The sequence below is a fragment of the Ancylobacter sp. G4_0304 genome, assembly GCF_047501495.1.
Taxonomy (GTDB): domain Bacteria; phylum Pseudomonadota; class Alphaproteobacteria; order Rhizobiales; family Xanthobacteraceae; genus Ancylobacter.
The window spans coordinates 1-41,511 of the sequence record NZ_JAZDRM010000037.1; the positions used below are offsets into that span (position 1 = coordinate 1).

Consider the following 41,511-nt stretch of genomic DNA (forward strand, 5'->3'; position numbering starts at 1 on the left):
GCTCAATAACTCCATGTAGATCACTCCGCTGTCCCCCGCGATGCCGCGTGAGACGTGGTGAAAACATGGGTCAGTTCTCGATGGAAAAATCCGCTCCTGCCGGGTCAGATCTCAGTGGAAATCAACAGGCGTTCGTCAATCTACCACTCGAGAGCCTCGATCTTGGCAGCCTCAAGTCGCGCCTCAGCGATATCTCGATAATGGAGGGCGCCACAGAGATGACGCTTGCCTCTCGCGCGGCGTAACCCAATGAGTTGTGATCCTTTTTGTGGTCAAACTGTCATAATAGGCAATTAATGACGTGATCAGCGAATGTTGCTCGGGAGAGATACATGTCACTGATCCAACGTCTACTCAAAGTATCGAGCCTTTCCGTTACGTTGGTTATGGCGGGTGTCGGTCTTTCACAGGCCGATTTCAAGCTTGATCCGCGCTTTACCGATGCAAACGGCGACATGGTCGCCGATGCGCCGACGGATGCTTCCAAGCAGATCGACCCCGACACGCTGATTTTCGCCTATACGCCGGTAGAAGACCCTGCAGTCTACGCCAAGGTGTGGCAGGAGTTCCTCGACCATCTCGCCAAGACCACGGGCAAGAAGGTGCAGTTCTTCCCTGTGCAGTCCAACGCCGCCCAGCTTGAAGCCATGCGCGCCGGCCGCCTTCACGTCGCCGGCTTCAATACCGGCTCGAACCCGATCGCGGTCGCCTGTGCCGGCTTCGTGCCCTTCACCATGATGGCCTCGAAGACCGGCGCCTTCGGTTATGAGATGGAAATCATCACCTATCCGGGCTCGGGCGTGACCAAGGTTGAGGACATCAAGGGCAAGAAGATGGCCTTTACCTCCGAGACCTCGAACTCAGGCTACAAGGCGCCGTCGGCTCTGCTGCGCACCGAGTTCCAGTTGGAGGCCGGCAAGGATTATGAGCCGGTGTTCTCCGGCAAGCACGACAACTCGATCCTCGGCGTCGCCAACAAGGACTACCCCGCGGCGGCGATCGCCAACTCCGTCATGAAGCGCATGGTCGCCCGCGGCGTCGTCAAGCCGGAGCAGATCGTCACCATCTACAAGTCGCAGACCTTCCCGACCACCGGCTACGGCTATGTCTACAATCTCAAGCCGGAACTGGCGGCGAAGGTGAAGGAGGCGTTCAGCACCTTCAACTGGGAGGGAACGGCCCTGCTGAAGGAATTCCAGACCTCCGAACCGCCGCAGGAAGCCTTCATCCCGATCACCTTCAAGGATAATTGGGCTGTGATCCGGCAGATCGATAGCGCCATGGGCGTCAGCTACGAGTGCAAGTGATCGGCATCAAGTGACGGCACAAATGAGGTTTGCGAGCATGCTGCGACTTGAGGGCCTTTCCAAGCGCTATGCCAAGGGCGACAAGGCTCTCGATCACATCGATTTGCATGTTCCCGCCGGTCAGGTCGTCGGCCTGATCGGCCCCTCGGGTGCCGGCAAGTCGACCCTCATCCGATGCGTTAACCGGCTCGTTGAGCCGAGCGAGGGCAAGATTTTCCTCGGCGACGTCGAACTCACCTCCCTGGGCCAGGCCGGCTTGCGTCGGGCCCGGCGCCGCATGGGGATGATTTTCCAGGAATACGCGCTGGTCGAGCGTCTATCGGTTATGGAGAACGTGCTGTCCGGCCGCCTCGGCTATGTCGGCTTCTGGCGTGCCTGGTTCCGGCGCTTCCCGCAGGCGGACATCGACCGGGCCTTTACGGTGCTTGACCGCGTGGGCCTGATGGACCATGTCGACAAGCGCGCCGACGAGCTTTCCGGCGGCCAGAGGCAACGTGTCGGCATTGCCCGCGCGCTGGTGCAGGAGCCCGATATTCTATTGGTGGACGAGCCCACCGCCAGCCTCGACCCCAAGACCTCGCGCCAGATCATGCGGCTCATCATCGAGATCTGCGCCGAGCGTAATCTGGCCGCCATCGTCAACATCCATGATGTCGCCCTGGCGCAGATGTTCGTCCAGCGCATTGTCGGCCTGCGCGCCGGTCGCGTGGTGTTTGACGGCCCGCCCGAAAGCCTCGACCCCGCCGCGCTGACGGCGATCTATGGCGAGGAAGACTGGTCCAAGACAATGACGCGGGAGGAAGAGGCCGAGGATCGCGCCCATGAAGCCGCCTCAGCGCATTTGCGCGGCGCGCGCGCACCGCTGATCGCGGAAGCGCTCTGATGGCCGACGCCGTTCGCCCGCGCCGCTGGCGCCCTGCGCCGCTGATCGCCAATCCCTGGCTGCGCCACGGCCTGACACTGGGCGCGGCGATCTATCTCGCGCTCGCCCTGGGCACCATCGATGTCAACTGGGCGCGCGTCGTCGACGGCCTGGATCGGGGCGCGCGCTTCGTCGGTGGCTTCCTGCAGCCGAACTTCTCCTCACGCTGGGACGACATCGTCCAGGGCATGATCGAGAGCCTGACCATGACGGTGACATCCACCGTCGTCGGCATCGCCATTTCCATTCCGATCGGCATCGGCGCCGCCCACAATATCGTGCCGCGGCCGGTCTATTATGTGTGCCGGTCGATCATTGCGGTGTCACGATCGCTGCAGGAAATTATCGTCGCGATCTTCCTCGTGGCCATGGTCGGCTTTGGCCCGTTCGCCGGCTTTCTCACTTTGTCCTTCGCCACCATCGGCTTCCTGTCGAAGCTGCTGGCCGAGGACATCGAGGATACCGACCCGGCCTCGGTGGAGGCCGTTCGCGCCACCGGCTCGGGCTGGTTCTCCATGCTGTCCTATGGCGTGCTGCCGCAGGTCATGCCGCGGCTTATCGGCCTGTCGCTGTACCGTCTCGACATCAATTTCCGCGAGTCGGCGGTGGTTGGCATTGTCGGCGCGGGCGGCATCGGCGCGACGCTGAATACTGCGATCGATCGCTACGAGTTCGACAGTGCGGCGGCGATCCTGCTGCTCATCATCGGCATCGTGATGGTCAGCGAGTATACGTCGAGCCTCATTCGCAAAAGGGTGCAGTGATGGCCGTCCAACAACTCGCCAATGGGCGCTTCGCCTGGCAGCGGCGGACGGCCAGGGCCGAATGGCTGAACTGGCTGGCTTGGCTGGCCGGTGTCGCACTCACCGTCTTCTGCTGGCGGGTGATGACGGAAAGCACGATCTGGGACTATGTCTGGGACGCGCCGACGCAGGCCGCCGACATTGGCGGCCGCATGCTGCCGCCGCGCTGGAGCTACTTCCCAACCATCCTCAAGCCGCTCTGGGATACGCTGAACATCGCCACGCTCGGTACCTTGCTTGCCGTGTTCATCTCCGTGCCGATTGCGTTTCTGGCGGCACGCAACACCACCCCGAGCGTCGCGTTCGTGCGGCCGGTGGCGATCCTGGTGATCGTCTCGTCGCGCTCGATCAACGCGATCATCTGGGCCCTGCTGCTGGTCGCTATTCTTGGTCCCGGCATTCTCGCCGGCATCATCGCCATCGCGCTGCGCTCCATCGGCTTCATCGGCAAGCTGCTCTACGAGGCGATCGAGGAAATCGACGCCAAGCAGGTAGAGGCCATCAGCGCGACCGGCGCCTCCGGCCCGCAAACGCTGGCCTACGCCATCGTCCCGCAGATCATGCCCGCTTTCGCCGGCATCACCGTTTTCCGCTGGGACATCAACATCCGCGAATCCACCGTGCTCGGGTTGGTGGGGGCCGGCGGCATCGGGCTCAATCTGGAGAGTTCGCTCAACACGCTGGCATGGCCCCAGGTGACGCTGATCCTCCTCGTCATCCTCGGAACGGTCGTCGTCAGCGAGTGGATTTCCGCACGGGTCCGCCACGCCATCATCTAAAGCCGACAGATCACCAACAGCCTCTTGCCATGTGTCCATCTGTCGGTTATCGTCGACATATGGACACTGATAACGCCCTTGCCGCCTTCGCCGCGCTCGCCCAGCCCACCCGGCTGGACGTGTTCCGCCTGCTTGTTGCCCATGAGCCGGACGGCATGCCGGCGGGCGAGGTGGCGCGCCGGCTCGACGTGCCCCACAACACGCTCTCCACCCATCTCGGCATTCTCGCCCGGGCGGGGTTGATCGAAGCCGAGCGCCAGAGCCGGCTCATCCTCTACCGCGCCCGGCTTGAGGCGGTGCGCGAGCTCGCTTCCTTCATTCTCAAGGATTGCTGCGGCGGCAAGCCCGATATCTGCGCCCCGCTGATCGCCGATCTCCAGCCCTGCTGTCCCGCTGCGGGACAGAGCACAGACACACCTGCCGCCAAGGAGGCGCGCCATGTCTGAAACCACGCCGTCTGACCAAAAGCCGTCTGACCAGAACGCTGGCCACATCTACAACGTGCTGTTTCTCTGCACCGGCAATTCCGCCCGCTCCATCCTGGCGGAATCGATCCTCACCAAGGATGGTCACGGCCGCTTCCGCGCCTTCTCCGCCGGCAGCCAGCCCAAGGGCGCGGTCAATCCGCTGGCGCTGGCGACGCTGCGCAGCCTCGACTATCCCACGGACGGCCTGCACTCCAAGAACTGGGGCGAATTTGCCGCGCCCGACGCGCCGGTCATGGATTTCGTCTTCACCGTCTGCGACGGGGCGGCGGGCGAGACCTGCCCGGTCTGGCCGGGCCAGCCGATGACCGCCCATTGGGGCATCGAGGACCCCGCTGCCGTCGCGGGCACCGAGATCGAGAAGGAAGCCGCCTTCGCCCGCACCTTCCGCTATCTCAAGAACCGCATCGCCGCTTTCGCCGCCCTGCCGATCCGCAGCCTCGACACCATGACGCTGGGCGCCAAGCTCCACGAGATCGGCCGTAGCGAGGGGGCCACCCAGCCCCGGCGCGATGTGGCGTGAGGAGAAGGCCATGAGCGCCGTCACCATCTACCACAACCCCGCCTGCGGCACCTCGCGCAACGTGCTGGGCCTGATCCGCAATACCGGCCTTGAGCCTGTCGTGATCGAATATCTCAAGACCCCGCCGAGCCGCGAGGAACTCGTCTCGCTCATCGCCCGCATGGGCATCACCGTGCGTGATCTGCTGCGCGAGAAGGGCACGCCCTATGCCGAACTCGGGCTCGGCGATCCCGCGCTCAGCGACGACGCGCTGCTCGACGCGATGATGGCGCACCCGATCCTCATCAACCGCCCCATCGTCGTCACCCCGCGCCGCGTCAAGCTGTGCCGGCCCTCCGAGGTGGTGCTCGATCTGCTCGACGCTCCCCAGCGCGGCGAATTCCGCAAGGAAGACGGGGAACTCGTCATCGACATCAACGGCCACCGCGCCGCCTGAACGAGAGCCACACTCTATGTCCCAGACCCTGGCGCTGACCTCCCGGCCGGCCGCGCGGCTGTCCTTTCTCGACCGCTACCTCACCGTGTGGATCTTCGCGGCGATGGCGCTGGGCGTCGTGCTCGGCACGGTGTTCACCGGCCTGCCGGAGGCGCTGAACGCGCTTTCGGTCGGTTCCACCAACATCCCGATCGCCATCGGGCTGATCCTGATGATGTACCCGCCGCTCGCCAAGGTGCGCTATGAGGAACTGCACCTTGTGTTTGCCGACAAGCGCGTGCTGCTGCTGTCGCTGGTGCAGAACTGGCTGATCGGCCCGGTGCTGATGTTCGCGCTGGCGGTGCTCTTCCTGCGCGATTACCCGGAATACATGACCGGGCTGATCCTCATCGGCCTCGCCCGCTGCATCGCCATGGTGCTGGTGTGGAACCAGCTCGCCTGCGGCGACAACCAGTATGTCGCCGGGCTGGTGGCGTTCAATTCGATCTTCCAGATCCTGTTCTTCTCCACTTATGCCTGGCTGTTCCTCGCCGTGCTGCCGCCTTTGTTCGGGCTGGAGGGCAGCGTGGTCGATGTCAGCTTCTGGACCATCACCGAGGCGGTGCTGATCTATCTCGGCATCCCCTTCCTCGCCGGCTTCCTCACCCGCCGGCTGCTCATCAGGCGCAAGGGCCCGGACTGGTACGCCAATGTGTTTCTGCCGAAGATCAGCCCGATCACGCTGGGTGCGCTTTTGTTCACCATCGTCGCCATGTTCAGCCTGAAGGGCGGCGATCTCGTGCGCCTGCCGATGGATGCCGTGATCATCGCCATTCCGCTGACGATCTATTTCGTCGTCCAGTTCCTCATCAGCTTCGCCATGGGCCGGCTGATCGAGGCGGATTATCCCCGCACCACGGCGATTGCCTTCACCGCCGCCGGCAACAATTTCGAACTGGCCATCGCGGTCGCCATCGCCGCCTTCGGCCTCGCCTCGCCCGTCGCCTTTGCCGCCGTCATCGGCCCGCTGGTCGAGGTGCCGGTGCTGATCCTCTTGGTGCATGTCGCGCTGCGGCTCGGGCGGTCATGGTTTCCGAAGACGGCACCTTCCAGTGGGGGAGCATGAGCAGCACCCATCATGATGTCATCGTCATTGGGGGCGGGCAGGCCGGCCTCGCCATAGCCTATTATCTGCGTCGGGCAGGGTTGAGCTTCGTCATTCTCGATGCCGGCGAGGGACCCGGTGGCGCCTGGGTCCACACTTGGTCCTCGCTGCACCTGTTTTCGCCGGCGGCGTTCAGCTCGCTGCCAGGTTGGCCGATGCCAGTGGGTGACACGGGGGCTTTCCCCACCCGGGACGAGGTGATTGCTTATCTCACCCGCTATGAGCAACGCTATGGTTTCGCGATTGAACGCCCCTGTATTGTGGAGGCAGTCGAGCCTGCCCCGGCCGGGCTGCAGGTGCGGCTGACTTCGGGGCGCCGTGTGACAGGGCGGACCGTGGTGAGTGCAACCGGGACATGGTCGGCGCCTTTAATTCCGGCCTATCCCGAACAGGGTTTGTTCCGAGGCACGCAGCTTCACTCGGCCTTCTACCGGAACTCCGAGCCGTTCCGCGGCCAGCGCGTGTTGGTCATTGGCGGCGGCAATTCGGGTGCACAGATTTTTGCCGAACTGTCGCTCGTGGCAATTGCGACATGGGTGACAATTCAGGATCCGACCTTCCTTCCGGATGATGTCGATGGACGGGTGCTGTTCGAGCGTGCCAGCGCCCGCGTTCGCGGCGAGATCGGTGCGGCCGGGTTCGGCGACATTGTCATGGTACCACCGGTCAAAGAGGCGCGTGATCGAGGCATCCTTCAGACCGTCCGTCCATTCGAGCGCTTTACCCCGGACGGCGTGATATGGCCCGATGGGGCGACGGCGCCGGTGGACGCAGTGATCTGGTGCACTGGCTTCAGGCCCGCCACGGCTCACCTCCAGCCCCTCGGCTGTGTGGGGCCGGAGGGCCGGGTGGATGTGGTGGATCAGCGCGCGGTAACCCAGCCGCGCCTATGGCTTGCCGGTTATGGCGACTGGACCGGCGCTGCTTCCGCAACGCTGATCGGCGCTGGACGAACGGCGCGCGAACTTGTTCCCCGTATCATCGATGCGCTGGCAGCAGAGGACCGCGCTGGAACCGTCTGAAGGACAATGCAACGGCCGAATTTCGATTCTTGTCGAAATATCATTGACTGGCGATCAGGGCTGGATCTATCCTATTTCAATGAATCTCGAACAAGCCTCCCACCAGCTTGAAGCGCTTGGCAATCCAACCCGACTGCAGATCTATCGGACTCTGGTCCGCGCAGGTCCTGCGGGTCTGGCGGTCGGCGGCTTGCAGGAGCGGATCGGTATCGCTGCCTCAACGCTCTCGCATCATCTCAAGCGCCTCGTTGATACTGGCCTCGTGACGCAGGAGCGTCATGCCACGACCCTGATCTGCCGCGCGCATTATCCAGCGATGAATGCGCTGATCGGCTATCTCTCGGACGAATGCTGCGCCGACGTCGGATGCGTCGAGCCAGAGGTCGTGGCCAGTTGAGCTTTTGCCTTCTATTTCGAAACTACCGGAAGGACAGAATATGAATTTCTCATCGAAGCCTGACCTTCCGATCGCCATAATCGGTGCCGGGCCTGTAGGGCTGGCAGCTGCCGCCCACGCAGTACGGCGCGGGATCACGCCGCTGATCTTTGAGCGCGGCCCGACCATCGCGACCGCGCTGCGCAGCTGGGCACATGTGCGGGTCTTTACGCCGTGGAAATACAATGTGGACGCGGCCGCACGCGGCTTGCTGCTGGAGCAGGGCTGGCGGGAGCCGGATCCCGACGCCTTGCCCACCGGTGCCGAGATCGTTCGCGACTATCTGGAGCCGCTGGCGCGCCATCCCGCCCTTGCCCCGCATCTGCGCTGCACTGCCGAGGTGCGCACCATTGCCCGCACTGGCCTCGACAAGCTTACCACCGCCGGCCGGGAGAATGCCCCGTTCCAGATCATCTGGCGCGGGTCGGATGGTGCCGAGCAGCGCACCGAGGTCCGTGCGGTGCTGGACGCCTCCGGGACCTGGACCCAGCCGAACCCTCTCGGCGTCGACGGCCTCATGGTGCCCGGTGAACGCGAGGTGCAGGATCGCATCGCCTATGGCATTCCCGACATTCGGGGGTCTGCCCGTACGGACTATGCCGGCCGGCGCGTGCTGGTTGCCGGTAGCGGCCACTCGGCCATCAATGCCGTACTCGACCTGCTCCGTCTGCAGGAAGAGGCGACGGAGACGCGGATCGTCTGGGCGTTGCGCCGCAACGGATTGGACAAGCTCCTCGGCGGCGGTCTCGAGGATAAGCTGGCGGAGCGCGGGGCGCTTGGGCTCGCCGCGCGGCGCGCGATCGAGACCGGCCGATTCGATATGCTCTCGCCCTTCGCCACGGAGCGGTTGGAGCGGACAGGCGAGACCCTCTCTCTCACGGCACAGGTGGGCGGCCGTACGCAGAGCCTCGATGTCGACCGGATCATTGTCGCAACGGGCTCCCGGCCCGATCTGACGCTGTTCCGCGAATTGCGGGCTGCACTCGATCCGGTCGTCGAGGCACCGTTGGCGCTCGCGCCGCTGATCGACCCCAATCTGCACTCCTGCGGGACCGTGCCTCCGCATGGCGCGATGGAGCTCACGCATCCGGAATCCGGCTTTTACATCGTCGGCTCGAAAGCCTATGGACGGGCACCGACCTTCCTGATGATGACCGGCTATGAGCAGGTCCGTTCGGTCATCGCCGAGATCGCCGGCGACCATGCGGCCGCGCGCGACGTGCAGTTGGTGCTGCCGGAAACCGGTGTGTGCAGCACCGCACCGCGTGAAACCGAGGCTGCGTGTTGCGGGCCCGCACCCGCTGCCGCGCCTGCCGCCTGCTGTGGAGCGCGTGCGTGAGCGACAATGTTCTTGTCTCTGGTGCCGGGGAGCATCGTCCGCCCGGCGCGCGCAGCCTGTTCGTCACCGGGCTGGGCATAGGCCAGGTCTGTTCCTGGGGCTCGCTCTATTACAGCTTCCCGCTGATCGCCGAGGCGATGGGCCATGAGCTCGGCTGGTCGAAAAGCGCGCTCTATGGCGCGGCGACGCTGGGGCTCGCCTTCGCGGGGCTGGCCGCCTACCCCGTCGGCGCCGCCATCGACCGCGGGCATGGCCGCGCGATCATGACCATCGGCTCGGTGCTGGCCGGGCTGCTGCTGGTGCTGTGGTCGCAGGTCGAGAGCCTCGCTCTGTTCTATGTCGCGGTGGCCGGCATCGGCGCGCTGCAGGCGGCGACGCTGTACGATCCCGCCTTCGCCGTCATCGCCCGCCGCTCCGGCCCCTCGCATGCAAGGGCGGGGATCACGGCGCTCACCCTGTGGGGCGGCTTCGCCTCCACCGTGTTCATTCCGCTGGTGCAACTGCTGCTCGACACGGTCGGCTGGCGCGACGCGCTGCTGGTGCTGGCGGCGATCAACATACTCATCTGCGCCGGCTGCTACTGGTCGGTGATCGACCCGGATGCCGATGCGCCGGAGCGTCCCGCCGCCGGCGGCCGGCCGGCGCTGAGCGGACGGGCGGCGGTGGCCTGGGCGGCGCGCCAGCCGGTGTTCTGGGCGCTGGCGGTGGCTTTCACCGCCTATTCCGCCGCCTTCTCGGCCTTCACCTTCCATCTCTACCCGCTGCTGGTGGAGAAGGGGTTCGAGATCTCCGCCGTGGTCGCGGCCATGACGCTGATCGGTCCGGCGCAGGTGGCGGGGCGCATCGCCATCTGGGTGTTCGCGCCGCGCGCGCCGGTGCGGGTGATCGGCTCACTCACCGTGGCAGTGTTCCCGCTGGCGCTGGTGGCGCTCGACGTGCTGCCGCCGAGTTTCCTGCTGATCGCCCTTGTCGCCCTGTTCTATGGCGGCGCCAACGGCATCACCACGATCGTGCGCGGGCTCTCCGTGCCGGAAATGCTGACGCGGGAGGCCTATGGCGCGGTGAACGGGGCGATGTCCGCTCCGAGCACTGTCTCGCGCGCGCTGGCCCCGCTTGCCGGCGCCATGCTCTGGTCGGCCTCCGGCTCCTATGATGCGGTCCTGCTGGGCATCATCCTCATGACGGTCATCGTGGCCGTCGGCTTCTGGCTCGCCGCCTTCCTGTCGCGCCGCGCACGGTTCGAGGTTTCCTGATGACAAGTGACGACTTCACCGAGGCGCTGGATCTCGCCCATTTTGACCGGCCGGACGTGGACAAGCTGGCCCCGGCGGCGGCGATGACACACCCCCCGCGCATCCTGCTGCTCTATGGTTCGCTGCGCGCGCGTTCCTATAGCCGGCTGCTGGTCGAAGAGGCGGCGCGTCTGCTCACCGCCATGGGAGCCGAGACGCGCATCTTCGATCCCCACGGCCTGCCGCTGCCCGATTCCGTGCCGGCGGACCATCCCAAGGTGCAGGAACTGCGGGCGCTGTCGGAATGGTCGGAAGGGCAGGTCTGGTGCAGCCCGGAGCGGCACGGCACCATATCAGGCGTGTTCAAATGCCAGATAGACTGGCTGCCGCTGGAATATCGCGGCATTCGCCCGACGCAGGGGCGCACGCTGGCGGTGATGCAGGTTTCGGGCGGCTCGCAATCCTTCAATGCGGTGAACACGCTGCGCGTGCTCGGCCGCTGGATGCGGATGGTCACCATCCCCAACCAGTCCTCGGTCGCCAAGGCGTTTGAGGAATTCGACGAGGCCGGGCGGATGAAGCCGTCTTCCTATTACGATCGCGTCGTCGACGTGATGGAAGAGCTGATGAAGTTCACTTTGCTCACCCGCGAGCGCCGGGACTATTTCACCAGCCGCTACAGCGAGCGGCGCGAGGCAGCGGTAAAGGCGGCGGTCGCCGAGGCCGCGGATCTCTCGGCAATCGCAATGGCGGGAGCCGCCACACCGCAGTGACGCGGCACCCGGCGGCTTTCCACTTCAGCCGCCGGTAAGGCTCATATGCCGGCGCACCGCCGGGGCCTGGCCGGGGCGGTCGATCACGAAATCATGGCCCTTGGGCTTGCGGACGATGGCGGCGTCGAGCGCGGCATAGAGCGTCTCGTCGCTCTCTGAGGCGCGCAGCGGTGCGCGCAGATTCGCCGCGTCGTCCTGGCCGAGGCACATATAGAGCGTGCCGGTGCAGGTGACGCGGACACGGTTGCAGCCCTCGCAGAAATTATGCGTCAGCGGGGTGATGAAGCCGAGCCGCCCGCCGGTCTCGCGGATGCTGACATAGCGTGCCGGGCCGCCGGTGCGGAACGGAATGTCCTCCAGCGTCCAGCGCTCGGCGAGGCGCGCGCGCACGGTGGAGAGGGGCAGATACTGGTCGATCCGCTCGGCGCCGGTTTCGCCCAGCGGCATCACCTCGATGAGCGAGATGTCCATGCCCCGCCCATGCGCCCATTCGATGAGGTCGGGGATCTCGTGCTCATTCTCGCCGGCCAGCGCCACGGCGTTCAGCTTCACATGCAGCCCGGCCTGCTGCGCCGCATCGATGCCGGCGAGCACCTTGGAAAGGTCACCCCAGCGGGTCAGCGCGCGGAAACGGTCGGGGTCGAGCGTATCGAGCGAGACATTGATCCGCTTCACCCCGCAATCGGCGAGTTCGCGGGCGAAGCGGGCGAGCTGCGAGCCATTGGTGGTCAGCGTCAGTTCTTCCAGCGCGCCGGAATCGAGATGGCGGCCGAGCGAGCGGAACAGGGTCATCACGTCGCGGCGCACCAGCGGCTCGCCGCCGGTGAGGCGCAGCTTCTTCACGCCGCGCGCCACGAAGGCGGAGCACAGGCGGTCCAGCTCCTCCAGCGTCAGCAATTCCGGCTTGGGCAGGAAGGTCATGTGCTCGGCCATGCAGTAAACGCAGCGGAAATCGCAGCGGTCGGTGACCGAGACGCGCAGATAGGTGACGGCGCGGCCGAACGTGTCGATGAGCGGCATGCGCGTAACGAGGCGCTCCGCGCTGGTGGCGGAGGAAACTCGGACATTCATCAGCGGACTCCAGTAAGGCGCTGCAGCCTTAGGCAGGAAGACGGGCCGCCGCCTGGGGGCGGCGGCCCATTGCCGTCAGGAGATGTATTCCTTCGACTTGAAGGTGAGGTGCTGGACCGACTTCGGCGCGTCGGCGATCTTACGGATGCTACCCCAAGTCTGTTTGTAGTTGGGAATGACGAATTCGTTCACGCCCGCCGACACGACATTACCCTGCACGCCGGTGGGATAGCCGAACAGCATGAAGGCCTGCTTCGGTTTAGCCGTCGGAGTCGGATAGGCCATGGCCTGTGTCGAACCGTTGTCATTGTAGACTTCGACGAGATCACCGTTTTTCAAGCCGAGGTCGGCCATGTCCTTTGGGTTCATTTCGATGAACGGGTAGGGCCAGCGGTCCATGACGAACTCGTTCTCGATGTCGAGATAGGCGCTCTGCCACACCAGATTGGCGCGTCCATTGTTGATCAGGAACGGGAATTTGTCTTTCTCGGCCTGTTTGCCGGGCGCTTCCAGACCTCGCCATTGCGTGGTGGCGAACACCGCCTTGCCGTCCGGTTTATTGAACTTACCATCCGCGAACAGCCGCTTGGTTCCGACGATCTTGCCATCCTGAACCCCTGTTGCCGGCTCCTGGAAACCGTTGGTTCCCATAGCCCGCAGCAGGTCGTAGGTGACAAACTCGCCGCCTTTCTCATGCCCGTGATAGCCGTCCATGAAGGCATCCTCCTCGGTCTTCCAGTCGAAACCGGAGAACTTCGCCGCCATCTCGGCCTTGCCCATCTCACCGAGCACGCGCTGCATGTGGTTGGCAATCCGTGCCGCGATCAGGCAGTCGGGCATGGCGGTCCCGGGCGGGTCCATGTAGCGCTCGGTCAGACGCATCCGCCGCTCGCCATTCATCGAGGTGAGATTCATCTCGCCCGAGGTCGCCGCGGGCAGCATGACGTGCGCGGCCTCGCCAACCTTGGTCGGGACGATGTCGACGTCGACCGAGAACAGCCCCCCCTTGCGGATGGCGTCCATGATCGCCGCGACCATGGCGGTGCGATCACCATAGGGCACCGCGTTCATGGCGTCCTTCACCATGTCAGTGCGCTTTTTATAGATCCGCTTGAACTCGAGCGCGTTCAGCGTGGTCTTGTAGTGGTCGCACCCCCAGATGTGGTGGATACCCCCCTTACCCTCGATGAGCAGCTTGTCGACATAGGCGGCAGGGCGTCCGACATGGGCATCCGAGGGACGTGAATAGCCCTCCTGATGACCGCCCATGCGCACGCAGCCACCGCCGGGCCGGCCGATATTGCCGGTCGCCAGAGCGAGATTCACTAGCGACTGGTTGGTGCGGTAATTGTCGTTGCCCCAGATAAGGCCCTTCTCATAGGCGAACATGGCGCGGCGGCGGGCACCACCGGCCTTGGGCTCGGCGATCCAGGTGATCGCTTTGACGATGTCGGCCTCGGACAGGCCGGTAATCTTCGCCGCCTCGGCGATGGACGTCTTGTTTTCGGCGACTGCCTTGTCGAAATCCTTCGTGGAGGCGTCGATGAAGGCCTTGTCGATCCAGCCCTTGTCGACCGCGTAGGTGAACCAGGCGTTGAACAGTGCGAGATCGGTGCCGGAATTGAGCGCGAGATGCAGCACATTGTCCTTGCCCGCCTCGATTTCGCAGGCATTGACCGTCACCGTGCGGCGCGGATCGACGATGACGACGCGTCCCTGAGCCACTGGCTCGCTGCCGAACTCGGCCTTTTTCTTGTCGAGCGAGGTGCCGCGCAGGTTCGGCACCCAGTGGTTCAGAAAATAATTGGTCTGGGTTTCCAGCGCGTTTGTGCCAACTGCCACGATCGTGTCGGCGAGCTGGGCGTCCTCGTAGCAATTATTCAACTCGCCCACGCCCATGTCGCGCGAGCCGTGCACTTCGGAATTGTAGGCCGGGCGGTTGTGGATGCGGATGTTCCTGACCTTCATGGCGCCAAAATAAAGCTTGCCGGTGCCCCAGGTGTTTTCGTAGCCGCCGCCGGCGCCGCCATGGTCGAAGGCGGAGACGAACAATCCGTCCTCGCCCTGCTCGGCGATCACGGCGGCTGTCACGCGAGCGACGAGGTCGAGCGCGTCGTCCCAGCTGGTCGGCTGCAACTGGCCGTAGCGCCAGACCAGCGGGTCGGTGAGGCGCTGAAGCTGCGTGTTGTTCTGGCGTGAATAGCTCATCTCCGCGATGCGGGCGCCGCGAACCGAGCCCAGCCCGGAATTCACGCTGCATTCCTGATCCGGCTTGATGACGATATGCACGTCGCGGCCGTCCTGGCGGACGATGTTGTACATGGACGGAGCGTACCAGGCGGACGAATCTGCGCCCTGCTGCTCGGTGAGATCGACACCGAACGCGTTCTCCGTCGGGGCGGTGCCGCCCTCATAGCGAGCGTCCCAGCTATAGGCCTTGTAGCCGCAACCGACGATGCAATAGTGGCAGACGACGTTCTGCACCTTGGCGTTGGCCGGTACGATGGGCAGCCGGCCGATCTGGCGTTTGTAAGCCATTGTTTCCTCCCTCAGAGCACGTTCGACAGGCGGCCGTACAGAAGCTCGTCGACGCCTTCGGCGTAGATGTCGCCCTTGGCGTCGATCCGCAGCGCATATTGGGGAAGGTTCTGCGTCGCCTGCCCCCAGACCTGTTGTCCCCCCTTCTCGCAGTCGAAACGCGAGTAATGGCCGGGGCAGTTGAGTGTCTTGTCGCCGGCGGCATAGGACAGCGGAAAGCCCTTGTGCGGGCACAGGGTCGAAAACCCGACAATATCTCCGTCAGGCCCGGCGCCGCCCGGCACGGCCGTGCCCAGCTTCAGCAGAACGCCGGGTGCATCCTCGTCGGGATAGGCGACGTCGAACGGCTCGTTGGCTTTGAGATCCTTGACGTTGGCGAGCCGGTTCGCGGGATATTTGACCAGAGCGGCTCCCGCTTCGACGGTTTTGGCCTGCGCCGGCAGCACGGTTGCCGCCGCCGCTCCGGCGGTCATTACGCCGGCACCCGTCAGAAACTGGCGGCGGCCGGCATCGACGAGGCTTTGGCACCTCTTCATTGTAGCTCCCTCCCATTCGGCAGTGTCCGCTTCAGGACGCGACGAGCCTTTGCAGGAGGTGGGCCACATTAGAATAACATTAAAAATCAGGAAGTTACGCTATAAGCGCGGGTCCGTTCACGCCTTGGCGTTCGACAATCCGAACATGGTGCAGCGCCGTCGGTTCGGACAATCGAACAGAAGCCCCGCGCCCTACGGCTCAGCACCAAGACCGAGGCGGCGCATCTTTTCCCATAGTGTGGTGCGCCCGATGCCAAGCAGCCGCGCCGCCGCGCTTATCTCGCCCTGCGTACTGGCGAGTGCGCGCTGGATGTGCCTCTTCTCCGCATCCAGGCGCGCCTCCTCCAGCGAGCCGAGTTGTTGGGCGCCTTCGTGGCGCCCCGGCATTTGTTCGGGAAACAAGTCCCCTGGCATGATCCAAGGGCCCATGCCGAGGGCAATGGCGCGTTCCATGCGGTTGCGCAGCTCTCGGATATTGCCTGGCCAGGAATGGGCAAGCGCGGCCTCCTCCGCAAAGGCGCTGATGCCGTTGGTTTGGGTCGTTAATCGGCGGGAGAGTTCGGCAAAGACACGTTCCATCAGCCAGGGAATATCCTCGCGCCGCTCCCGCAGCGGCGGCATGCGTACCGTGACGACGTTGATCCGGTAGTACAGATCCTCGCGGAAGCTGCCCGCCGCGACGCGGCGCGGGAGGTCGGCATTGGTGGCGGTAACGAGCCGGCCGTTGAAACGCAGCTGCCGCTCGCCACCGACGCGGGTGAAGCTCCTGTCTTCAATGAGGCGCAGGAGCTTGGCCTGCAGTTCGGGACGCAGTTCGCCGATCTCATCGAGGAACAGAACGCCGGCCCCGGCCCGCTCGGCATAGCCCAAGTGGCGCTGTGCGGCGCCGGTGAAGGCGCCCTTCTCATGGCCGAAGAGCTCGCTCTCCAGAAGATCGGCAGGGATGGCGGCACAATTGACGGCCATGAAGGGCTCTGGGGCCGCCTCGGACATGGCATGGAGGAAATGCGCCGCGACCTCTTTGCCGGTCCCTGTCTCACCCGTGATCAGGACGGTCGAATTGATCCGGGCAACACGCCGCAGCAGCCGTTCGGTTTCCCGAATGGCCGGCGAAACGCCAAGGGCGGTTTCTTCGCCAGCTTTAGGTGGGCGCATCAGATCACCGAGGCGCGCGAGAAAGTCGTTCATCTCGAACGGCTTGGTGACATAGTCGGCGGCGCCGGCACGCATAAGCCGGACGGCCTGATCAATGTCGCCGTGAGCTGTGATGAAAAGGAATGGAGGTGCTTTGACACCGCACGCGGCGGCCCGGAATATGGCCTCCCCCGACACATCGGGAAGCCGTATGTCGCAGATGATGGCCTCGAATCGGCGCGCGGCGATCTCGCCCAGCGCGTCCTGGCCAGCTTGCCACCATTTGACCGCCATACCCTCGAGCGTGAGCCGCTGGACAAGGCTTTCCCCCATGATCGGATCGTCCTCGACCAAGCCGATCAGAACCGGATCAGGCGACATTGGCTAGCTCCTCGTCGCACGTGAAGGGGACCGACACGCGCACGCAGGTGCCGGTATCCTCTGGGTAATCGACACAGATGGTGGCACCGAGATCGCCGAGCAGCCGGTGTGTCATCCACAGACCGAGGCCGGCCCCTGCGCTCAGGGGGCGAGCATGAGCGGCGCCGGTCAGCAGTGCGGCGGCTTCGTGTGGTAATCCTCGACCGCGGTCCCGCACTTCCACCAGTAGCCGCCGGTCTGTCACCGCCGCCGAGAGGGCGACGGTCGAGCCTTCGGGTGCTGCCGCGACGGCGTTAAGCAACAGATTCAGCACGGCCTGCCGGATCGGCGTACTGGGGAGCGGGATGCTGTTGTCCAGCGTGTTGACGATGGTGACACTGATCCCGCGTCGCCGGGCTTCGGGCGCGACGAGAAGGCCGAGATCGTCGATGTCCGCAGCCATCAGATGGCGTCGGGTGTCATCGGTCCGGTACAGCGCGAGTGTCGTGCGCACCACGTCGCGTATGCCAACCAAGCCGCGTTCGAGCAGGCCCACCGATCCGACGCGGACGCTTTCGATCTGGCCATGGCTCTTGACGGTCGCGAGCGCATTGAAGAGGCCTCCAAGCGGATTGTTGATCTCGTGGGCCAGCGCCGACGCCAGCCGCCCGAGGCTGCCGAGGCGCTCTTCCTCGGCGAGGCGCTTTGACAGTTCCTGCCGCTCGGCCGTCGAATGCACCAGTTCGTTGTATGCCTGAAAGAGACGGCCAAACTCGCCATGGCTGGCGGCAACGATGTCCGGCGCGATCGCCGCCACATGATTCTCGCGCGCATTGCCCAAATGGTCGGACAGGATACGGATCGGCCGCATCATCCGCGCAACCAGCAGCCAGCCCGCCGCCGCCAGGAGAAAGGTCAGAACCCCGTTGGTCAGTATGAGCGCCGTCAGCACATCCCGTCGCTCGATCGCCAGATGGCGGGTGTCGAAGCTCGCATAGATCGTCCCTACTTTTCGCCCGGGGTAGGAGAGTTCGCGCTGGGCATGGGCCCGATCCGCACCGGAATCGAAGCGGAAGGTCTCCCGGCCGGTGGCGGCGATGATTGATGACGACACCATTGCGCCAACGGGATGGGCGCGCGGATCGGAAGCGGCAATCACACGATTGTCGGCATTGGCGACAATTGCCTCGACCGGCCGCAGGCTCTTGTTGAGCTGCTGCGCCCGCTCGATTGCGTCGAAAACTTCCCAGACATCGTCGCGTAGGATCGAGGGCGCGGCCGCAGAAGACAGCCCGTCGAGATAGCTCTGGGTCAGCTCACGAAGATGGCGCTCCTGAGTGTCGTCGAGGCGCGACAGCACACGTTCGGAAAGAACGACGCCGACGAGCACCATGAGCGCGGCCACGGCCAGAGGCACCTTCAGTGTCACGGGCCAATTGCGAGGATTGACCGACGCCCGCATCGACTAGCCCTCAAGCGCTACGAGGGCCGCCTTCGTAGCGATCGTGTCGAAGAGGTCGGCGTCCTCACGCGCAAAACTGTCGAGGCGCAACATGGCGAGGATCGCGCGTCCTTCCATGTCTTCGGACATATTCAGCAGGGCAGCGGACAGTCGCGCGAGGTGCTCCTTGTCCACGGCGACTCGCGGCGCGGCGATTGGCGGGAAGCCGAGCCATTCGGAACGCCGGATGATGCGGGTGCGGGCCGTGAGTTCCGGCTCCAGTTCGGCGACGACCTCATAGACATAGCCGTCCACCGATCCTGACATGGCGAGCCCGGATGCGACAGCGCGAATGACGTTCCTATGGCCATAGGTGAAGAATGTCCGCTCGAAGAACGTCTCCGGTCGGGCATGAGCCTCGGCCAGAGCCGCGCGCGTGACAAGGAAACCGGAATTGGAATCGGGGTCCGAGAAAGCGTGCACATCGCCCTTGAGGTCGGAAAGACCTTCGGCGCGACGATCGGCATCGACGATCAGATAGGACTGATACAGCAGCCTGCCACGCCATCGCGGTACGGCGACCAACTGAAGCTCGGTCTCGTGCATGACATAGGGGTAGCCGCAGATCCAGGCCGCGTCGATCTGTCTCGAAATAAGGAGGGCGACAATTTCCTGATAGGTGCGGCGGGTAACCAGATTGACCGGAAAATCTGTCGTTCGTTCAAGGTATGTTTGGAGACGCCCAAGCAATTCTAGATCGGACGTAAGAAAAACGGGCGTTAACCCGAAGCGTATTTCTGATGCTTTGGCATGCGATAGACGAGAAAATAACGCAAGGGAGGCGATGAAAGACGCCGGCCCCGTCAAAAAAACGCGCCGATCCAACCCGAAGACGGATTTCCGAGACATGGCGTTTCCTGTTTGGAGTTCTTCTTTTTCCAGTCAGGTTACCTTGTTTGGGGGGCAACGGAAATAGAACGAGCCATCACAAAACTCTCGGATTGACCGCCACGCCTCCATCAGCCCCCTTTGGTGTCACCGGACTGTCATCCTGGACTGCTACGGCGCCAAGGAAATCGCGCAATGATGGCTGGTCGCCCCGAGTGACTACCGGCTGCGTTACCAATCCAAGAGGATTCCGGGCATGAAAGTCGGCATTAACGGCATGGGACGGATCGGGCGGCTGGCGCTCAGGGCAGCGGCGGGGGCTGCCGAGCGCCAGGGGGACGATCCGCGTGCCGGCAACCGGCTGGATGTGGTCCACTTCAACGAGATCAAGGGCGGCGCGGCGGCCACCGCGCATCTCCTCGAATTCGACAGCGTGCAGGGTCGCTGGCGCGCGCCGATCGAGGTTGCCAGCGAAGACGCCATCATGATCGATGGCACGCGGATTTCCTTCTCCGCCCATGCCGCGCCGGGCGATATCCCGTGGGGCGACCTCGGCGTCGATGTCGTGCTGGAATGCACCGGCAAGTTCCTGACCCCAGCCGTCCTCCAAGGGCATCTGGATCGCGGCGCCAAGCGCGTCATTGTCGCCGCGCCGGTCAAGGACCCCTCGGTGCTCAACGTCGTGGTCGGCGTCAACGAGCATCTCTATGAACCGTCGGTGCATCCCATCGTCACGGCGGCGTCCTGCACCACCAATTGCCTCGCGCCTGTGGTGAAGGTCGTCCATGAGGCGATCGGCATCCGCCACGGCCAGATCACCACCATCCACAACCCGACCAACACCAATGTGGTGGTCGACGCCCCCCATAAGGATCTGCGGCGCGCCCGTTCCGCCATGCTGTCGCTGCAGCCGACCACCACGGGGAGCGCTACCGCCATCGCGCTGATCTATCCCGAGCTGAAGGGCAAACTGAACGGTCACGCGGTGCGCGCGCCGGTGCTGAACGCCTCGCTCACCGACGCGGTGTTCGAAATGAAGCGCCCGACCAGTGTGGAAGAGGTGAACGAGCTATTTCGCGCTGCTGCGCAGGGGCCGCTCAAGGGCATTCTCGGCTATGAGCCGCGCGCTCTTGTGTCTGCCGACTATGCCCGCGATACCCGCTCCTCCATCGTTGATGGCCTCTCGACCATGGTCACCGACGAGACGCTGCTCAAGGTCTACGCCTGGTACGACAATGAGATGGGCTATGCCTGCCGCATGGTCGATCTCGCCTGCCACATGCAGAAAGTCGGAATCTGACCATGTTGGCTTCCTCAGGCAGCGGGCTGCGCAACTACGCCATCGTGACGGCGGCCTATTGGGGCTTCACCCTCACCGATGGCGCCTTGCGCATGCTGGTGCTGTTCACCTTCTTCCAGCTCGGCTATTCGCCCTTCACGCTGGCCTTCCTGTTCCTGCTCTATGAGGCGGCCGGCATCGGCGCCAATTTCATCGGCGGCTGGCTGGCGGCGCGCTACGGCATCACCCGCATGCTCACAGTCGGGCTGGTGACGCAAATTTCCGGCTTCCTGCTGCTCTCCGCCGTTTCGCCGGAATGGGGCAGTGCGTTGCTCGTCACCTGGGTGCTGCTGGCCCAAGGCGTGTGCGGCGTTGCCAAGGACCTCACCAAGACCGCCTCGAAATCGGCGATCAAGATCACCGAAGCGCAGGCGGGCGGTGAGGCCGAGGGCCGGCTTTTCAAATGGGTCGCCTGGTTCACCGGCTCGAAAAACGCGATGAAGGGCGTCGGCTTCTTTCTTGGCGGGCTGCTCCTGCAGCTGGTCGGCTTCCGCTACGGGCTGTGGCTGATGGCGGGAGCGCTGTTCCTCGTCATGCTCGGCGTGGTGTTCTCTCTCCCCGCCATGATGGGCAAGGCCAAGGCCAGCGCCAGCGCCCGCGAACTCTTCGCCAAGTCCAAGGGCATCAACCTGTTAGCGGCCGCCCGCGTTGCGCTGTTCGGCGCGCGCGACGTGTGGTTCGTCGTCGGCGTACCGGTGTTCCTCTATGCCAACGGCTGGACCTTCACCATGGTCGGCGCCTTTCTGGCGCTGTGGACCATCGGCTACGGGCTGGTACAGGCGGCGGCGCCCTCGCTGGTCGCCCGCAGCCCCGATGGCCTGTCGCGCGAAGTGCCGGCGGCCCGCTGGTGGTCGCTCGCGCTCGCCGCCGTGCCGGCGCTCATCGCCGTGGCGCTGGCGCTCAATCCGCCCGATCCGACCCTTGCGCTGGTCGTCGGCCTCGCCGTGTTCGGCATCGCCTTCGCGGTGAACTCCTCCGTGCACTCCTATCTCGTTCTCGCCTATGCGGGCTCGGAGAAGGCGGCGGAGGATGTCGGCTTCTACTATGCGGCCAACGCCGCCGGGCGCTTCCTCGGCATTCTCGCCTCCGGCTTCCTCTATCAGTTCGGCGGCATCTATGCCTGCCTCATCGGCTCCGCCGTGATGCTGTTCCTCTGCTGGCTGATCACGCTGGCGCTGCCGACGCAAGCGAATTCACAGAGCCCCACGGTTCGAGCCGCCTGATGATGTCTGCCCCCGGGGGCAGACATCCGCAACGGTCGGGTGAAGGCGGAAAATCGTGTCATGCCGTCCGGCGGTGCGGCGCAACAGTAACAACCTCGCGCCTCGTGAATTCCTCCCTCGCAAGGGAAATGGCGCGGCGAGTGGCGCCGGGACCAAGCCAGGCAGCGACTTTCATTTCCTGGGTGATGGTATCCCCCAGAGTGCCGAAAATTGTGGTGCTGATCGCCTGCTGCTGTCTACGAAGGTGATCCTCAAGCAGCTTGTGGCGAGTGATATATCCGGCGTTAACTCCGGGGATTGAGTGATTCATCAGCATTCGGGCGTCCAATTCCGAGACACCTGCGGGCGTTGCCACGGTGCGGAACGTCTGGCGCAGTTCGTTGCCCCATTTCGATAGCGTCTCACGGTCCTCCTTCTGCTCGACAAGATGTCCGTCTGCGCTGTCCGCAGGGAAAATCCACTTGGTAGCTTGCCGTGGGTGCATCAACTGGCCAAAGCGCAGCGCGCGTATCAAGCAGTTGATCATTTGTCGAGATAACGGAATATCGAAGGCGCGATCAGCGCCTCCCTTGGGCTTTGGCACATGCAGTACGCGCCGACGCCAATCGATGTGGGACGGCTTGGCTTCCTTCAATGCCGCGGGCCGGCACGCGGATAGCAAGGTGAAGAGGTGAAATTCGCGCCGGATCGGATTGTCGATGGCAGCCAGTTCGATGAACCAGGCCTTAAGGTCAGCCAGACCCATCCCCGTGTTGCGGCGCTTTTCGCCATTCCAATCGATGCTGCCGACAGGATTATCGGCAGGAAGCTCCCGGTTGGTCTTGCGTGCGTGATTATAGATCGCGCGCAGCGTCCGCATGCAGCCATTGGCGATGTAGGGGCCATTCGCCGTGGTGACCGCATCGTGCTTTGCAGCCACCTTTGCCGGGTTGGTCCCGAGGTCGATCAGTGGCAAATCGAGCCACTCGGCGAAAACGCGTTCGATATGATCTCGATAGCTTTCGATCGTCCGATCGCTGCGCCCTTTGCGCGTCATCGCTATTTCATAGCGCTCCCAAGCCTGCCGGAGTGTAATGCCGACAGATTTCGAGGCTTCTGATGGGGGAATATGGGCAGCCGACGTCGCTTTCGTCGTCTTCGCCTCGGCTTTGGGATGCTGGCCCCGGCTGATCTGTGCCAGATATTCCTTTGCCACTGATCGCGCGGCCCGTGTCGACATCTCTGACGTATCGCCAATTGCGACGCGGACTGTGGATACCCGTTTGCCCTCCTCTCTAAGGTCTCCCTGAACCGTAAAGGTCTTCTTGCGCGGGCCCACCACAAGAAAGAAGCCCTTCAATTCGGTATCGCGGACGATGTAGCGCCCCCTTTCGGGTGAAAGGAGGCGTTCGATGACCTTGTCGTTCAGCTGGAAACGCATGTCTGCCATAGCGTAGATGCCATCTTCTGAAACGGTTTTTGAAACGGTTTTGGCAAACGGAAGTGTTTAGAGTGCACTTTTCGCCATTGCACGATAGGGTGCGATTAATGTATGATAATCAATATGTTGAAGGCAAATGAAAAAAGTTTGTAGGGCTGCCGGCTACGATAGAAGAGCGCCATTTTAGAACTACGAATCTGGGGGTCAGGAGTTCGAATCTCTTCGGGCGCGCCACTTCCGTACAAAACCGCGAACACCCGGCTGGGTGGCTCGGTCGGCGAGTATGGCTCTCTCCAGCACCGTCCTTGATCCGTGGATGCGCACGACGTGCTGGTCGACTTCGACGGCGTCGATAAGCGACCGCAGATAGGCTTTGCGGAACGGCACCTCGCCCTCGGTGATGTTTGACCGCATGAGCTGCCCGAAGCGGGCAAGCTTGTTCGGATCAAGCCGGCTGGCGGCCGCATCCTGATTCTCGATCCGCTCCAGCGCTGAATGTGCTCGCTCCCGTTCGGCTTTGAGCTTGGCGATTTGCTCCTTGAGCATGTCGTCCGGCTCAGCGATGCCGTCGGCGACAAGCTGGTAGAGCCGCCGCAGCTTGTCTTCCGCCGTCGTTCTTTCGCGCGAGAGTTCATCGATTCGCGCCTGAACCTCGGCATCGGCTTTCACCCGCCGGTCGATGACAGACTGCAGCAGTGCCTCCAACCGCTCGGGCATCAGGACGCGTTCAGCGACATGGCGTGTAACCAGATGGTCGAGCTTCTCCATCGGCACCGTCCGCCCCTTGCAGGCGGACTTCCCGACCCGGCCGGAAGCCGAGCAACTATAGTAACGATAAACCCTGCCGCTCTTCGAGGTTCCGGTGTGCAGCGTCATGGCGCTGCCGCAACAGGCGCAATAGGCAAGCCGGTCAGAAGGATCGGACCTGAGATGACCCGGGGCGGACTGTTGTGCGGGCTCTTCGCCCTGAGCGCCTTCTGCACCTTGTCGAAAGTTCGGCGATCGAGGATGGCCGGCACGGAGATCGGGATTACTTCGTGCTGCGGCTTCACCTGGCCGGTCTTGGAGCTGCGCTTGTTGAAGCTCCATTCGCCGATATAGACCGGGTTGGTCAGGATTCCGTGGATGGTACCGACGCCGTAAAGGGCACCGAGACGGGTGCGGTAGCCCTTGGCATTGAGGTGCTTGGTGATCTCCTTGATGCCCATGGGGCCGGACGTGCCATCTCCCTGCAGGTAGAGATCGAACATCATCCGAACGAGCTCCGCCTCGACGGAATCGACGATGATCCGCTTCTTGGTGCGATGGCCGCGCTTCTCGACCTCTTCGAGGGTGAAGCCGAGCGGGAGACGGGAGCCGTTATAGAAACCCTGCCGGGCGTTCTCTTTCATGGCCCGCAGCACATGCTTGGCGTTCTCGCGGGACTGGTACTCATCGAATAGGGCGATGACCTGCCGCATCATGACCTGAGCCGGATCATCCCCGAGCTCCTGGGTGATGGAGACGAGCCGAACGCCGTGCTTCGCGAGGCGGCGGATGTACATCTCCAGCCCAAAGGCATCGCGGAAGAACCGGCTGAAGCTATGAACGACGATGACATCGAATGGGCGATCGTCATCGGATGCCCGTTCAATCATCCGCTGGAACTCGTGCCTGCTGTCGTCCATCGCCGACGCACCCGGCTCCACATACTCCGCCACAACGGACCAGCCCTGCCGCTCGCAATAGGCCGCGGTCTGGAGGCGCTGGTCTGGGATGGACAGGTCAACGTCGGCCTGCCGTCTGGTCGAAACCCGAAGATAGAGGGCGGCCCGGCTGGTGATTGGCAAGGTGACGTTCATGGTCCAATCGCCTCCCTCAGGTCCCTACGTCAGCACCGTCACCTCAGGAGCGCGTCGATCTCCCGCCTGAAGAAGGCCTCGATCACATCGATTTCTTCAGGCGTGATCGGAACGTTCGACGGCCAGTCGTCGGTGACATGCACGACCTTGGAATCATGCTCGACGGAGTCAGCGGGCGCACGGTTCGCCTGTCGCCTCATCAGAGCTGGCGGCAGCTACCTCCGATTTCATGCAAGCGATGCGTTGTTCAAGCACGTCACGGTCATCTGATAGCAACTTTGAGTCGACGATGGTTTTTCAGCTTTTGCAGGGTCGCTTCCGCAGCAGCCAACGCGCTGCTTTTTCCTGGCTCGCCCAGACCGCCTTGGCGCAAGGCGCTTAATCGTTCTCTCACCGCTGCCGAAGTGGCCTCGAACTCCCGCAGCTTCGAACGACGGGACGAATAGGTTCGGCAGCGGTTGGCAATATCGCGCGCTGTCGGCAGCAGATGGTTGAGCAGATTGGCATAGTGAGCATTCTGCTCGAACTGATCGCGGCGGCCGTTGGGAATCAGACGCGGATCAAGGACGTGAACCTCGCCCACCGACCAGCTGTTGAACCGCGTCTCTGTGAACAAGCTCTCCAAGATAGCGCCGTCGCCAACCTGGAGGTTGCCAGCCCGAAGGCGCAGTCCCTTGATCTGGGTGCCCACCGTCAGGGCCCAGCTCGGATCATGGCTGATTCTGAGATTAGCACGAGTCTGTCCCGGCCATCCCGGAGGGACGTTCTCTCGGCCGCCCTGCTGACGGTCGGCGCCACTTCCTTCAACAGTTCGGCTGCGGCTGAACCGCAGGATCATGGCGCAACGGATGCGGCTGTCCTCGCGTGGAAAACTTGGCGCGCCGCGCATCGGCGCACGCTCGCCCTTTGCCGAAAGCAGCAGCGCCTGGAGTCCGAACTCGCGCGGACGATCGGCTTTCCGCAAGTGGTTCTTGCTGGAGCCGAGCTGCCGTCGCGCGTGCGGATAGGCTCACTGCGGTAGTTCGATGAGCTTGCAGTCGATCTGCCGTCGCTGTGTGTTCGGCGCGACGAAGTCGCAACCGTCCTGCGCACGCATCAACAGCGCTGGGACGACGCGGATCGTGCCATTGGCCACTCCGTCACTCGACAGCAAGAGGAGGCGGCTTCCGACGAAGAAGAGCGCCTGATTCGCGAGGCTCTTTGCAACGGATGTCGCCTCGTTGCGCGGCCTCTCCACGAAGCTCGACGTTCTGATCGCCATCGGCGCTGATGGCGCCGAGGGGCGGGATTTCCCGTGGCCGGAGCTGCGGCACCTCCGCAGGGATGTTGCGCGATTGGTGCAGTTGCAAACGCAAAGGGAAGCCACCGTTACTGCTTAGCAATGCTCAAGATGCCAGCGGCGTAGCGCGGCGGACGCTCGAACGCCCCTTCGGGGCAACGGCGCGCCGACTTTGGTTGACGCGCCTCACCATCATCGATCGCGTGGATCATCCCTTGGGCGGGCGCTCGAGAGCAGTTTCGGTTTAGTCCATCGCGCTCTTCGGCAGCGGGCCGAAAGCCATGGCAGTGCCCTGACGGGGCCTGTCTCCGCTTATTCCCACCTTATCGCGGCTAGATGCGCAGAAGCGTGGCGGCCCTTCAGCTCAGGTGGGCTTCGGTCACGCAGTCATCGTACTGCATCTAGCGTGAGCGAAAATATCACAAACGCACAATTTATTTGCATTGATATGCTTATAATTAAGTCAGCAATTAAATTGACGACGCGGACGTCATCAACAATGATGCGCCATCAGCAGTATTGCTGAGAAAATCCCCCAAAATTGGCCACTCAACGCAGGTGAGAACCTGCGTCTAGGGCTATTCGACCGAGGCGTTGCTTGCGCCGCGATCGCAGAGGTGTGCCTCCATGCCGGTTTCCAGCCTTGTCCGCGTCGCCTGCATCCAGATGGAACCGCGTTTCGGCGACACGGGCGCCAATGTTGCGCATTCGCTCGGCCTCATCGCCCGGGCCGCCGACGGCGGGGCCAAACTGATCGTACTGCCGGAGCTGGCCAATACCGGCTACGTGTTCGAGACCCGCGAGGAAGCGTTCGCGCTGGCCGAGACCATTCCCGAGGGCCCGACCTGCCTTGCCTGGGCGCAGATCGCCGCCGCGCGCGGCCTGCACATCGTCGCCGGCATCACCGAGCGCGAGGGCACGGCCCTCTACAACAGCGCTGTGGTGATCGGCCCCGACGGGCATATCGGCACCTATCGCAAGATGCATCTGTGGGGCAACGAGAACCTGTTCTTCGAGCCCGGCAATAACGGCTTCCCGGTGTTCCAGACCCCGCTGGGGCGGATCGGCGTCGCCATCTGCTACGATGGCTGGTTCCCCGAGACCTACCGGCTGCAGGCACTGCAGGGCGCCGACATCGTCTGCGTGCCCACCAACTGGGTGCCGATCCCCGGCCAGGCGGAGGGGCGCGAGGCGATGGCCAACATCCTCGCCATGGCCGCCGCCCATTCCAACTCGCTCTACATCGCCTGCGCCGACCGCATCGGCACCGAGCGCGGCCAGCCCTTTGAGGGGCAGAGCCTCATCATCAGCTACACCGGCTGGCCCGCCGCCGGCCCGGCCAGCCGCGACGGGGAGGAAATCGTCTCCGCCGAGATCGACCTCGGCGCCGCTCGCCGCGCCCGCAACTGGAACGACTTCAACCAGGTGCTGCGCGACCGCCGCACCGATGTCTATGCCGAGATGCTCGGCTCCGACATTTCCCGGGGCTGGTACTGAGCCCCGCTTGCCCTCCACCACCGAAGAACAACCCATAACCTTCCGGAGAAAGCCTATGTCCCGTATTTCCCTGCTGATGGCCGGCGTGTTTGCCGCCGGCCTGCTCACCGGGCCGGCGCTCGCCGCCGACGACACCATCACCATCGGCATCCCGGTCGGCCTGTCCGGCGCCAATTCGGTGGTCGCGCCCTCCGTCGTACAGGCTTCGGAGTTGGCGGTTGAGGAGATCAACGCCAAGGGTGGCATCCTCGGCAAGAAGGTGGTGCTCGAAGTCGCCGATGACGCCTCCGGTGCGGCCGGCGCGCAGAAGGCTTATGACTCACTGATCTTTCAGAAAAAGGTAGATGCGATCGTTGCAATGGAGACCTCGGCCGCCCGCAATGCCGGCCTGCCAATCGTCAACCGCGGCAAAATCCCCTATATTTACACATCGTTTTACGAAGGGCGCTCCTGCAATCCCTACATGTATATCAATGCGTGGGTGCCTGAGCAGCAGGTTGCCCCGATTGTAGATTTCTTCAACAAGGAAGGTGCCAAGACCTATTTCCTGATCGGCTCGGACTACGCTTTCGGGCGCGGCATGCTGGCCTTCACCAAGGAATATATCGAGAAGACCGGCGGCAAGATCGTCGGCGACGAATACGCCCCGATGGACGCCACCGACTGGACTGCCATCCTCGCCAAGGTGAAGGCCGCCAATCCCGACGCCATCATCACCTCCACCGCCGGCGGCGCGCCGAATGTGACGCTGACCAAGCAGCTGCGCGCGGCGGGCATCAAGTCGCTCTATGGCAACCTCGCCGTGGATGAGGGCACCGCCAAGTCCATGGGCCCGGATGCCGAGGGCATCTACATCGCCGGCTCCTACTTCACCAATATCGACACCCCGGCCAACAAGGCCTTCCTCGCCGCGATGGAGAAGAAGTTCGGCGCGGAGCTGAGGACGCCGAATGAACTCTCGGTGCCGCAGTATGAAGCGGTCTACGCCTACAAGGCGGCGGTAGAAAAGGCCGGCACGACCGAGGCCGCCAAGGTGATCCCGGCGCTGGCCGAGGTCGCGGTGGAAGGCCCGCGCGGCACCATCGTCATGAACAAGCAGCGCCACGCGCCCCTCACCATGTATCTCGGCCAGGTGAAGGGCGACGGCTCGGTCTCGATTATGTCGACCTTCAAGGATGTCGATCCCGGCGACCAGTGCCCGAAGCTGAAGTGAGCGTGCGCCCCTTCGCCTGACGGGTCCCGATGCGACGCGTCACTCCCGCTGTAGGGGCAGAGTGACGCCAAGCGCCCGGTGAGAGGCGGCGGCTTCCGTGCCCGCCCGCCGCCTCTCACGCCCACCGATCTGGGATGCCGGGCTCCGTGCGCACCGTCATCCCGCCGTGCCTCCAACTCCAAGGACCCTCGCATGATCGGCCAGACGCTGGACATCGTGACGACCGCCGCCATCCTCTATGCGGTGGCGACCGGGCTGCTGCTCGTGTTCGGCGTCATGAAGATCATCAATTTCGCCCATGGGGGACTGATGACGCTCGGCGGCTATGCCGCGCTCGTCACCACCCAGGCGGGGCTCAATCCCTGGCTCGCCATCCCCATCGCCGCTCTGTTCGGCGGCGTGGTCGGCATGGCGATCGAGCGCTTCGTCGTGCGCCCGCTCTATAACCGCCCGCTCGACGCCATTCTCGCCACCTGGGGCCTATCGATCATCATCGGGCAGCTCATCACCATCGCCTTCGGCCGCGGCGTGCAGTTCGCGGAATCGCCGCTGAACGGCACGCTCGATCTGTGGGGCGAGAGCTATTCCGCCTACCGTCTCGCGCTCGTCGGCATTGCCGCCGTGCTCGGCATCGGCCTCACCGCGCTGCTCCAGGGCACGCGGCTGGGGCTGGAGACACGCGCGGTCATCATGAACGAGGATCTGGCGCGCGGGCTCGGCATCAATAGCGGGCTGGTGCGCTTCATCACTTTCACCCTCGGCTCGGCGCTGGCCGGTATCGCCGGCGCGCTCATCACGCCGCTGTCGAGCGTCGACCCTTCCATGGGCGTGCCCTGGCTCGTCAACGCCTTCATGCTGGTGCTGGTGTCGGGCGCCTCCCTGGTCAGCCTGCTCTTCGCCTGCCTGGTGCTGGGCGGGGCGCAGGTGCTGGTCGCCACCCATTTCAGCCCGGTTCTCGGAGGCCTGACCATCGCCGTGCTCGCCGCCATCATCCTGCGCATTCGGCCTCAGGGGTTCGCCCGTGACTGAAGCGCGCCGCCTTTCCCTCATCCTCGCCGTTTCCCTGCTCGCGCTGGCGGCGATCTTCGCCGGGCCGTATGTGCTCGACACCTATTCGGTGAACGTGCTCACCCGCTCACTGCTCTATGCCGTGGTGGCGCTGACGGTGGACCTGCTCTGGGGCTTTCTGGGCATCCTCACCTTCGGCCAGTCGGTGTTCTTCGCCTGCGGCGCCTATGCCGCCGGCCTCGTCTTCACCCATATGGATTTCTCCACCTCCAACGCCTTCCTGGCGCTGGGGCTCGGCGTCGGCGGCGCACTGCTGGTTGCCGCCATCGTCGGCTGGCTGGCTTTCTGGCACGGCGCCTCGGCGCTCTACGCCTCCGTCATCACGCTCGTGCTGCCCATCGTGGCGACGCAGTTGCTCTATTCTGGCGGCACCTTCACCGGCTCGTCGAGCGGGCTCTCGGGCTTCATGAGCTTCGACCTGTCGATGGAGGCGTGGTTCTGGCTGGCGGGCAGCTTCCTCGTCGGGGTGACGACGCTGGCCTATATCTTCGTGAAGAGCGACGCCGGGCGCCTGCTGGTGGCGGTGCGCGAGAACGAGCAGCGCTGCAAATATCTCGGCCTCGACACCTCACGGCTGAAGATCCTGGTCTATCTCGCCTGCGCCGCCATCGCGGCGGTCGCCGGCTATATCTATGCCGGCTATGCGATGGTGGTGGCGCCCGAGCTTGCCGGCTTCGTCTTCGGCACCGAGCTGGTGATCTGGACCGCGCTCGGCGGGCGCGGCACGCTGCTCGGCCCGGTGTTCGGCGCGCTGATCGTCGATTACGAGAGCGCCCAGCTCGCCGGCGACTATCCCTTCGTCTGGCAGCTCATCATCGGCGCGCTGTTCGTACTTGTCATCGTCGCCTTCCCGCGCGGCCTGCTGCCTGTGGTGTTCGACCTTCCCCGCAAGCTGCTCGGCCTCCTTCGCCCGCGCGTCGCGACGCCTGCCGCCAGCGTCACGCTCTCCACCCTCGACCTCGCCGATACCCAGGGCGTCGAGCCCGGCGAGGGGCCAGCTTTGGCGGTGGCCGGCGTGGTCAAGCGCTTCGGCAGCCTCACCGTGCTGGAGGGCATCGACTTCGAGGCCCGCGCCGGCGAACTGGTCAGCCTTGTCGGCCCCAATGGCGCCGGCAAGACCACGCTGATGCGCTGCATCGCCGACGGTGCCGAGCGCACCGCCGGCACCATCGCGGTCAACGGCTACGACATCGGCCGCAAGCCGCCGGAGGCCTGCGTCGCGCTGGGCGTCGGCCGCAAGTTCCAGATGGCGAATGTGTTCGAGACGCTGACCGTCGCGCAGTGCCTGCAGATCGCCCGCGTGCGCCACGCGCGGCCCTCGCTGTGGTGCCGGGCCCGCGACCTGCCGTTGCCGGAAGCGGCGATGCACGTCATCGCCACCACGGGGCTCGACAAGCAGCTCTCCACCCCCGCGCATCTGCTCTCGCATGGCATGAAGCAGGCGCTGGAACTCTCCATGGTGCTGGCGCTGGAACCGCGCGTGCTGCTGCTCGACGAGCCGACCGCCGGCCTCACCAAGACTGAGCGGATGCAGATCGGCGCCATCCTGATCGACCTCGCCAGGAAGCAGGGCCTGTGCGTGCTGTTGGTGGAACACGATCTCGACTTCGTGCGGGAGATTTCCTCGCGCGTCATCGTCCTTCACCAGGGCCGCATCGTACTGGACGGCTCGGTGGAGGAGGTGGTGGCCTCCGAGCTGGTCAAGCAGGTCTATGCCGGCTCCGGCCATGCCGGCATCGACCACGAGACGGCGCCCGCCCCGAGCCAGGAGATGCCGGCATGAGCGCGCTTTCCGTCGACAATCTCTCCAGCGGCTATGCCGGTGCGGTGGTGCTACGCGAGGTCAGCCTTTCTCTCGCGCCGGGCGAAATCCTCGCCGTGCTCGGCAAGAACGGCATGGGCAAGTCCACCCTGCTGAAAGCAGTAATGGGTTTCCTGCCGAAGATGACCGGCACGGTGGCCATATCCGGCAGCGAGGCGACGCGCCTCTCCCCGCACCGTGTCGCCCGCCTCGGCGTCGGCTATGTGGCGCAGGAAAAGGCGCTGTTCCAGGACATGAGCGTGGAGGAAAATCTGCGCCTCGCCATACGCCGCCCGGATTTCGACGCGGCGCTGGCGGAGGTGGAGGCCTCCTTCCCCTTCCTGCTTCAGCGCTTCAAGCAGCGCGCCGGCACCCTCTCGGGCGGCGAGCAGAAAATGCTGCTGATGGCCCGCTCGCTGGCAACGGGAGCGAAGCTGCTGCTGGTGGACGAGATCACCGAGGGGCTCCAGCCCTCGGTGATCGACCGCCTGGCCGGCGTCATCCGCAGCGCCCGCGACCGCCACGGCACCACCATGCTCTTGGTCGAGCAGCATCTGCCCTTCGCCCTAGCGGTGGCCGATCGCTGGGCGGTGCTGGATCGCGGCGAGATCGCCGAGATGGGCGCCGCCTCCGAGCCCGACGCCCGGGCTCGGGTGCTGAAGCATTTGAGCGTGTGAGGACCCGTCATGTATCTGACAGCAAGAGAACAGGAGCGGCTGCTTGTTTTCCTCGCCGCCCAGCTGGCGCAGCGTCGGCGCGACAGCGGCCTGCCCCTGAACATGCCGGAAGCGCGGGCACTCATAGCCGATGCAGTGTTCGAAGGCGCCCGAAACGGGAGATCGGTGTCGGAACTCATGTCGCTTGGCAGGTCGATCCTGTCGGAATCAGAGGTAATGGAGGGGGTCAGGGAACTCGTCGACACTCTGATGGTCGAACCCTTCTTGCCCGACGGACAGAAGCTCGTCTGCGTACATGATCCCATTACGGCCGACGGCATGGGCAAGGTGGATGCCTTCACAAATCGGTGGCGCCTCGCCGCCGATGCCATCGAGATCAACCTCGGCAGGGCGAGCTTTTCGACCCTTGTGAGGAGCCTCGCCGACCGGCCGATCCAGGTAGGATCGCATTTCCATTTCTTCGAGGTCAATCAGGCGCTCGAATTCGATCGCCGTCGTGCCTTCGGCTTCCGGCTGGACATTCCCGCCGGAACCACGGTCCGCTTCGAACCAGGCGACGAGAAGACCGTCGACCTCGTGACCATTGGCGGCCGTCGAGAGGTCCACGGACTCAACAGGCTGACCGAAGGCTCGCTCGATGACCCGGCTGTTCGCGAGCGCGCTTTCGAACGCGCGGCGGCGCGCGGCTATCGGGGAATATAGGATGGCTCAGTCGTTGACCCGGCGCCATTACCTGGAGCTCTACGGACCGACGACGGGCGATCGCGTCCGGCTCGGGGACACCGAGCTGTGGGCGGAAGTCGAGACGGACCTGACCCATTACGGCGACGAACTTGTCTTCGGCGCCGGCAAGACCATGCGGGCGGGCAGCGGATGTGACGGGACGCTGTGCGCCTCCGAAGGTGTGCTCGACCTCGTCATCACCAATGCGCTGATCATCGATCCCGTGGTCGGGATCATCAAGGCAGATATCGGGATCAAGGACGGCCGAATCGCCGGGATCGGCAAGGCAGGTGATCCGCGGATCATGAACGGCGTCTCTGCTGAACTGATCGTCGGTGTGAACACCGACGTTCGGGCGGCCGAAGGGCTTATCGTGACGGCCGGCGGAATCGACTGCCACGTCCACTTCATCGATCCCGGCCAGTGTCAGGAGGCGCTCTCCGCAGGAATGACGACCCTGATGGGCGGGGGATTGGGCCCTACCACGGTGCCCATCGCCTCCACCGGAACAGTCAATCTCGGCCTGATGCTTCAGGCCTCCGAAGCCTTTCCACTGAACTTCGGATTCTTCGGCAAGGCGGCCTCCGATGTTGCTGCGCCGCTCGTCGAACAGCTTGCCGCAGGTGCGGCAGGTCTCAAGATCCACGAGGATTGGGGCGCGACGACTGCGGCTATCGACAGCGCGCTCGATGCGGCCGACCAAGGCGCGGTGCAGATCCAGCTCCACACGGACACGCTCAACGAGTTCGGCTTTCTGGAGCAGAGCCTCGAAGCCATCGGCGGGCGCACCGTCCACGCCTATCACGTCGAGGGAGCGGGCGGCGGCCACGCGCCGGACATCATACGGGTCTGCTCGCACCCGAATGTTCTTCCCTCGTCGACCAATCCAACCAATCCGTTCACGGTCAATACGTTCGAAGAGCACTTCGACATGGCCATGACGAGCCACCACCTCAATCCGAGGGTGGCGGAGGATGTGGCATTCGCGGAATCGCGGATCCGCAAGGAGACCATCGGCGCGGAGGATGTCCTGCACGATATCGGCGCCATCAGCGCGCTCGGCTCGGATTCGCAGGGCATGGGCCGCATCGGCGAGACCATCGCCCGAACCTGGCAGCTCGCCTCAATCATGCAGCAGACGCGCGGAGCTTTGCCCGTTGACGCAGGCAGCGGCAACGACAACGGGCGGATCAAGCGCTACATCGCCAAATACACCATCAATCCGGCCAAGATTTTTGGCATCGATCACGAGGTCGGGTCAATCGAGCGGGGCAAGCTGGCCGATCTTGTCTTCTGGAAGCCCGCACTGTTCGGCGTCAAGCCGGAGCTAGTGCTCAAATCCGGCTTTCCTGCATGGGCGGTGACGGGAGAGGCGAACGCCTCGCTGCTGGTCTGCGAACCGCTCCTCTATCGGCCGCAATGGGGTGCGTTCGGCCGGGCCGCGCGAAGCCTTTCGATACGGTTTCTCAGTCCACTGGCCTTGGAGGCCGGCCTGCCGCAGCGGCTTGGACTGGAGTCGCGTTGTGTCGCAACCCGCTCCACGCGCGGTCTGACCAAATACGACATGGTCCACAATGACTCGCTCCCGGAGATAACTGTGGATGCTGACACCTACCGTGTCTCCATCGACGGTGAGACCTGTGTGTCCAGTCCTGCCAGGACCGTGCCCCTCGGCTCCCTATACATGTTGAAGTAACCATGCAGAGACAGGCTATACGCATCGGCATCGGCGGCCCGGTCGGGAGCGGAAAGACCCGCCTCGTGGAAAGGTTACTGCCGCTGGTCCAGGCCGCCGGCCTGAAGGTAGCGGTCATCACCAATGACCTTGTGACGCTGGAAGACGCGGAGCGGATTCAGAAGGGCGGCCTGATTGATCCCCGCCTTGTCGTGGGCGTGGAAACCGGCGCGTGTCCGCATACAGCGATCCGCGAGGACCCTTCTGTGAACATCGAGGCGGCCGATCGGCTTGAACGCCAGAATCCACTCGATCTCATTCTGATCGAGAGCGGTGGAGACAATCTGGCATCGTCGTTTTCCCGGGAACTCGTCGACTACTGGATCTTCGTGATCGATTGCGGGGCGGGTGACGATATTCCGCGGAAGCGCGGGCTGGGCTGCCTTCAGGCGGACCTTCTGGTTGTGAACAAGATCGACATCGCCCCTCATGTAGATGCCGATCTCGATCGTATTCGAGCGGACGTGGCGATGATCAGGCCGGAGAGGCCGAGCCTGTTCACCAATTTGAAGGATGCGGCGGGAGCAGAAGCCGTCTTCGATCATCTCCAGCGCTCCCTGCTCTTCCATGCGCCCATATGACCGACGAGGCAACAACCGACGGATGGCTGCATCTCGACTTCGCTCGCATCGGCTGCGGGCAGACCGAGATCATCGGTCGGGACCAGCGCTTTCCCCTTCACGTCACGTCGCCGTTGCGCCTGGATCCGGCAGTGCCAGACATGGCGTTCGTCTATGTGCACAATCCCAGTGGCGGCGTATTCGAAGCGGATCGGCTCATCGTCGAGATTCGACTGCGCAGCCATGCGCGGGTGCATGTTTCGACGCCGTCAGCGACCAAGATTTTTGGCGCCGAGGGTGGTGTGAGTGCAAGCCAGCGAATGACGATCGATATGGAGGAGGGGGCCTATCTGGAATATGTGCCCGATCCTGTCATTCCGCTGAAAATGGCCTGCTACGAGCAATATACGCTTATGAGGATGGCGACGGGCGCGACGGCCGTTCTGAGCGAAATCGTCGCCTGCGGGCGCTTCGCGGCGGGCGAGGTATTCGCCTATTCGCGACTGCTCTTCCGCACGGCTGTCGAGATAGACGGCGTGCCGACGTGCAAGGACGCGTTCGAACTTGTGCCCGACAGCATGCCGCTCGGCGGGCCCGGGCTGTTCGCCGAACACCGCTTCATCGCCACAGTGTTGGTGCTTGCCCCCGGCACGCTGCCAGCGACCCTGGACCGGAGCCTTGATGATGCGGCTCGCTCCGTTGCCGGCGTCTATGGCGCGGCGTCGATCCTGCCGAAGGGCGCCGGTGTCATTGTGCGGGCGCTGTGCCCCACGCCATCTGCCGCCCGAGAGGTCGTCGATCTCGCCTGGGGCGAAGCCCGACGGTCGCTGCTCGGCCATCCGCCCCCTCCGATCCGCAAATGAGGAAAAGCCATGAGGCAAGTAAACGCCATCATCGGACACTTCGATGATCCCGGGTTCCGCGGCCGGGCGCGTGAAGTCGTGCTGCTCGATGCCGACAATGCCATGCGTCGCCGCCAGCTTGCTCTTTCCGAGGCCGGAAGCGAGGTCGCCATCGACCTTCCTCATGGCAGCTATCTCCGTCATGGCGCTGTGCTGGCCGACGACGGCGAGACCATCCTCGTGGTCGAGCGCAAGCCACAGCCGGTGATGGCGATCCGACTGAGCGCCCTGGACACCTCATCGCTGATCACTGCTGCAGCGCGCATCGGCCATTGCTTCGGCAACCAGCATGCACCCATTGAGGTGAGCGGCGGATCGATCTTTGTCCCGGTCACAACTTCGCCAACAGTCATGGCAGCGGCGGTCGAACGCCTCGGCCTTGAAGGGGTGACGTTCAGCTTTGTCGGCGTTCCGCTCGGCCTCGATCGGCCGCTGGCGACCGGGCACGCGCACTGAGATGCCCCCCTCGCCGCAGCAACTGCTGGCCGTGATGCAGCTCTCTGATAGCGGACTGCCAATCGGTCGCTTCGCCCATTCGGGCGGCCTCGAAGCGTGGCTGCATCCCCGCGGCGATGTCTGCGAAGGCGACCTCATCCGGTGGATCGAGACGAGCCTGCGGTACGCAGCAGCCCGGACGGACGGCGTAGCAGCGGCGCATGCTCACCGGTCGGCCGAATGTGGCGATGTTCCCGGCATGCTCCGCGTGGATGCCGAGTTGGGCACCTGCAAGCTGAGCGAGACGGCCCGGCGTATGTCGACCAGTTGCGGCCGCCAGCTGGCGGTCCTCGCTCCTCAGTTGTTCGATAATGGACCCGTGGCGGAATTTTGCGCCGCCATCCGCGCCGAGCGTTCCTCCGGTCATCTTGCGGTCGTGTTCGGCGCTGTGGCTGCGGCTTCGGGATTGACGGCGGAGCAGACGGTGTTGATGGAGGTAAGGAGCGTCGTCAGCCTGCATCTCTCAGCCGCGGTCCGCCTGGGGCGTCTTACCGCATCGCGGGCGCAGGTTGTTCAGCGCCTTCTGGAGCCTGCGGTGATCGTGGCCGTACAGGATGCGCTGAGCCGCGACCTGGATGCCATGAGTTCCAGTTCCTTCGAAATCGAAATCGCGATGATGGCGGTGCGTCGGCTCGACGGACGGATGTTCGCGACATGAGACACTCAGCCCCTGCGCAGCATCTCGATGACCGGAACTGCTTTTCCGGCGAGTATGTTCTCCGCGACGCTCGCCGCGGTGACGCGGCCTTCCATGGCGGCGCGCCGGATCGCCTGATGGCACGCTTCAAGTGTGCCGAAGCCCGAGGCGGAAAGAGCTTCGGCGGCGCGATCGATCAACCGCCGCGAGCGCAACGTTTCCTCGATCTTGTCGGTCTTCGCCTTCTGTCGCTGGCTGAAACGATGAAGCGAGCGGGTCAGCAGCAGTGTCGACAGGATACCGAAAGCTCGGATCGGCTTGGTGACGATTCCGTGGGCGTTCGAGTCCAGAAGGCTGCGCACGACGACCGGACTTTCATATTGGAGGATCGCGATCAGCGCGACATCCGGCCAGTCGGGGAGCTGCTCTCCCGTCTCGGAGAGAAGGCAAAGCGCGATGTCGGTTTCGCGTGTCGGATGCGTCGGGATCGGCCAGTCGGCATAGACCGTGCAGCCTATGCGCCGGATGTGAAGCATCAACTCTTCGCGGTCGCCATCGGCCGGATGGAAGACCGCAACCCGAAGCGACCGCAATTCCCGGATCATGATTTGGGAGAAGCTCATCGATGCGGCTCATTCACACCGTTCGGGCGCTTCATAATAGACAAGGTAGGGGTCGGGCTTGACCGGTTCTGGCGCCTCCTCGACGATCCTAAAATCGGCACGACCGGTCGTGACCGCGATACGCGGCCGGATATAGGTGTGGCTGTTGTCCGGATCGACGGTGATCAGTCCTTCGGGGGCCAGATAGTGCTGCCCCAGCACCGCCGCCCGCACCCGTTCTGGATCCGTCGTGCCTGCATCGGCAAGCGCCTTCGCGAACAGATGGACGGTCGAATAGGCCGCCTCGGCCGGGCCGTCGGCCGGCCGCGCGCTGCCGTACCGCGCGCGGTAGCGCTCCACGAAGCGGAGATTCTCGGCGGTCTTCAGCGATTCGAAATAGGGCGCGCAGACCAGGTGACCGGCTCCCACCGGCGTGCGCATGGCGCGCAGATGCACCTCGCTGGTGGTCAGCGCCGCGATCGGCATACGGCGCGCGTCGAGGCCGGCTTCATTATGCGAGTCGTACAGATGGGACGTCCCCGGCCCGATCACGGTCGAGAAGATGACGTCGGCATCCGCCTCGGCCGCGCACGCCACCGCCTCGGCATAGGTCTCGTATCCCGCGCTCAGGGGAACGTAGTGCTCGCCGAGGATGGTGCCGCCCACATCCTCGACGATGTCGCGTATCACGCGGTTGGATTCCCGCGGGAAAAGATAGTCCGAGCCGATGAGAAAGAACTTCTTCCCGACATGGCGGAAGAGGTAGTTGGCCAAAGGAAGGTGCGTCTGGTTGATGGTTGGGCCCGTGTAGATGATGTTGGGCGAATATTCAAAACCTTCATAAACTACCGAGTACCACAGCAGGCCGCCTCGGCGCTCGATCCATGGGAGGACCGCCTTTCGGCTGAACGAGGACGAGCAGCCGAAGATGTTGGCCGCCCCTTCCTCCAGTATCAGGTTGGCGGCGAGCCGTGCATAGGCCGTGGGATCGGACGCCGGGTCCTTGATGATCGGCTGGATCGCCCGCCCCCCCACGCCGCCTGCGTCGTTGATCTCGTCTATCGCCAGCAGCGTTCCCTGCAACTGCGAAATTTCCGACATCGACGTCACACCGGAATGAGAAAAAAGTACGCCTACCGGCCAGCCTTCCAATTCGACCTCCATCAGCCCGCTTCGGCCCTGCCTTCAGCCGCCAAGCGACCCTCCCCGCCATATAGCCCAATCCTTCCGAAACACAAAAAGAAAGTTAAATAAAATGGCCGCTTCAGAAAATACTCTAAATATAGGACTGGATTGGGAAGTCGATCTTATTGATCCTCCATGTTCATTTGGAGGCTGGAATACTGGGCGCGTCGTCCAAAACATATTCGAAAGCTTGATTGAGGATGATCTCGAAGGTGAGATCGGTGCCACCACGGCACTCATACCTGCACTCGCCGAGCGGGTAACGGTCTCGCCGGACGGCCTCACCTATCGTTTCGATTTGCGGCAAGGCGTCCGCTTCCACGATGGAGCCGCCTTCGATGCCGAGGCGGTGCGCCTGAACTTCGCCAGGATGCGGGACACTCTCAGTCCGGTCTATTCGCCGATCGCCGCCAATTACAACCGGATCGGCATCGAGTGGATCGACGCGATCAAACTGGTCGACCCCTTCACCGTGGACATCGAGCTCGGCAAGCCGTTCCCGGACTTTCTCCGCTACATGACCCAGGAGGATGCGCCCGGGGCGCAGGTGTTCGTCAGCCCTGCGGCGCTGGAGACGTTCGGGCCGGACCTGTCGGACCGCGCGCCGGGAACCGGGCCGTTCATCTTCGAAGAGCGCTTTCAGACATCTCGCGGCAGCGGAGTCACGCTGCGCCGAAACGATGCTTATTGGGGCGAGGTGGCAAAGCTGGAAAAGCTGCGCTTCCTTCCGTTTCCTGATGCGACCGAGCGCTTGACCGCCCTGCTCGACGGCACGGTCGATCTCGCCTATGGCCTCGACGGAGCCGATCTGGAGGACCTGCAGCAGCGCGGCTTCGTCGTGCATTCGGGCAGCGTTCCCTATGTCTGGTACCTGATCTTCAACATGAGCGATCCGGTGCTGGCGGACCGGCGCGTGCGTCAAGCCATCGCCCATGCCTTCGATCGGGAAGCGCTGAGCGACGAGGTGTTCAGAGGACAGACCCGTACGGCGAAGGGAATTCTACCTCCTGCGTCTCCGGCCTATGATCCAGAGTACGTCGATCCGTACCCCTACGACCTCGACCAGGCACGAAGGCTCCTCGCACAGGCGGCTCCACCCCCGGATTGGGTCCTGCGAGTCATGTTTGCGACGGCGGGCTCGGCCCAGCTCCAGCCCACTGCAATCATTGGTCGATTGGCCTCAGACCTCGCCAAGGTCGGCATAAACCTAGAGCTGTGTCCGCACGAGGATTGGGTTGAGTACTGCAAGCACTGGCAAAACGGTATGCCCGCCGGGGTAGGGATATCCGAGATGAGTTGGGGTATGTCCTGCGACGTCTGGCTTGATCAGGTTCTACATTCGCGGAACGTCTCCCCTCATGGGGTCAATGCAGGATACTGCCGTATATACGAGCTTGATTCACTGCTAGAGGCTGCCCGCCATGAGCGCGAAGATGCCGAACGGACGAGGCTTTACCGTTGCGCAAATGAGCTCGTCATGCGTGAATTGCCAGTGCTGCCGGTGCTCACCGTTAATACCGGAACGGTTGTGCACAGCCCTCGAGTATCCGGCTTTCGCTATGCCAGACAGAATTGGCATTCATTTCGCAATGTAAGCCTTTCTGGTGCCATCCGCAGGCCGCCACCCTGACGGAATGGCCGAGTCGGAGACATGGATTTACGAAAGGTCTCGACGAAGGCCAGGCTCGCGTACTCCATCAGTCGCCAGCGATCAGCGACCTGTGTCGCTGCTGAAGGCGCCCTGGCCGCGGCCAGGGCATAGCGCCGCCCCGGTCCCGGGTAATGATGGGGCCCGTGGCTGTTGGTAAAGCCGTGTCTGCACAGCGGGATCGGCAACAATCCGCCGACCACGCTCCTGAATGGCTCTCCGGCGCCCGTGCCGGCATGAGGCTTAAACCCGGAATTTTCCAGCTCTGGCTGGCCCAAATTCGCGGTGCACCTGAGCCGATTGGCACTTTCTGCTTGCGAATGCGGGGAGGGGGCGGTTCGGAGTCTAGCGCCGACGCCTTGTCTCGCTCGGATCGTGTCCCATCGGGTGGTGTAACTGAGCCGTTTTCCATCGGGTCGCGCCGATATGGTCGGCGTACTCAGGCCACCATGTTGGGCAGCCCGGGGACGGTGGCATCATCGCCGATGGCGGCGATG

The 41,511-nt window shown here is 63.9% G+C and carries 41 protein-coding genes and 1 pseudogene; 28 read left to right on the forward strand and 14 right to left on the reverse strand.

Annotation, left to right across the window (positions count from 1 at the left end; translation table 11 throughout):
- The first annotated feature begins 65 nt into the window (after positions 1–65).
- The 14 genes from VRZ77_RS18045 to arsH all read left to right on the forward strand — a co-directional run bounded on the left by VRZ77_RS18045 (position 66) and on the right by arsH (position 11,201).
- Positions 66–245: a hypothetical protein gene (locus tag VRZ77_RS18045; RefSeq protein WP_414593974.1), complete on the forward strand. Its 180-nt coding sequence runs from the start codon at positions 66–68 to the stop codon at positions 243–245.
- 141 nt (positions 246–386) lie between these two features.
- The gene (phnD, locus tag VRZ77_RS18050) at positions 387–1,307 is read left to right on the forward strand and encodes a phosphate/phosphite/phosphonate ABC transporter substrate-binding protein (protein ID WP_414594009.1); all 921 of its coding nucleotides are present in this window, start codon (positions 387–389) and stop codon (positions 1,305–1,307) included.
- Between the two features lie 37 nt (positions 1,308–1,344).
- Entirely contained in the window at positions 1,345–2,190 is an 846-nt protein-coding gene (phnC, locus tag VRZ77_RS18055; protein ID WP_414593975.1) for a phosphonate ABC transporter ATP-binding protein, read from the forward strand.
- On the forward strand, positions 2,190–2,993 hold the full coding sequence (phnE, locus tag VRZ77_RS18060) for a phosphonate ABC transporter, permease protein PhnE (RefSeq protein ID WP_414593976.1): 804 nt from the start codon (positions 2,190–2,192) through the stop codon (positions 2,991–2,993). Before phnC ends, phnE (VRZ77_RS18060) begins: the two co-directional genes overlap by 1 nt.
- Positions 2,993–3,811 carry a phosphonate ABC transporter, permease protein PhnE gene (phnE, locus tag VRZ77_RS18065; RefSeq protein WP_414593977.1) on the forward strand — a complete coding sequence of 273 codons (819 nt, stop codon included), beginning with the start codon at positions 2,993–2,995 and terminating at the stop codon, positions 3,809–3,811. Before phnE (VRZ77_RS18060) ends, phnE (VRZ77_RS18065) begins: the two co-directional genes overlap by 1 nt.
- 59 nt (positions 3,812–3,870) lie before the next feature.
- Positions 3,871–4,257: an ArsR/SmtB family transcription factor gene (locus VRZ77_RS18070; RefSeq protein WP_414593978.1), complete on the forward strand. Its 387-nt coding sequence runs from the start codon at positions 3,871–3,873 to the stop codon at positions 4,255–4,257.
- Positions 4,250–4,819 (forward strand): arsenate reductase ArsC, encoded by a 570-nt coding sequence (locus tag VRZ77_RS18075; RefSeq protein WP_414593979.1) that lies wholly within the window; start codon positions 4,250–4,252, stop codon positions 4,817–4,819. Before VRZ77_RS18070 ends, VRZ77_RS18075 begins: the two co-directional genes overlap by 8 nt.
- A 10-nt stretch (positions 4,820–4,829) precedes the next feature.
- Positions 4,830–5,255 carry an arsenate reductase (glutaredoxin) gene (gene arsC, locus VRZ77_RS18080; protein WP_414593980.1) on the forward strand — a complete coding sequence of 142 codons (426 nt, stop codon included), beginning with the start codon at positions 4,830–4,832 and terminating at the stop codon, positions 5,253–5,255.
- A 16-nt stretch (positions 5,256–5,271) separates the two neighbouring features.
- The gene (gene arsB / locus VRZ77_RS18085; RefSeq protein WP_414593981.1) at positions 5,272–6,360 is read left to right on the forward strand and encodes an ACR3 family arsenite efflux transporter; all 1,089 of its coding nucleotides are present in this window, start codon (positions 5,272–5,274) and stop codon (positions 6,358–6,360) included.
- Positions 6,357–7,421, forward strand: coding sequence for an ArsO family NAD(P)H-dependent flavin-containing monooxygenase (locus tag VRZ77_RS18090; protein ID WP_414593982.1), 1,065 nt, complete (start codon positions 6,357–6,359; stop codon positions 7,419–7,421). The genes arsB and VRZ77_RS18090 overlap by 4 nt, the downstream gene beginning before the upstream one ends.
- Before the next feature lie 79 nt (positions 7,422–7,500).
- Entirely contained in the window at positions 7,501–7,818 is a 318-nt protein-coding gene (locus VRZ77_RS18095; RefSeq protein WP_414594010.1) for an ArsR/SmtB family transcription factor, read from the forward strand.
- A 40-nt stretch (positions 7,819–7,858) separates the two neighbouring features.
- Entirely contained in the window at positions 7,859–9,196 is a 1,338-nt protein-coding gene (locus VRZ77_RS18100) for an NAD(P)-binding protein (RefSeq protein ID WP_414593983.1), read from the forward strand.
- Positions 9,193–10,449 (forward strand): MFS transporter, encoded by a 1,257-nt coding sequence (locus VRZ77_RS18105; protein WP_414593984.1) that lies wholly within the window; start codon positions 9,193–9,195, stop codon positions 10,447–10,449. Before VRZ77_RS18100 ends, VRZ77_RS18105 begins: the two co-directional genes overlap by 4 nt.
- Positions 10,449–11,201: an arsenical resistance protein ArsH gene (arsH, locus tag VRZ77_RS18110; RefSeq protein ID WP_414593985.1), complete on the forward strand. Its 753-nt coding sequence runs from the start codon at positions 10,449–10,451 to the stop codon at positions 11,199–11,201. Before VRZ77_RS18105 ends, arsH begins: the two co-directional genes overlap by 1 nt.
- 24 nt (positions 11,202–11,225) lie before the next feature.
- Here arsH and moaA read toward each other — a convergent pair whose 3' ends face one another.
- The 6 genes from moaA to VRZ77_RS18140 all read right to left on the reverse strand — a co-directional run bounded on the left by moaA (position 11,226) and on the right by VRZ77_RS18140 (position 19,190).
- A complete protein-coding gene (moaA, locus tag VRZ77_RS18115) occupies positions 11,226–12,272 on the reverse strand; it encodes a GTP 3',8-cyclase MoaA (protein ID WP_414593986.1) in 1,047 nt (348 codons plus the stop codon).
- A 75-nt stretch (positions 12,273–12,347) separates the two neighbouring features.
- Complete coding sequence (locus tag VRZ77_RS18120) at positions 12,348–14,810, reverse strand: arsenate reductase (azurin) large subunit (protein ID WP_414593987.1); 2,463 nt, start codon at positions 14,808–14,810, stop codon at positions 12,348–12,350.
- Positions 14,811–14,821: 11 nt separating this feature from the next.
- Positions 14,822–15,346 carry an arsenate reductase (azurin) small subunit gene (locus tag VRZ77_RS18125; protein ID WP_414593988.1) on the reverse strand — a complete coding sequence of 175 codons (525 nt, stop codon included), beginning with the start codon at positions 15,344–15,346 and terminating at the stop codon, positions 14,822–14,824.
- 192 nt (positions 15,347–15,538) lie between these two features.
- A complete protein-coding gene (locus VRZ77_RS18130) occupies positions 15,539–16,861 on the reverse strand; it encodes a sigma-54-dependent transcriptional regulator (RefSeq protein WP_414593989.1) in 1,323 nt (440 codons plus the stop codon).
- Entirely contained in the window at positions 16,851–18,245 is a 1,395-nt protein-coding gene (locus tag VRZ77_RS18135) for a sensor histidine kinase (RefSeq protein ID WP_414593990.1), read from the reverse strand. The genes VRZ77_RS18130 and VRZ77_RS18135 overlap by 11 nt, the downstream gene beginning before the upstream one ends.
- A gap of 60 nt (positions 18,246–18,305) precedes the next feature.
- Complete coding sequence (locus tag VRZ77_RS18140; RefSeq protein WP_414593991.1) at positions 18,306–19,190, reverse strand: PhnD/SsuA/transferrin family substrate-binding protein; 885 nt, start codon at positions 19,188–19,190, stop codon at positions 18,306–18,308.
- Between the two features lie 235 nt (positions 19,191–19,425).
- On the opposite strand from VRZ77_RS18140, the gene VRZ77_RS18145 reads away from it, so the two are divergent.
- Positions 19,426–20,469 carry an ArsJ-associated glyceraldehyde-3-phosphate dehydrogenase gene (locus tag VRZ77_RS18145; RefSeq protein WP_414593992.1) on the forward strand — a complete coding sequence of 348 codons (1,044 nt, stop codon included), beginning with the start codon at positions 19,426–19,428 and terminating at the stop codon, positions 20,467–20,469.
- Between the two features lie 2 nt (positions 20,470–20,471).
- A complete protein-coding gene (arsJ, locus tag VRZ77_RS18150) occupies positions 20,472–21,731 on the forward strand; it encodes an organoarsenical effux MFS transporter ArsJ (RefSeq protein WP_414593993.1) in 1,260 nt (419 codons plus the stop codon).
- A 58-nt stretch (positions 21,732–21,789) separates the two neighbouring features.
- Here the strand turns inward: arsJ and VRZ77_RS18155 are convergent, their stop codons facing one another.
- The 6 genes and pseudogenes from VRZ77_RS18155 to VRZ77_RS18180 form a co-directional block, all read right to left on the reverse strand.
- Complete coding sequence (locus VRZ77_RS18155) at positions 21,790–23,160, reverse strand: integrase arm-type DNA-binding domain-containing protein (protein ID WP_414593994.1); 1,371 nt, start codon at positions 23,158–23,160, stop codon at positions 21,790–21,792.
- A 195-nt stretch (positions 23,161–23,355) separates the two neighbouring features.
- Positions 23,356–23,919, reverse strand: a complete 564-nt coding sequence (locus VRZ77_RS18160; RefSeq protein WP_414594012.1) for a hypothetical protein — start codon at positions 23,917–23,919, stop codon at positions 23,356–23,358.
- A 24-nt stretch (positions 23,920–23,943) separates the two neighbouring features.
- Positions 23,944–24,027 (reverse strand): annotated as a pseudogene (locus VRZ77_RS18165) (hypothetical protein); the annotation flags it as partial.
- Positions 24,024–24,992, reverse strand: a complete 969-nt coding sequence (locus tag VRZ77_RS18170; protein ID WP_414593995.1) for a recombinase family protein — start codon at positions 24,990–24,992, stop codon at positions 24,024–24,026. The gene VRZ77_RS18170 and the pseudogene VRZ77_RS18165, both read right to left, overlap by 4 nt.
- Positions 24,993–25,254: 262 nt before the next feature.
- Positions 25,255–25,956, reverse strand: a complete 702-nt coding sequence (locus VRZ77_RS18175; RefSeq protein ID WP_414593996.1) for a hypothetical protein — start codon at positions 25,954–25,956, stop codon at positions 25,255–25,257.
- Between the two features lie 45 nt (positions 25,957–26,001).
- Positions 26,002–26,253 (reverse strand): hypothetical protein, encoded by a 252-nt coding sequence (locus VRZ77_RS18180; RefSeq protein ID WP_414593997.1) that lies wholly within the window; start codon positions 26,251–26,253, stop codon positions 26,002–26,004.
- A 645-nt stretch (positions 26,254–26,898) separates the two neighbouring features.
- Between VRZ77_RS18180 and VRZ77_RS18185 the strand changes: the two genes are divergently transcribed.
- The 11 genes from VRZ77_RS18185 to VRZ77_RS18235 all read left to right on the forward strand — a co-directional run bounded on the left by VRZ77_RS18185 (position 26,899) and on the right by VRZ77_RS18235 (position 37,600).
- On the forward strand, positions 26,899–27,768 hold the full coding sequence (locus VRZ77_RS18185) for a nitrilase family protein (protein ID WP_414593998.1): 870 nt from the start codon (positions 26,899–26,901) through the stop codon (positions 27,766–27,768).
- A gap of 55 nt (positions 27,769–27,823) precedes the next feature.
- Entirely contained in the window at positions 27,824–28,981 is a 1,158-nt protein-coding gene (locus VRZ77_RS18190; RefSeq protein WP_414593999.1) for a substrate-binding protein, read from the forward strand.
- Between the two features lie 192 nt (positions 28,982–29,173).
- Positions 29,174–30,010, forward strand: coding sequence for a branched-chain amino acid ABC transporter permease (locus VRZ77_RS18195; protein WP_414594000.1), 837 nt, complete (start codon positions 29,174–29,176; stop codon positions 30,008–30,010).
- Complete coding sequence (locus VRZ77_RS18200) at positions 30,003–31,832, forward strand: ABC transporter permease subunit (protein WP_414594001.1); 1,830 nt, start codon at positions 30,003–30,005, stop codon at positions 31,830–31,832. The genes VRZ77_RS18195 and VRZ77_RS18200 overlap by 8 nt, the downstream gene beginning before the upstream one ends.
- On the forward strand, positions 31,829–32,527 hold the full coding sequence (locus VRZ77_RS18205; RefSeq protein WP_414594002.1) for an ABC transporter ATP-binding protein: 699 nt from the start codon (positions 31,829–31,831) through the stop codon (positions 32,525–32,527). Before VRZ77_RS18200 ends, VRZ77_RS18205 begins: the two co-directional genes overlap by 4 nt.
- Before the next feature lie 9 nt (positions 32,528–32,536).
- Positions 32,537–33,229 carry an urease subunit beta gene (locus VRZ77_RS18210; RefSeq protein WP_414594003.1) on the forward strand — a complete coding sequence of 231 codons (693 nt, stop codon included), beginning with the start codon at positions 32,537–32,539 and terminating at the stop codon, positions 33,227–33,229.
- A 1-nt stretch (position 33,230) separates the two neighbouring features.
- Positions 33,231–34,946: an urease subunit alpha gene (ureC, locus tag VRZ77_RS18215; protein ID WP_414594011.1), complete on the forward strand. Its 1,716-nt coding sequence runs from the start codon at positions 33,231–33,233 to the stop codon at positions 34,944–34,946.
- 2 nt (positions 34,947–34,948) lie between these two features.
- Positions 34,949–35,566, forward strand: coding sequence for an urease accessory protein UreG (gene ureG, locus VRZ77_RS18220; protein ID WP_414594004.1), 618 nt, complete (start codon positions 34,949–34,951; stop codon positions 35,564–35,566).
- Positions 35,563–36,408, forward strand: coding sequence for an urease accessory protein UreD (locus VRZ77_RS18225; protein WP_414594005.1), 846 nt, complete (start codon positions 35,563–35,565; stop codon positions 36,406–36,408). Before ureG ends, VRZ77_RS18225 begins: the two co-directional genes overlap by 4 nt.
- Before the next feature lie 9 nt (positions 36,409–36,417).
- Positions 36,418–36,903: an urease accessory protein UreE gene (locus VRZ77_RS18230; protein WP_126278341.1), complete on the forward strand. Its 486-nt coding sequence runs from the start codon at positions 36,418–36,420 to the stop codon at positions 36,901–36,903.
- 1 nt (position 36,904) lies between these two features.
- Positions 36,905–37,600, forward strand: a complete 696-nt coding sequence (locus VRZ77_RS18235) for an urease accessory protein UreF (RefSeq protein WP_414594006.1) — start codon at positions 36,905–36,907, stop codon at positions 37,598–37,600.
- Positions 37,601–37,605: 5 nt separating this feature from the next.
- Here VRZ77_RS18235 and VRZ77_RS18240 read toward each other — a convergent pair whose 3' ends face one another.
- Together VRZ77_RS18240 and VRZ77_RS18245 are read right to left on the reverse strand one after the other, a co-directional pair.
- Positions 37,606–38,202: an ANTAR domain-containing response regulator gene (locus tag VRZ77_RS18240; protein ID WP_244451446.1), complete on the reverse strand. Its 597-nt coding sequence runs from the start codon at positions 38,200–38,202 to the stop codon at positions 37,606–37,608.
- 9 nt (positions 38,203–38,211) lie between these two features.
- Positions 38,212–39,345, reverse strand: a complete 1,134-nt coding sequence (locus VRZ77_RS18245; protein WP_414594007.1) for a transporter substrate-binding domain-containing protein — start codon at positions 39,343–39,345, stop codon at positions 38,212–38,214.
- 211 nt (positions 39,346–39,556) lie between these two features.
- Here VRZ77_RS18245 and VRZ77_RS18250 point away from each other — a divergent pair, with 211 nt between their 5' ends.
- A complete protein-coding gene (locus VRZ77_RS18250; RefSeq protein ID WP_414594008.1) occupies positions 39,557–40,996 on the forward strand; it encodes an ABC transporter substrate-binding protein in 1,440 nt (479 codons plus the stop codon).
- Positions 40,997–41,511: the final 515 nt, after the last annotated feature.

Coding starts and splice junctions, on each gene's coding strand:
- VRZ77_RS18045 (WP_414593974.1), top strand. CDS start 66: ATGGGTCAGTTCTCGATGGAAAAATCCGCTCCTGCCGGGTCAGATCTC.
- phnD (WP_414594009.1), top strand. CDS start 387: ATGGCGGGTGTCGGTCTTTCACAGGCCGATTTCAAGCTTGATCCGCGC.
- phnC (WP_414593975.1), top strand. CDS start 1,345: ATGCTGCGACTTGAGGGCCTTTCCAAGCGCTATGCCAAGGGCGACAAG.
- phnE (WP_414593976.1), top strand. CDS start 2,190: ATGGCCGACGCCGTTCGCCCGCGCCGCTGGCGCCCTGCGCCGCTGATC.
- phnE (WP_414593977.1), top strand. CDS start 2,993: ATGGCCGTCCAACAACTCGCCAATGGGCGCTTCGCCTGGCAGCGGCGG.
- VRZ77_RS18070 (WP_414593978.1), top strand. CDS start 3,871: ATGGACACTGATAACGCCCTTGCCGCCTTCGCCGCGCTCGCCCAGCCC.
- VRZ77_RS18075 (WP_414593979.1), top strand. CDS start 4,250: ATGTCTGAAACCACGCCGTCTGACCAAAAGCCGTCTGACCAGAACGCT.
- arsC (WP_414593980.1), top strand. CDS start 4,830: ATGAGCGCCGTCACCATCTACCACAACCCCGCCTGCGGCACCTCGCGC.
- arsB (WP_414593981.1), top strand. CDS start 5,272: ATGTCCCAGACCCTGGCGCTGACCTCCCGGCCGGCCGCGCGGCTGTCC.
- VRZ77_RS18090 (WP_414593982.1), top strand. CDS start 6,357: ATGAGCAGCACCCATCATGATGTCATCGTCATTGGGGGCGGGCAGGCC.
- VRZ77_RS18095 (WP_414594010.1), top strand. CDS start 7,501: ATGAATCTCGAACAAGCCTCCCACCAGCTTGAAGCGCTTGGCAATCCA.
- VRZ77_RS18100 (WP_414593983.1), top strand. CDS start 7,859: ATGAATTTCTCATCGAAGCCTGACCTTCCGATCGCCATAATCGGTGCC.
- arsH (WP_414593985.1), top strand. CDS start 10,449: ATGACAAGTGACGACTTCACCGAGGCGCTGGATCTCGCCCATTTTGAC.
- moaA (WP_414593986.1), bottom strand. CDS start 12,272: ATGAATGTCCGAGTTTCCTCCGCCACCAGCGCGGAGCGCCTCGTTACG.
- VRZ77_RS18120 (WP_414593987.1), bottom strand. CDS start 14,810: ATGGCTTACAAACGCCAGATCGGCCGGCTGCCCATCGTACCGGCCAAC.
- VRZ77_RS18125 (WP_414593988.1), bottom strand. CDS start 15,346: ATGAAGAGGTGCCAAAGCCTCGTCGATGCCGGCCGCCGCCAGTTTCTG.
- VRZ77_RS18130 (WP_414593989.1), bottom strand. CDS start 16,861: ATGTCGCCTGATCCGGTTCTGATCGGCTTGGTCGAGGACGATCCGATC.
- VRZ77_RS18140 (WP_414593991.1), bottom strand. CDS start 19,190: ATGTCTCGGAAATCCGTCTTCGGGTTGGATCGGCGCGTTTTTTTGACG.
- VRZ77_RS18145 (WP_414593992.1), top strand. CDS start 19,426: ATGAAAGTCGGCATTAACGGCATGGGACGGATCGGGCGGCTGGCGCTC.
- arsJ (WP_414593993.1), top strand. CDS start 20,472: ATGTTGGCTTCCTCAGGCAGCGGGCTGCGCAACTACGCCATCGTGACG.
- VRZ77_RS18155 (WP_414593994.1), bottom strand. CDS start 23,160: ATGGCAGACATGCGTTTCCAGCTGAACGACAAGGTCATCGAACGCCTC.
- VRZ77_RS18160 (WP_414594012.1), bottom strand. CDS start 23,919: ATGGAGAAGCTCGACCATCTGGTTACACGCCATGTCGCTGAACGCGTC.
- VRZ77_RS18170 (WP_414593995.1), bottom strand. CDS start 24,992: ATGAACGTCACCTTGCCAATCACCAGCCGGGCCGCCCTCTATCTTCGG.
- VRZ77_RS18180 (WP_414593997.1), bottom strand. CDS start 26,253: ATGGCGATCAGAACGTCGAGCTTCGTGGAGAGGCCGCGCAACGAGGCG.
- VRZ77_RS18185 (WP_414593998.1), top strand. CDS start 26,899: ATGCCGGTTTCCAGCCTTGTCCGCGTCGCCTGCATCCAGATGGAACCG.
- VRZ77_RS18190 (WP_414593999.1), top strand. CDS start 27,824: ATGTCCCGTATTTCCCTGCTGATGGCCGGCGTGTTTGCCGCCGGCCTG.
- VRZ77_RS18195 (WP_414594000.1), top strand. CDS start 29,174: ATGATCGGCCAGACGCTGGACATCGTGACGACCGCCGCCATCCTCTAT.
- VRZ77_RS18205 (WP_414594002.1), top strand. CDS start 31,829: ATGAGCGCGCTTTCCGTCGACAATCTCTCCAGCGGCTATGCCGGTGCG.
- VRZ77_RS18210 (WP_414594003.1), top strand. CDS start 32,537: ATGTATCTGACAGCAAGAGAACAGGAGCGGCTGCTTGTTTTCCTCGCC.
- ureC (WP_414594011.1), top strand. CDS start 33,231: ATGGCTCAGTCGTTGACCCGGCGCCATTACCTGGAGCTCTACGGACCG.
- ureG (WP_414594004.1), top strand. CDS start 34,949: ATGCAGAGACAGGCTATACGCATCGGCATCGGCGGCCCGGTCGGGAGC.
- VRZ77_RS18225 (WP_414594005.1), top strand. CDS start 35,563: ATGACCGACGAGGCAACAACCGACGGATGGCTGCATCTCGACTTCGCT.
- VRZ77_RS18230 (WP_126278341.1), top strand. CDS start 36,418: ATGAGGCAAGTAAACGCCATCATCGGACACTTCGATGATCCCGGGTTC.
- VRZ77_RS18235 (WP_414594006.1), top strand. CDS start 36,905: ATGCCCCCCTCGCCGCAGCAACTGCTGGCCGTGATGCAGCTCTCTGAT.
- VRZ77_RS18240 (WP_244451446.1), bottom strand. CDS start 38,202: ATGAGCTTCTCCCAAATCATGATCCGGGAATTGCGGTCGCTTCGGGTT.
- VRZ77_RS18245 (WP_414594007.1), bottom strand. CDS start 39,345: ATGGAGGTCGAATTGGAAGGCTGGCCGGTAGGCGTACTTTTTTCTCAT.